The following is a 55035-nucleotide window of genomic DNA, read 5'->3' as shown; positions in this document are numbered from 1 at the left end:
GCCCGCATTGCCGATCTCATGAACAAGTCGCTGATGCTGGTCACCGCGCTGGCGCCGGAGATCGGCTATGACAACGCCGCCTCGATCGCCAAGCACGCGCACAAGAAAGGGCAGACGCTGAAGGAAGCCGGCCTGGAACTCGGCCTGGTCGACGAGGCGACCTTCGACCGCGTGGTCATCCCGGAGAAGATGCTGGGGCGCTGACCCAGGCCATGCTCACCGAGCTTGCCGTCGCCACCGGGATGGTGCTCCTCACCGTCATCGTGCATGGCGCCGGGCTCTACATCCTATCCCACCGGCTGCGGATCAGATCGGCCGAGGAGGCGGAGACTCATATCGACCCGATGTCGCCGCGCGGTATCGCGGTCACCCTCGCGCTGGTGCTTGGCCTGTTCTGGCTGCATGGAGTGGAAATCTGGCTCTACGCGCTGCTTTACTGGGCCACCGACGCGCTGCCCGATCTTCACACGTCGGTCTATTTCTCGGCCGTCACTTATGCCACGATCGGTGACGATAATGCCGGGCTGCCCGATGCGTGGCGTCTGGTCGCCGCGATCGAGGGCGTGAACGGGATCATCCTGCTCGGATGGACGACGGCGTTCTTCGTGCCGATCATCGCGCGGATGCGCCGGAGCTAGGCGCCCCCCTGCCAGACGCGCACCGCGTCGATCGGCGCGACCAGCATCAGCACGTTCAGCGTCAGGTTGTCGCGGATGACGATCAAGGTCAGCAGCTCGAACGCCAGGGCGATCGCGACCGTTCCCCAGACGGGGAGTCGCCGCGCGATGCCGAAGCCGAGGATCATCCAGAGCACGTCGGCGACCGAGTTGATCACGCTGTCGCCGGTATAGCCCATCGCGATCGTCGCCTCGCGGTAGCGGTCGATGATGAGCGGGCTGTTCTCCAGAATCTCCCACGCCGCCTCGATCACCACCGCGCCGATCAGCCGATCGCCCGGCGGATTGCGCCGGAGGAAGAACCAGCCCAGCGCATAGAACAGGAAGCCGTGGATGATGTGGCTCGGCGTGTACCAGTCGGCGAGATGCTGGCTGTTGTCCGGGCCGTGGACGGTACTGACCCAGAGCTTCACCGTGCCGCAGGTGCAGATCGGCTGGCGGCCCATCCAGAGCAGGATCGCCGCCATGACCGCAACAAGCGCGAACGCGATGATCCAGTATTTGCGGGGAATGAGCGGCGCACCGGTCATGTCTCCAACATCTCCTGCAGGGTGACGACCGTTCGATAGTTGCGGCTGGTGGCGGGCGAGCCGATCGCCCTGTCGATGATCGTGGGCGTGATCTTCGACGTGCCCGACCCGTTCGGGAAATGGATCCAGATGCCGTCGCCGGACTGGCGGACCTGTTCGCCGGCCGCGGCGCGTGCCTGGATCGCATCCACCGCGGCGGCGACTGGCGGGCGCTTGGAGACGAGCAGGAGCAGGTAGTTCGGCGTTGCGATCGCCTCTTCGGGGAAAGGGCATGCGGGCGCGTAGGCTGCCCATTGCCTTGCCGTCCGAACGACTGTCGGGGCCTCGTATCCGTAGAGGCTGGCAATGCGCCCCTCGAGTGTCGTCTCGGCCTCGGCCGGCGTGCAATCGGCGTCGAACACGACATTGCCGCTCTGGATATAGGTCGCGACGTCGGTCCAGCCGAGCGCGCCGCACAATGTTCGCAGCTCCGCCATCGGCAGCTTGCGCCCCCCGACATTCACCGCCCTGAGCAACGCAACCATCCGCCCCATCCGGCCACCTTAGCAGCAAATCCGCGAACGTCTCCCCTTGACGTGCGTGCGCGGCCCACGCCAGTAGCCCGCAATGGAAGTCACCAGCGCGTTCAAGCGGCGGGGCCTGCTCTTCGTCCTTTCCAGCCCCTCCGGTGCGGGCAAGTCCACGATCGCGCGCATGCTGATGGCGAGCGACGACGGCATCGCGATGTCGGTCAGCGCGACCACCCGGCCGATGCGGCCGGGCGAGCTCGCCGGGCGCGACTATCATTTCGTCAGCACCGAAAGGTTCGAGGAGATGGTCGCGGCCGGCGAGTTCCTCGAATGGGCGCATGTCTTCGGCCATCGCTACGGCACGCTGAAGCGCGAGGTCCGCCAGACCATCGAGGGCGGCCGTGACGTCCTGCTCGACATCGACTGGCAAGGCACCCAGCAATTGAAGCAGGTCGATCCCGACATCGTGCGGGTCTTCATCCTGCCGCCCTCGATGGAGGAGCTGGAGCGGCGCCTGCGCAATCGCGGAACGGATAGCGAGGACGTTATCGCACGACGCATGGAGCGCGCCGCCGCGGAGATCAGCCACTGGGCGGAGTATGACTATGTCCTCATCAACAACAATGCGGAGAAATGCCGCGAGCTCGTCCACAATATCCTGAAGGCCGAGCGGCTGAAGGCGACGCGCCGCGTGTTCCTCCACGATTTCGTCCGCGAGCTGATCGGCTGAAACCTTTCGCCTGACTCCCGCATTTCGGTTACCGTGCCGCAAACAACAGGGAGGACGACATGGGCAAGGTGCTGGGACGGGTGGTCGTCGGCGCGGCCGCGGCGGCCGTGGCGATGTTCATCATCGGCTTCATCTTCTTCGGCACGCCGCTCGCGAAACTGGGAACGGCGAGCCTCGGCGACACCGAGGCGGCGGCCGTGCAGCAGACGCTGGCCGCCAACCTGCCGCGCACCGGGACCTATTCGGTGCCGAGCGTCGACACCCAGGCGCAGACCAACATGTTCTCGCAGGGGCCGATCGCCACCGTCCATTACAATACGGGCGGGTTCGCGGCGGTCGACAGCACATCGCTGATCAGCGGGCTCGTTCTCAATTTCATCGTCGCGCTGCTGATCGGCGTCGCGCTCTCGATGATCGCCGATCGCGTCGGCGACATGGGATCACGGGTGAAGGTGGCGCTGATCATCGCGATTGCCGCGGCCGCCCTGCATCTGCTCGGCGAGCCGATCTACTACCATCACGACTGGGGCCATTTCATCTATACCTTCGTCGCCGACGTGCTGATGCTCGGGGCCGCGGCGGTGATCGTCGCCTGGTTCCTGCCGCGGGACCGCCGCGCGCCGGCGGACGCGCCCACGGACGTCTGATCAGGCCGGCAGCAGGGTGAGGAAGCGGTGGCCGGCCGCAAAGTCGGCGCGGCGGCTGGCGAGCGCCTGCACGGCCTCGGCATCCTCGCCCCATTTCCCGGCCTGCCACGCCTCGTCGACCGTCGCGGCCGCCCAGGCGGCGTCGAGATTGATCGCGCCTTCGGCCAGCGCCAGCGCGATCACCAGCGATCCCCCCACCGTGACCAGCGGCGACAGGCCGGCGAGCTGGAAGGCGTCGCGCGCCAGCACGGCCTGGGCGAGCTGATCGACCGTGTGCTGCGGCTGGGGGGTGTGGATCACACCGTCGGCGATCGCGAAATCGATATCGTAGCGCCGGCGTGCCCAGACGAGCAGCGGATCCCAGTGTTCCGCCTGCAGTGCGGCGAGCGGTGCCGGCCGGTCGGCCCGGTAGCAGAGCAGGTCGCTCTCGCCATACACGGCGAGGCTGCGCGCAAAGGCATCGGTGTCCGGAGCGATCCGGTCGATCGCGGCATTGGCGAGGCCGGTCATCGGCATCGACCGGGGGTCGACCGTTTCGCCCTGCGCATTCCACTCCGCGGCGATCGCGTTGGCCAATGCGGCGTGCGGCGGCGCGAGGTCCGCGCGTCCCGGCGTCTTCACCGGTCGGCCGTCGAGCAGGATGCGGTTGCCCTCGGCGACGCTGGCCGCCTTGTAGAACCGCTTCATGCGCCCGGCGGCGTCCGCCAGCGCGCCGCCAGCCATTTCGGCCCGAAGAAACTCACCACCAGGGCGGCGATCGCGAGGGGGAAGCCGATGATCGAGCCGCCCTCGACGAAGATGCTGGTCTGCCAGAGAATCAGGCTCAGGAGCACGACGACGGTCGCGCCGATCCTGAGCAGGTTCATCAGGATGAAGCGGTTGCGCCAGACGGCGTCGGGATCCTGCTGTGTCATGCCCATGCCTTCGTGAGATCGAGGATGTCGCGCGGATGGTCCGCGACATGATGCGCGCCGGCCCGGACCAGCTCGTCCGGCGGATGATAGCCCCAGGCGACACCGATCGCGCCGACGCCCGCCGCCCGCGCCATCGCCATGTCGTAGCTCGTGTCGCCGATCATCACGGTGAGTTCCGGCGCCGCTCCGGCATCCGTCATCGCCTGCGCGATCATCGACGGGTGCGGCTTCGAGGGGTGCCGGTCGGCGGTCTGCAGGCTGACGAACCGGTCGGCCAGCCCGTGATGGTCGAGGCAGAGCTTCAGGCCGCGATCCGACTTGCCGGTAGCGACCGCGAGCAGCCAGCCAGCTGCCTCCAGCGCCTCGACCAGTTCGGCAATCCCCTCGTAGAGCGGCTCTTCCTCGAGGCCCCGGGCGCGCATCGCCTGGAAGGCGCGCTTATAATCCTCGGCCATCGCCACGTGGAAATCCGGCTCGGCGTCCGGCAGCATGACCTGCATCGCTTCGGTGAGACTCAGGCCAACGACCTGCCGGGTGCGCTCCGGCAGCGGCACCTCCAGCCCGGCGGCGGAGAAGCATTCGGCCATCGCCGCGCAGATATTGTGCTGGCTGTCGACCAGGGTTCCGTCGCAGTCGAAGATGGCGAGACGGTTCACCGCCCGGCCTCGCGCATCAGGTCCGCGACCGCGCGATTGAATGGCGTCAGGCCGGCAACCGCTCCGGCGCGCTCCTCGTCGCGTTTGTTCTGGCCGAGCTTGCGGGTGCCACGCAGGTCTTCGATCGCCAGCTCGTAGCCGACGATCGCCTTCAGCAGCCCTTCGAACCGGGCCGGCGTCATCTTGCCGCGGGTCCAGGCGGGCTTGGGGGCAAGCCGCGTTTCATGGGCCGCGCTCAAATCGTCGAGCAGGCTTGTCAGCTCATCCTCGTCCATCCGCCGCAGCGACCCCTCCGCCTCGACGCCGACATAGTTCCAGGTCGGCACCTGGTCGGGCGTGCCGTACCAGTCCGGGCTGATATAGGCGTCGGGGCCGAGGCAGGAGACGACGGCGCGGGCGCGGTCCAGCGCCTTTGTCGCGCGGTTGCCACGGGCGACATGGAAGCGCAGGCGGCCCGGTGCATCCACCACGACCGGCGCATGGATGACGAACGGCCCGTCGACCGCGATCGTGCAGAAGGAGATGTCGGCGACGAAGGCCAGCATGGCGTCGCGGTCGTCCCAGGCGAAGCGGCGGTCGGGATGCATCAGCCGTGCCTCCGGCTGCGGCGTTCGCCCTTGCGCTCCTTGCGGCGGGCCTTGGCCACGGCTGAGGCGGCTTTGCGCTTGCCTTCCGGCGTTTCGGAGAACTTGATTTCGTCGAGCGGCAACGCATCGCCGAGTGCGGGATCGAAGCCCAGGCTGGCCAGGCTCGCCGCGAAATGTTCGGGCAGTTCGGCGGTGACGTCGATCCGCCCGCCGTCGGGATGATCGATCCTGAGGCGCCGGGCGTGGAGGTGGAGCTTGCGGCTGATCGTGCCGGTCAGGAAGGCGTCCTGCCCGCCATATTTGCCGTCGCCGACGATCGGATGGCCGATGGCGAGCATGTGGACGCGCAGCTGGTGGGTCCGGCCGGTCAGCGGCTGGAGCTCGACCCAGGCGGCGCGGTTGCCGGCCCGCTCGATCACCCGGTAGCGGGTGCGCGCCGGCTGTCCGTTCTCGCCCTCGTCGACATGCATCTTCTCGCCGCCGGTGCCCGGCTGCTTGGCGAGCGGCAGGTCGATCATCCCGTCCTCGACGGAGGGCACGCCGGCGACCAGCGCCCAGTAGACCTTGCGCGCCGTGCGCCCGGAAAAGCTCTTCGAGAAGGCCGCCGCCGCCCGCGGCGTGCGCGCGACGAGGAGCGCGCCCGACGTGTCCTTGTCGAGCCGGTGCACCAGCTTCGGCCGGGCCGCAGTCTCGCCCGCGAGGCCGTCGAGCAACCGGTCGAGATGGTCCTTCGTCTTGGTGCCGCCCTGAGTCGCGAGGCCGGGCGGCTTGTTGAGGACGAAGGCGGCCGGATCGGCATGGATGACCAGGCTGCGGACGAACTCGACCTCGTCCTCGCTCAACGCTTCGCGCTTGCGCTGCGGTCGGACGGCCGCCGGCGCCTCCTCGCCCTGCGGGGGCACGCGGATGATCTGGCCGGCCTCGATCCGGTCGCCCGGCGTCGCGCGCCTGCCGTCGACGCGGAGCTGCCCGGTCCGCGCCCAGCGCGACACCTGGCCGAAGCCCGCCTCCGGCAGGTTGCGCTTGAACCAGCGGTCCAACCGGATGCCGTCGTCGTCGGCCGCGACGGTGAACTGCCGGACCTCGCCGCTCATGCCGCTGCCCGCATCAGCCAGAGCCCGGCGAACAGCGCCAGCACCGAACCGACGACCGAGGCGGTCACATAAGCGGCGGCGACGCCGATCTCGCCGCGCTGGAGCATGCTGCCGACCTCGAGGCTGAACGCCGAGAAGGTGGTGAAGCCGCCGAGGATGCCGACGCCGAGGAACAGCCGCGTCCCCTCGCTGCCGCCCGCGCGGACCAGCCAGCCGACCAGCAGCCCCATCGCCAGGCCGCCGGCAAGGTTCACTGCCAGCGTTCCCCACGGAAAGCCCGGCCCGAGCAGCCGGAGCGACGCCGCGCCGACCAGATGGCGCAGCCCGGCGCCGATCGCGCCGCCCAGCATGACGAGGAGGAGATGGGGCATTGCCCGCCATGTAGCGATGCCAGGCGGGCGGCGCCAGCCGCGCTAGCGGTCGAAAGCGAAGCTGGTCGAGAAACTGCCCCACGCGCTGGCGCCGATGCCGTTGCGCGCGCTGGCGGCATAGCTGTCGCGGCCTTCGCTGACGCGCAGGCGCACCTCGCCGCCGGCCGCGGACACGGCGCCGGCATGCCGGGCGGCCCGGCAGACCGAGGAATCGGCGGTATAGAGGCCGCTTCCCCAGACCGAACCGGTGGAAGCTGCTTCGGCAGAACAGGCGCAGACGAGCGACGCCTGGCCGGCGAGCTTTTCCGGACAGGCCGGCGCGCCGCCGGCCTGCGCCGCGGCGGCCGTCGTCCCGATCCCCGGCAATGCGATGAAAGCGAGCCCGGCGCCCGCGACCGTGGACATCGCGACGATGGCTTCACGCAGCATGGCGATCCCCCCCAAAGGTCGAAGGCCAGACTATCATGACGAGCGCGCAACGAAAATGACCGGAAAAAAGGCCCCGAGCGAAGCCGGTCCGGACGCCCCGTCGAAGCGCCGTGCGTCTTTGTCGAAACCCATCAGGCGCCTCGGTGCGGGATGAAATAAGCGGACGTCTTTCGAAGGGGATGCTCCATGCTCAAGCACGGCCTGATCGCTCTTGCCCTCACCCTCGCGCCCGTCGCCGCCCAGGCGCAGCCGGCGGACGTCGCCGCCGCGGTTTCGGCGCCCGGCCGCCCGGAGGCGGCGGTCGCGCTCGATGCCGGGCGCAAGCCCGCCGAGGTGCTCGCCTTCGGGGGGCTCCAGCGCGGGGCCCGCGCGCTCGATCTGTTCACCGGCTCGGGCTATTACGGGGAGATCATGGCGCGTGCCGTCAGCCCGCAGGGCAGCGTCGTCGGCTGGAATCCCAGCCAGTTCGTCGGCGACGACGATCGCCAGACCCTGGCCGCGGTCCACCAGCGCAGCGCCAACTTCACCGCCATCGACAGCCGCCCCGAAGCGATCTCGCTGCCCGCCGACAGCTTCGATTTCGCGATGATCAACCTCAACTATCACGATGCCTATTTCACCTCGGCGCGTTCGGGCTTTCGCATGGAGCCGGCACCGTTCCTGCAGGCGGTGTTCCAGTCGCTGAAGCGTGGCGGCACGATCGTCGTGATCGATCATGTCGCCAATCCCGGCGGCGACACGCGGCAGGTGGTCGATGCGCTCCATCGGATCGATCCGGCGACGATCCGGGCCGATTTCGAGCGCGCGGGCTTCGTCTTCGACGGCGAATCCCCGATCCTGCGCAATCCCGGGGACGACCACAGCAAGGGCGTGTTCGATCCCGCCATTCAGGGTCGGACCGATCGGGTCGTCTATCGATTCCGCAAACCTGCCTAGCGCCGCGCTGCCCTTCGGGTGCATGATGCAGCCAAGGGGAGGTGGTTATGAGCATTTTCCTGGCCGCGATGCTGGCGCTGCAAGCGCCGGCGAGCGTGGGTGATCTGGACTGGCTGAGCGGCCGCTGGGAGACGATGGAGGCGGGGCGCTGGACCGAGGAAAGCTGGTCCGCGCCGCGCGGCGGGCTGCTGCTCGGTTACAGCCGCTCGGGCCGTGGCGAGACGGTGCGCGAGTTCGAGCATCTGCGCATCCAGGCCGGCGCCGACGGTGTCCCGGTCTATTGGGCCTCGCCGGGCGGCAGGGAGGCGGTCGCGTTCCGGCTCGTCTCGGCGACCGGCACGGAGGCCGTGTTCGAGAATCCCCGGCATGATTTCCCGCAGCGAATCCGCTATCGTCGCGACGGCGAGACACTGGTCGCGACGATCTCGGCGATCGATGGCGCCAACGCGACGAGCTGGACCTACCGACGACAATAGGGGGAGGGGGATGGCCGCCGAGCTCAAGACCAAGCCGACCGACGTCGGCGTCGAGGCGTTCCTCGACAATGTCGCTGACCCGCGGCGGCGCGAGGACGCCAGAGCGGTCCGCGCGATGATGGAGCGTATCACGGGGGAGCCGGCGACAATGTGGGGGCCCAGCATCGTCGGCTTCGGCACCTATCATTATAAGTATGACAGCGGTCACGAGGGGACCATGTGCCGCCTTGGCTTCTCCCCGAGGAAGGCCGAGTTGGTACTCTATGTCCTGACCGAGTCCGAGGGGCAGGATGCGTTGCTCGCCAGGCTTGGCAAGCATCGCACCGGCAAGTCCTGCCTTTATATCAAGCGCCTCGCCGACGTGGACCGGAGCGTGCTGGAGGAGCTGGTGTCGCAGGCCCTGGCCTATATGCGCGAGCGTTATCCCGAAGGTGCCTGACATGTTCATCCAGGCTTCATCTTCCGGGGCCGAAACGAGACTCAGGTGCGACGGAACGCGCTTGCATCCTGCGACATCTGTGGCATGCTACAAAGGTAGCAGGTGAGGCCCATGATCGATTCGCTTCCGCGCCGCGAGCGCGAAATCTTCGAAATCCTCTGCAGCGCCGGCGAGGCGACCGCAGCCGATGTCCGCAGCACCATGGCCGATCCGCCAAGCTATTCGGCGGTGCGCACGCTGCTCGCCCGGCTCGAGGCGCGCGGGCTGGTCAGACACCGCGTCGAGGACCTCGCTTATGTGTACAAGAGCGTCCCGCAGCCCGCCAAGGTGCGCGAGTCGGCGCTGAAGCAGATGGTGAAGACCTTCTTCGACGGGTCGGCGGCGAGCGCGGCGACGGCGCTGCTCGGCCTCACCAAGAGCCTGTCGCCGGACGAAGCGGCGGCCCTCAGACGGGCGATCGACGAAGCCAAGGAGCGCGAGTGATGGAACTCTCCTTCTTTGCCGAAATGGCGTGGAAATCGGCGCTGATCAGCGGCGCGGCCCTGGCCTTCGCGATGCTGCTGCGCTCGCGGGCGGCGGCGGACCGGGCGATGGTGCTCCGGATCGGCGTCGCCATGCTGCTCGCGCTGCCGCTCATCGTTCTGTTCCTCCCGGCGCTGGAGATCGTCGCGTTCGCCGCGCCCGCGGCGCCGGCGCTGCCGTCCGCGGCCTATGCCGGCCTCTCGCTCGCCGATCTCGGCACGCTGCCGCCGGCGGCGGAGCCGACGATCTGGGACGATCCGACGCCGCTGATCGTGCTCGCCTATCTCGGCGGCCTCGTGATGGTCGGCGGCCGCCTCGTCGCCGGCCTGTTCATGCTGCATCGCTGGACCCGCGCCGCGCGCGACGTGACCTGTCCGGAATGGCAGGCGGCGCTCGACCGCGTCCGCTGGAGCGCCGGCGATCCCGAATCGATCCGCCTCATGGTCTCGGACCTCGTCAAGTCGCCGCTGAGCTGGGGCTGGCTGCGTCCGGTGATCCTGATCGACCCCGACACGCTCGACGAGCCGGAGGATGCGGAGGCGATCCTCGCCCATGAGGTGGCGCACATCGCCCGCCGCGACTGGCTGTCGCTGATGCTCGCCCGCGTCGCCGCCACCCTCTTCTGGTTCAACCCGCTGGTCTGGCTGCTGGAGCGCGAGATCGTCCAGCAGGCGGAGGAAGCTGCCGACCTCGAGGCCGCCCAGCGCGTCGATCCGGCCCGTTATGCCGAGACCTTGCTGAGCTGGGCGCGGTTCAACGGCATGGTGCCGGCGAACAGCATCGCGCCGACCTCGAGCGCGCTTGGCCGTCGTGTCCGCGCTGTGCTCGACCGCAGCACCCGCGAACGCCCGACGGGCTCGGTCTGGACCCGGATCGCCATGCTGCTGTGCCTCGGCATCGCCGCGCCGGTCGCCGCCGCCAAGCTGGTCGCCGCCGCCCAGGATCCGGCCGCGGTACCCGAGGCCCCGGCCGCGCCGGCCGCACCCTCTGCACCGTCTGCGCCGGATCCCGTCGCGCCGCCTGCCCCACCGGCTCCACCGGCGCCCCTCGATATCGAGCTGCCCGCGATTCCCGAGGTGCCGGACATGACTCCGGCGATCGAAGGGGCGCTCGCCGTCCTGCCGCAGGTGCCGCGGATCGTCGCGTCCGCGACCGCCTCGGTCGAGCCCTCGCTCCGTCTCGCCCAGGTCGAGATGCGCCGGGCCGGCCGCAGCCACGCCGAGATCGACGAGGCGATGCGCGAGGCGCGCCGCGAGATCACTCGCGCTCAGGCCGAGGCTCGTCGCACGCGTGACCGGGAAGTTGCGGAAGCGATGCGCGAGGCGCGCCGCGAGATCGCCCAGGCGCATCGTGTCCGCCGGGTCGAGGTCGCCGCTGCGATGCGCGAGGCGCAGCGGGCGATCGCAGCCGTGCCGCGCACCGTCGCGGTTTCCATGGCGAGCGCCGCCACCGGAATGGAGCGGGGTGCCGCCGGAATGGAGCGCGGCGCGGATCAGATGGAGCGCACCGCCCACCGGCTCGAGAGCGATCCCGCCTATCGCGAGGAGCAGATACGCCGCGCCCGCGAGCAGGGCGAGACCGTCACCCACGAGCAGCTGATCGACGCCGCCGACGACATGCGCGACGGCGCCGAAGGCATGCGCGAGGGCGCCCGCGAGATGCGCGAAAGCGCCGCAAGGATGCGCCGCGGCGAAAGCTGAAATCCCGCAGGGGACTCCAGGGAGACGAATGGCGGGCATCCCCCTGGGCCCGCCATTCTTTTTTGTTTCTGCAGCTTGAGCCGCATCGCCGGCCGCCGCATGGTCGCGCCCATCTGCGACTGAACGGAGGGGCTCATGCGACGTTTCGGTGCCTGGCTTGCGGGTTTTGCCTTGCTGTTCACCGGGCCGTCCCAGGCCCAGCAGCCGGCGTCCGCCTACGACATCGTCATCCGCGGCGGAACCATCTACGACGGCCGGGGCGGCGCGCCTTATGCCGGCGATGTCGCCATCGCGGATGACCGGATCGCGGCGGTCGCGCCGCGGATCGAGGACCGCGGCACGCGCGAGATCGACGCCACCGGCCTCGCCGTCGCGCCCGGCTTCATCAACATGCTGAGCTGGGCGACCGAATCGCTGATCCAGGACGGCCGCAGCCAGAGCGACATCCGCCAGGGAGTCACGCTGGAGGTGATGGGCGAGGGCTGGTCAATGGGACCGCTCACCGAGGCGATGCGCCGCCGGGCCGTCGCCGACCAGAGCGACATCCGCTATCCCGTCACCTGGACCTCGCTCGGCGACTATCTCGAGCATCTGCAGCGGCGCGGCATCGCGCCCAATGTGGCGAGCTTCGTCGGTGCGACGACGGTTCGCATCCACGAGCTCGGCGAGGGCGATGTCGATCCAGATCCGACGCAGCTCGCACGGATGCGGGCGCTGGTCCGCCAGGCGATGAACGAAGGCGCGATGGGCGTCGGCAGCTCGCTCATCTACGCGCCCGCCAGCTTCGCGGAGACCGACGAGCTGGTCGCGCTGGTGACCGAGGCCGGTCGCTGCGGCGGCATGTATATCAGCCACATGCGCTCGGAAGGCGACCGCATCCTCGAGTCGGTCGACGAGTTGATCGAGATCGCCCGCCGCTCCGGCGCCCCGGCGGAAATCTACCATCTCAAGCTCGCCGGCCGGAACAACTGGAACCGGTTCGACGAAGTGGTCCGCAGGATCGAGGCGGCGCGCGCGGCCGGCGTCCGGATCAGCACCGACATGTACACCTACACCGCCGGCGAGACCGGGCTCGATGCGTCGATGCCGCTCTGGGTGCGCGAAGGTGGCAATGAGGCCTGGTTCGCGCGGCTGCGCGATCCGGCGACGCGGGCGCGCGTCGCCGCCGAGATGCGCGCGCCAGGCCAGGGCTGGGAGAATCTCTATCATGGCGCGGGCGCGGACGGCGTCGTCTTCTCCGAATTCCGCAATCCGGCGCTGCGCCGCTATGTCGGCAAGACGCTGGCCGAGGTCGCGCGCGAGCGCGGCAAGAGCCCGGAGGAGACGGCGATGGACCTCGTTGTCGAGGACGGCAGCCGGGTCGGCACGATCTATTTCCTGATGAGCGAGGACAATGTCCGCCGCGGCATCCGTCTGCCGTGGATGAGCTTCGGGTCGGACGGGGGGAGCGTCGCCGCCGAGCCGCCGTTCACCAACGGCAATCCGCATCCGCGTGCTTATGGCAATTTCGCGCGCCTGCTGGGTCGCTACGTTCGCGACGAGCGGCTGATTTCGCTCGAGGAAGCGGTGCGGCGGCTGACCTCACTGCCGGCGTCGAACCTGGGCATTCGGGATCGTGGCACGCTTGCTGCCGGCAATTTCGCCGATCTCGCCATCTTCGATCCCGCGACGATCGCCGACCGCGCGACCTTCGCGCAGCCACATCAATATGCGATCGGCATGCGCCATGTCTTCGTGAACGGCACGCAGGTCCTCGCCGACGGCGAGCCGACCGGCGCGACGCCGGGGCGGGTGGTGCGCGGGCCGGGCTGGAACCGCTGCCCGCCGGCGGCCGAATGACGGCGCATCCCATATTGCCACGGACCCGGTTCGCATCGTAGCCGTTGTGGGACAGGGGCGCATGTCCGGAAGGGAATCGCCGTGACCGAACGACGCGCCTTCATCAACGCCATTGCCGGTGCGACGCCCGAGCATGACGTGCACCGCCTGTTCATCGACTGGGCCGAGGCCCAGGTCGAGGACGAACGGATGCGCAGGCTGTTCATGCGCATGGCCGATCGCTCGGGCATCGACCATCGCTGGTCGGTGCTGCCGCCGGCGCCGGGCGGGCTGAGGCACGATGCCCCGGGCGGCTTCTACCATGGCGGGATGCCGCCTACGTCGACGCGCATGGCCTGCTATGCCGAGGAGGCACCGAAGCTCGCGCTCGCCGCCATCGAGAACTTGCGGGCCCGGACCGACCTCGACGGCATCACCCATCTCGTCGTGGCGAGCTGCACCGGCTTCATCGCGCCGGGCATCGACCAGATCATCGCGCGCGCGCTCGGCATCCCGAACGTCGAGCGCACCCTCGTCGGCTTCATGGGCTGCTACGCGGCGGTCTCGGCGCTGCGTACGGCCTATCACATCGCCCGCTCTGAGCCTCGTGCGCGGGTCCTCGCGGTGACCATCGAGCTGTGCACCTTGCACCTGCAGGAGACGCAGCAGCTCGAATCGCTGCTCGCCATGCTCCAGTTCAGCGACGGGGCCGCGGCGGCGCTGGTGACCTCCGAGCCGGGCGGTTTCGAGATGACCCATCTCTTCTCGCTCGCGCTCCAGGAGAGTGCCGAGCTCATCCAGTGGAAGATCGGCGACACCGGCTTCGAGATGACCCTCTCCGGCGAGGTGCCGAACCGCATCCAGCACGCGCTGGAAGACGAGGCTGTCCGCGCAACGCTCTACAACGGCTGGGGAGCGGGCGAGATCGACTCCTGGGCGGTCCATGCCGGCGGCCGGTCGATCCTCGACGCGGTCGAGCGCGGGCTGGCCCTGCCGCAGGGCGCGCTTTTCGCGTCGCGTGAAATCCTTGCCGAGCGCGGCAACATGTCGTCGGCGACCTTGATGTTCGTGCTTGCGCTGCTGATGGAGCGGCCGGGCACGGAGCGCGGCGCGGCGATCGCATTCGGGCCGGGCCTTGCCGCGGAAGGCTTCCATTTCGAGCGGGCGGACCGAGGGACGGCGTGATCGATCTGGCCGAGCGCATCCGTCGGGACGAACAGATGGACGATCCCGCGCTCGATCCCAAGGTCTACGATGCCGTGCTCCATGATCTCGCCCGGGTGAACGCCTGGACCTTGGCGGCACGGCCGACGCTCGGCTTTCTGAAACGCGCGGCGCGGGGCATGCCCGCGTTCCGCCTGCTCGACGTCGGCTTCGGCCAGGGCGACATGCTCCGCCGCATCGCACGCTGGGCGCGGCGCAGGGGACAGGCGGTCGATCTCGTCGGGGTCGATCTCAATCCCGGCAGCGCTGCGGTTGCGCGGGCGGCGACGCCCCCTGCCATGCCGATCGAATATCGCACCGGCGACTATGAGGCCCAGCCGACGCCGTTCGATTTCGTCGTCTCCAGCCTCGTCGCCCACCATATGACCGACGAGGAGCTGCTCGCGTTCATCGCCTATATGGAACGGATGGCGCTGCGCGGCTGGATCATCAACGATCTCCATCGTCACCGCTTCGCCTATTGCGGCTTTCCATTGCTCGCATGGGCACTCGGCGTCCATCCGATCGTGCGCGAGGACGGACAGGTCTCGATCGGCCGCGCGTTTCGCCCCGCCGAGTGGCGCGCGATCCTCGCCCGCGCCGGCCTGCCGGAAGGCGCGGCGCGGATCGTTCGGCGCTTCCCGTTCCGGCTGTGCGTCGAGCGGCTGCACTGATCGTCGGCGGCGGGCCGGCCGGATCGGCCGCTGCGATCGGCCTTGCCCGCGCCGGCGCCATGCCGGTGATCATCGAGCGTGCGCCGGGCCCGCGCGACGTCGTCTGCGGCGGCTTCCTCGGCTGGGACGCGCTGGCGCATCTGCGGCGGCTCGGGCTCGATCCGGCCCGGCTCGGCGCCCGTCCGATCCGCCGCCTGCGCCTCGTCGCCGGCACCCGGGTCGTCGAAGCGGATCTGCCCGGGGCGGCGGCCGGCTTGTCGCGGCGCGCCCTCGACGCGGCCCTTCTGCAGATCGCCGAGGCCGAAGGCGCGACCGTGCTGCGCGGACGTGCCGCGCGGGCGGTCGAGGGGCACCGGGTGCGGCTCGACGACGGACATGAGATCGAGGCCGATTCCCTGTTCGTCGCGACCGGCAAGCATGAGTTGCGCGGCACGGTGCGGGACCTGGGCGCGCATGGTGTCTCGGTCGGTCTGCGCGCAACGTTGGTCCCGACGCCGAAGCTGGAACATGCTTTGGCCGCCACGATCGAGCTTCATCTCTACGACCGCGGCTATGCGGGCCTGCTGGTTCAGGAGGATGGCGCCGTCAACCTGTGCCTGACCGTGGCGCAGGACCGGATGGCCGGAGGGCGCGCGGCCTTCCTTGCCGCGCTCATGAGCGAGGCACCGTTGCTGGCCGAGCGCATCGGCGCATTGCCGAAAGGATGGGAGGCGATCGCCGGCGTGCCCTATGGCTGGCGCGCGCGGACGACGAAGCCGGGAATCTACCGCGTGGGCGATCAGGTTGCCGTGATCGCGAGCTTCGCCGGCGACGGCATCGCCGTGGCTCTGGCGAGCGGTGCGGCCGCGGCCCAGGCCTGCCTCCATGGCGACGGCAGGGGCGCCCGCGCCTATCAGGCCGGTTTCGCCCGGCGCGCCGCCCGACCGGTCAAGGTGGCCGAGGCGCTCCGGCACATGGCCGAGCATCGCGCCGGGCGCACGGCAATGATGCAGCTGGCAAAGATCGGCGGGCTCGTCGGCCTCGCCGCGCGCCTCAGCCGGATCGGCTAGCGCGCGCCGGCGATCGCCGCCGGCGCGTCGGCCCGCCACTGGCCGGACTGGCGATATTCATCGCGCACGGTCGATTCGGGAAGGTTGCTCGCCGTCCAGCGCGGGTCCTGCGGAATATCGGACGGAACGCTCGGCGCGGCGGGCATTGGCAGCGCCGCTGCTGCAAGCTCGGGCACTGCCGGCATCGTCGGGGTGCGGAAGAAGATCTGCGTCGGCTGTGGAATCGGCTCGCGTCCCGTATAGGCGGCGGTGAAGGCTGTCGGCCGGCCCCCGGCGCCGGGCAGGCGATAGAAGATGTGTGCGCCGATCACGGTGGTGAGCGCCAGGCGCGGCGCCCAGGAGGGCGACACCGCATTGGTATGATAGTGGGTCGAGAGCCCGACCGGCGCATAGCTCTGACCGGCCAGCGCCTCGGCCGCGATCGCCCGTGCCCGTGCCCAGGCCACTCCCTGGGGCCGCATGCCAAGCGAGCCGTCGCAGGTGAAGGTGAACTGGCAGCCGCCGCCGGCGCGCAGGGGACCCTGGTAGACCACGCCGCAGATGCTCTTTGGCCAGGCCGGGTGGCGCACCCGGTTGATCACGACCTGCGCGACCGCCCGTTGCCCGTCCTCGTTCTCCGAGCGCGCTTCGTAATAGACCGCCTCCGCCAGGCAATCGAGCGCGCGCAGCCGGTCGAGCGGCGTGCGTGTCTGGAACGCATAGCCCGTGGCACCCGATACCGCGGAGACGGCCGCCGTCGGTGTCGGCATGGCGGTATGCGGCAAAGGGGCAGGCGCGGTGGGAGCCTCGATCGCGACGAAGGTCATCGGCGCTTCGGCGCTGATCCCCGGAACGCATGACGCGCTGGTCAACGCAAGGCCGAGCAGCGCGAGCGAACGCGCCGTCGCAACCCCGCTTCGCCCCGATTGCCTGCTCGCCGCCATACCCGTTCCCACCGGGGCACAGCGCCCGGAACAGGCAGATAGCGCCAACCTGCGCGTCAATGCGCCCCCCGATTTCGGCGCGTCCCATTCGGGGACAGACGGCGGCGGGAAGCTTACTCACCCGGTCGAATCCGCTTCTCTCCAGGCGACCCGGAATGGCGATTTGTCGAGCCGCCATCTCCGTTTGCAGAACAAATCGGCACGATCGTCGAAAGCCACGGGCGCCAGGCATCGATCGGGCGCAAGGAAGACGGGCGGCTCGGGTGGTGCGGAGTTTCCCCCTTTCCGGCGCCCCGGGGCCGCACGAGAGCCCGCGACGGGCATGAGATTTGGTCGTGAGGTGCGCTGCGAGCTGAGCCCACCGGCAGCGCCACTCCACAGGGAGGCGACGGTTCCCCGCCGTCGCCTCCCATTTTACTTTCACGAGAGGTCTGGATCTAAGCTGTATCGATATTCACCCCTTCCCCTCTCCCTTGAGGGAGAGGGCAGGGTGAGGGTGTCGGGCGTTCGAGGCTATATTCTGACCCAGAACCCCCTCACCCCAACCCTCTTCCCGCTGGGGAGAGGGAGCTTCGCGTTGGATGCCGATTCAACCTAGCGCCCCGCGAGCCGCTTCACCTCGTCGACATAGGACCGGCCGATTCGCTGTTCGCCGCCGTCGCGCAATCGCGCGGTCCAATGGCCGGTTTCGTCGCGATAGAGGCCGGTGATGGTGTCGCGCCGCAGGATCACCGATCGATGCACCCGGAGGAAATGCGCGGGATCGAGCTCGGCTTCCAGCTTGCCGATCGTGCGGTGGATCAGCCAGCTGCGCGGGCCGACATGCAGTCGCATATAGTCGCGTTCGGCCGTCACCCGATCGATATCGGACGCGGCGATTCGCACCAGGCCGGTATGGTCCGGTACCCAGAACTCCTCGACATGGCCCGCCGCCGCCCTGCCGCTCCCGCCGCCGCCGGCTGCAAGATGCGCGCGTGCCCGTTCGAGCGCGCGGCCGAGCCGCTCGGGCTGCACCGGCTTCATCAGATAGTCGATCGCTGCCACGTCGAACGCCGCGACGGCGAAGTTGTCGAAGGCGGTGATGAACACGATCGCCGGATCAACTGTCGACGTGGAGAGCGCCCGGGCGACGTCGATCCCGTCCATGCCGGGCATGGCGATGTCGAGCAGCACGAGGTCGGGCGTCACCGCCTCGGCGATGCGCAGCGCCGCTTCGCCCTCGTTCGCGGTGCCGACCACGGTGACATTGGGCAGGCGCGCGAGCAGCAGTTGCAGCCGCTCGACGGCGAGCGGCTCGTCGTCCACGACCATGACGCGCAACAGCGCCGGCTCAGTCATCGCGCACCACCGGCATGAACAGATGAACGGTGTAGCCGCCGTCGGGATCGGTGCCGTAGAGGCATCCCGCCCGGCTGCCGTAGCGTGCGTCCAGCCGCTCGCAGACATTGCGGAGGCCGACGCCGGTGCCGCCTTCCCCTTCGGGCGGGGGGGCGTCGCCGTCGTCCTTGACCTTGAGGTGGAGCCGGCCCGCTTCCTCGTAGGCCGAGATGCGGATGGTCACCGGCTTCTTCGATTTGGCGACACCATATTTGACTGCGTTCTCGACGATCGGCTGAAGGATCAGGATCGGCACCTGCGCGCCGAGCAGCGGCGGCGGAATGTTGACCTCGACCGTCAGGCGCTGCGGGAAGCGGATCTGCTCGATGTCAAGATAGAGCCGCTGGAGCTTGATCTCCTCTTCGAGCGGGACGTCGGCCGTCGGATCGGCCGAGAGCGTCGCGCGGAAGAAGGTCGACAGGTTCATCAGCATCTGCTCGGCCGTGTCGGTGCGCTGCGAGAGGATCAGCGAGGACAGCGAGTTCAGCGTATTGAACAGGAAGTGCGGGTTGATCTGGTAACGCAGCGCCCTCAACTGCGCTTCCTGCGCCTCGCGGGCGAGGACGCCGGCGCGGCGGTCGGCGGCGCGGAGCTGGCGGGCATAGCTCGACGCGACGAAGAAGGCGGCCCAGGCGGCAAAGATGAAATACCAGGACAGCGCGCTTTCGGCGATCGAGCGCAGCGCGATCTCGAGCGGCGTCCACTGCATCGCCTTCATGCTGCTCATCTCCTCAAGCGTCGAATCGAGCGGCGCGAAGATGTAGAAGATGTAGTAGTTGAAGGAGGAGAACAGCAGACATGCCGGCAGGCACAGGGCCGCGGCAACGGCGGCATAGGTGTTGAGGCTTGCCCCCCGTGCCGGCCGGAGCGCCAGGTAGACCAGGAAGGTGATCGTCGCGCCGACGATGGTGGCGGCGGCCCGCCGGGCGAGCATGTCCCAGAAATTCTCGTACTGAAGGACGACGGCGCGCAGCGTGATCAGCCCGATATAGAGCAGCCAGAAGGCGATGATCGACTTGATCGCGATGCCGAGATCCGGCAGCCGGCGCGCCTCAGCCTCGGCAGGTATTCTGTCCATGCCGTTCCTTAACGCGGGCTGACTCGAAAAGCCTTGCCGGCCGGGGTCGTTCGCAGAAGGGAGGGGCGCGTTGGTCGAAAAGCCGGGCAGCGGGCGGCGATAGCCATGCGCATCGGCTTCGCCCAGCGCCGGCTCGTCCTCGCCGCCCCGGTTCATCTTGTTGCCCACGCGCATCGCATAGCACGGATTCTGGAGGCCGCGAGCGCACCTTTGCCCCGCTTATCCACAGGTCGCGCCCGCAACGACGGCCGTTGCAGAACCGCAATGACCCCGGATTTCAGGGGTTTCCGGTCGGCCCCTGTTGCGCTTCGGCGACACCGTCCCGGCGAGCGACAGATGTCTTCCTTTTTGCGTTGCAGCAGGAATCGAACTCTGATTCAATTCTGAACGCGGAGCGGCGATTTGGTTAACGGCTTTGAAAGCCGTTTGGGGGTAAATCCCGCGCCAGGGGCAAGAGGAGTGTGGGATATGAGTACGAGGACTCAGCCCAGCGGAGCGGTTGCACTGGCTGAGATGAAAGAGTTCGCGAGCTTCGCGAAGGGCACGCAGCGTTACATCCGCCGGTCGCTTGATATCGGACTCGGCCGTCGTGACGCGGTGAAGCGCTGGTCGCGCGATCCCGGCGAGGCGGTCGGCATCCGTGCCCAGGAAAAGATCTACGGCCGGCTCGATCTCATTCGCGCCAGCGTGCCGGACGACAGCGGGATCGACGCGATGGAGCCGCTGATGGCGCCGCTGATCACGATGACGGCGTTCGATCTCGGCCAGGACCGGCTGCCCTGCTTCGCCTCCTATCGCTTCCTCTACGAGCGGCTGATCGGCGCCCATGTGCGGCCCTGGCTGCCCGGCGCCTTCTGCGCGGCGGCGGCGCTGCCGCATCTGCACCCCGATCGCCGGCGCGGGCTGCTCCAGTCGATCAGCGAAGCGGCAGCGACCGCGCCCGGCTGGTCGAACCGCGAGCCGGTCTTCTTCCCCGAATGGGTCGAGAAGGTCGACATGACGGTCGCCGGCTAAGGAATCTGGTCTCCCTGGACCAATGAAATGGCGGGCCTTCGGGTCCGCCTTTTTCATGTCGGCTAAAGTCGCGCGACGATATCTTCGGCGAACTGGGTCAGCGTGTCGTCACGCGCACCCATGACGACGATGCGGTCGCCGGGCCGGGCCAGCGCCGCGAGCCGCCGGGCGCACTCGCTGCGCTCCGGAATATGCTCGGCGAGGTGTCCGGCAGCTGCGACCCCGGCCACGATGTCGGCGGTCGCGACGCTGCGATCGGTGGTGCCGCCATAATAGACAGGATCGGGCATGATCAGGATGTCGTCCGGTGCCATTCCCCCGGCGAAGGTGGCGATCAGTTCCTCCTTCATCGTCCTGAGCGGGCCATAGCCGTGCGGCTGGAAGAACAGCAGCAGCCGGCCGGGGAAGGCGTGCAGCGTGCGCAGGGTGGCGGCGATCTTGTCGGGATTGTGCCCGAAATCGTCGATGACGGTGATGCCGTTCGCTTCGCCGACCTTCTCGAAGCGACGGCGGACGCCGGTGAAGCTGGACAGCGCCCCGGCGGCTTCGGCAAGCGGGACGCCCACTGCCGCGGCCGCGGCGAGTGCGGCGAGAGCATTCTCGGCATTGTGCCGGCCGGGCACCTGCAGCCGGACCGGAATGTCGCCGAGCCGGAACGAGACCGCATAGGGTTCTTCGACGATGTCCGTGCCGAACAGGTCGGCGGCCTCGTCCTCGAACGAATAGGTCTTGAGCCGTTCTGCGGGGAGTGCCGCGGCAAGCAGGCGGGTCTCGTCGTCATCGAGATTGAGCACGACCGTTTCCGCCTTGCCGGCGAAGTCGCGGAACAGGCGCCTGAGCTCGTCCAGCGACTTGTGGTCGAGGGTGATGTTGTTGAGGACGGCAATGCGCGGCCGGTAGAGCGCGATCGAGCCGTCGCTCTCGTCGACCTCGCTGACGAAGGCATCGCCGCTGCCGACCAGCGCGCTGGCGAAGGGCACGTCCGGGCTGACGAAATTCTTCATCACCGCCCCATTCATCACCGTCGGATCGCGCCCCGTCGCGTGGAGGATCCAGCCGATCATGCCGGTGACCGTCGATTTGCCGCTGGTGCCGCCGACCGCAATCCCCGCCCCGGCCGCATTGAACAGCTCGGCGAGCAGTTCGGGACGATTGAGCCGTTTCGCGCCCAGCTCCTTTGCCTTGACTACATCGGGCACCGTGTCTTCGATCGCGGCGGATGTGACGAAAATCTGGTCCCGGTCAACGAGGCCGCTGCCGTCCTGCGGGAAGAGGGCGATGTTGCGGCCCTTCAGGAATTCAAATTTAGCGGCCAGCCGGCCCTGGTCGAGTGTGCGGTCGGAGCCCGCGACGATTCCGCCGCGGCCCTGGACGATCAGCGCCAGCGGCAGCATGCCGCTGCCGCCGATGCCGGAGAAGAAATAGGATTTGGTGCCGGCCATCCGCCCGCCCTATTGGCAAGGGCCGGGATATTCAAACGGGATCGAGAAGATGCGCATCGCCATCGTCGCGCCAAGCTCCCGCTTCAGCGAGGAGGCGGCTGCGCGGGTGCGCGAGATCGCGGCCGCGCATTTCCCCGGCGTCGAGCTGTTCTTCCACCCGCAATGCTTCCTCACGCACAATCATTTCGCGGGCACGGACCAGGCACGGGCCGATGCGCTGGTTGAGGTCGCCGACGATCCCGCGTTCGACGCCATATGGTTCGCGCGGGGCGGTTATGGTGCCTGCCGGATCGCCGAGGATGTCATCGGCCGGCTCGGGCCGGCGGCGCGCGACAAGACGTATCTCGGCTACAGCGACGCCGGCTATCTGCTCGCCGGCCTCTACCGCGCAGGCTTCAAGGACCTCGCGCACGGACCGTTGCCTCAGGACGCGATGCGCGAGGGGGGAAAGGCCGCCGTCGTTCGCGCGCTCGGTTGGCTCGTCGAGGACAATCCGGCGTCGCTGGAGCCGGGTCTGAAGCCCGGGATGCGGCATGCCGCCTTCAATATCACCGTGTTCGGCCTGCTGCTCGGCACTCCGCTCGAGCCCGATCTTTCCGGGCACGTCCTCCTGCTCGAGGACGTCTCCGAACATGACTACCGGATCGACCGGGCCATGTTCCACATCACCGCGACGCCCTCGGTGCGCCGCCTCGCCGGCATCCGGCTCGGCCGGGTGAGCGACGTGCCGGCCAACGATCCCGACTTCGGCGAGGATGCGGAAGCGATCGTCCGGCACTGGTGCGCGCGCGCCGATATCCCGTTCCTGGGGCGCGCCGACATCGGCCATGATGCGGCAAATACCGTGGTCCCGTTCGGTTTGCCGCCTCTGTGAACCAGTCTATCCACAGAAAAGCCGCGCTTGGGCGCGCAAAAGGGGGCAAACGCCTCTGGTGCCCATTGCAAGGCCCTCCTTTGCGTCCTATCCGAATCGCCAGGATCCACAGGGAGGATAATATGGCAGGAGCTCAGAGCGGTTTGCAGCGGCCGGTAACCCCGTCCAAGGAACTGGCGGAGATCACCGGATCGGCGGCGCTGCCGCGCAGCCAGGTCGTCAGCAAGATCTGGGACCACATCAAGAAGAACAATCTGCAGAATCCGCAGAACAAGCGCGAGATCATCGCGGACGCGAAGCTGAGGGCGATCTTCGGCAAGGACAAGGTGTCGATGTTCGAGATGAACAAGCACCTGTCGCGCCACCTCAGCTAGAAGTCCTGCCGGCGAACGACCGGCTTCAGAGCACGCGAACCGCCCGACCGGCATGCGCCGGGAGGGCGGTTTTGCTTTCTGAATTCGGGAGTTCGCAATGACCAGCAAAGACTTATGTGACGACCTCAGCCGTCTGGGCGTTCGCCCGGGCGATCTCGTGATGGTTCATGCCTCGCTGCGCAGGCTCGGCCTCGCCCGCTCTGCCTGTGGAGAGGGGGGCGCCGATTTGCTCCTGGACGCGCTCGATGCGGCGGTGGGGCCGTCCGGCACGCTGATGATGGTGCTCGGCAGCCATTACCGAATGGACTGGGTGAACGACCGCCCGGTCGAGGAGCGCGCGGCGCTGCTCGCCGGCAGCGCGCCCTTCGTCCACGAAACGGCGCCGGCGATGACCGACGTCGGCTGGCTCGCCGAGGCGTTCCGGCAGCGGGCGGGCACGCTCCTCAGCGCCAATCCGAGCGGCCGCTTCGGCGCGCGCGGTGCCCGCGCGGCCGAGCTCGTCGCCGACCAGCCGTGGAACGACTATTACGGCCCCGACTCCCCGCTCGAGAAGCTCTGCGCCTGGGGCGGCCGTGTCCTGCGGCTCGGCGCCGATCCCGAGACGGTGACCGTGCTCCACTATGCCGAATATCTCGCCCGGCTGCCGGACAAGCGGCGGACGCGCTGGGACTATCTGATCGTCGGCGCCGACGGGCCCCGTCAGGTCTGGGTCGAGTGCCTCAACGACAATGCGGGGATCGCCCCCTATGACGGCGACGACTATTTCGCCGTCATCGTCCGCGCCTATCTGGCGCTCGCTCGGCACCGCGAGGGACAGGTCGGGCAGGCGGGGAGCGAGCTGATCGACGCCGCGGACCTGGTCGAATTCGGTGCCCGCTGGATGGAGGAGAATCTCGCTTAGCCGCGCCAGCGCAGGCCGAGCCACAGCGTGCGGGGCGTGCCGCGCTCGATGATGCCCGCGCCCGAAATGCCGGCGACGACGCGCGCGTCGGTCAGGTTCTCCGCGCGCGCCTCGACCGCCAGGGCGCGCGTCAGCGGCAGCACGCCGACCGCATCCACGGTTAGCGCGTCAGGAATGCGCTGGGCGTTGAGGTCGTCCTCATACTGGCTTCCGGCATAGCGCAGGCCGAGCGAGGCATAGGCGCCGCGCGGTCCCTCCCACGACAGGGAGGCGCTGGCACTGTGCCGGGGCGCCTGGGCGGGACGGAGACCGTCGAGCGGCGCGGCCGGGCCGTCGGCGCGGACCTCGGCATCGGCATAGGAATAGCCGGCGGCGAGGTGCCAGCGGCCGAGCCTGAGGCCGGCATCGATCTCCAGCCCGCGGCTGACGATCGCATCGATGTTCTGGCGTTGGCGATAGGCGCCGCCGGGCTGGACGAAGCCGACGCCGGGGAAGGTGCCGGGCCCGCGGCCCAGCGTCACGTTGGCGATCGCGTCCTCGAGCCGGTTGACGAAGAAGGTGACGCCGATCCGCGCATTGTCGGCCGGGACGAAATCGATCCCCGCTTCGACGCCCTCCACCGTCTCGGGTGCGAGCGCGGCATTGGCGGCGGTGGCGTCGATGCCGGCGCGGAACGGGCGATAGAGCTCGTTGAGCGTGGGCAGCCGCCAGCCGCGATAGGCGGCGGCGCGCAGCGTCAGCGGCGCGGCGATCCGCCAGGCGGCGCCGGCGCGCCCGGTCGGCTCCCAGCCGGCGCGGTCGGGGAAGGTGGTGTCGGTGAGCGGCGCCTGGGTGGCGAGAATGCGCTCGCGCAGGGTGCCGTCCAGGATCCGCCAGCGGTCGATCCGGCCGCCGGCGGTTAGCGTGACGGGACCGTGCTCCCAGCTTGCTTCAGCGAAGGCGCCGAGGGTGCGGGTGCGGCCGCCGGCGACGCGTCCGCGCGTGGGCGCGCCGGCGACGAACTGGAACAGCTCCTGGGTGCGTCCCTCGGTGTCGCGCCAGTCGGCGCCGAGGCGCAGCTCGACCTCGCCGAACCGGGGCCGCACCTCGGCACGCGCGCCGAGGCCGGTGGCCGGCACCGAATATTGATCGAGCGTCAGCGCGGCCGCCGTGCGGCCGGCGCTTACCGCCGCGAACTGATTGGCGAAGTCGCGGACCTGCACATAAGCGAGCAGCGAGAAGGGCAGGTCGCCGTGCCCGACCAGCCGCAGCGAGGCATCGGCGCCCGCGTTGCGGATGGCGCTGAACGCGGTGCCGCGCTCGCGCCGGTCGGTGAAGGCCGAGACATTGGCCTGCAGCTCGGTGCCCGCCGAAACCGCGGCGACGGCGCGCAGGCCGATGCTGGCCTGTTCATAAGGGGATGGGCGATCGGCCGGTCCGCGCTGTTCGGCGACGATCGGCACGAACCCGTCGCCGTGCGCGTAGGCTGCCGAGACGGTGAAGAAGCCGGTGCCAAGCCGCGCGCCATAGCCCGCATAGGCGTCGACGCCATCGCGGCTGCCATAGGCAAGGCCGGCGGCGAGGCCCGCCGCATCGTCCGGGCCGGCGCTGTCCATCTCGATCGACCCGGCAAGCGCGCCGGGGCCAGCGGTGCCGCTGCCGCCGCCGCGCACGACACGGATCCGGCCCAGCCGGCGCGGATCGTAGGCCGGCCAGGCGATCCAGCCGCCGAACGGATCGGTCTGCGGCACGCCGTCGAGGATCAGGAGCGCCCGGCTCGACGCATTACCACCGAGCGCACGCAGGGTCGCACCCTGGCTGGTCGGGTTGGCGGTGCGGGAATCGGAACGGCGGAACTGCTGGAAGCCGGGCACGTCGCGCAGCACGTCCTCCAGTCGGTTCGAGGCGCTGTGCGCCAGGCGTTCGCGCCCGATCGTCACCACGTCGTAGACCGCATCGGTCCGGGGCTCCTCAAGTCCGCGGCCGGTGACGACGATCTCGCTCTGGGCGACGGCGGGCGTCGCGGCGAAAAGCGGGATCAGGGCGAGGAAACGGGCGGTCACGGCCCGCGCCATACAACAAAAAGCCGCGCCGGCGAGAGGGCCGGCGCGGCGGATTGGGAGCTATTCGCTCAGTCCTTGAGTTCAGTGCTCGAGTTAGCCCGGGCTGCGCTGGCCCGCGGCCGCCTCAAGCTGGGCCTTGGTCATCGCGATGACGAGACCCTGGCCGTCCTTGCCGAAGCTCGAGATCGGCAGCTGGGCACGCACCGTGCCGGTGCTGACCACGGCGCCTTCCGCACTGACCGATTCGACCGTGCCGACCGGTGCCCCGGCCTGATCGCGCACCTGCGCGCCGGCCTGGATGTCGGCCGCGGTCGCCTGGGTCACGGCACCGGCGCTGGCCGGAGGCGTGGCCGACGGCTGGCTGGCCGACGGATCAGGCGTGGTCGACGCCGGGGGCGTCGCAGCCGGATCCGGAGTCTGGGTTACGGGATTCGCAGCCGGATCCGGAGTCTGGGTTGCAGGATCCGGGGTCTGCATCGACGGCTCTGCCGGCGGGGTCGGGGACTCGACCGGCTGCTGCATCGGCGTCTCCTGCCCGCTCGGCGGAGTGGTCTGCTCCTGGGCAGCGGCCGCGACCGGCAGCGCCAACACAGCGACAGCGGTCAACATCTTGATCTTAAACGTCATTGTTACCCTCCGTAGGTGAGATTTGGAGGGAGAACGCGGGCGTGCGCGATTCGGGTTCCAGCCAATCGGTGAATCGTTCGCTCTGGACGATGGCCGGCGAAACGAATGCAACAAAAGGTCGAAAAAACCGTAATAATACGGGGACTTCTGCGCGCTTTTCGAGCGCTATTCCATCGGCGGATAGCGTTCGAAGGCCGGGAGTTCGTGCGCTTTCTCCATCCAGCCGAGCCGTTCGGCGACCTGGACGTGCATTTCGGGCGTCACGTCCTCCGGATCATCGAGCGTCGCGATTTGGATATCGGCGATGCCGGGCAGGATCTCCGCATTATAGTAGAAGAGACCGGTCCCGCAGTCGGGGCAGAAATGCCGCCGGCCATGTTCGGACGAGGCATAGATTTTCGGCGCGCCCTGGAGGACCTTGAGGCCATCCTCCGGATAAGCCGTCCAGCCGACCAGCGGCGCGCCGGCATGGCGACGGCAGTCGCTGCAATGGCAAAGGCCGGTGTAGAACGGCGCACCCGTCACCTCGTAACGAATGGCGCCGCAATGGCATTGGCCGGTGGGCATCCCAAGTCCTCCCGTGATTCGCTGCCATCCGACGATGGCCGGAACATAGGAGGAACGCAATGACCTTGAAGGTAAGTATCTAGAGGACGTATTTGCTGAGATCGGCGTTGCGCGCGATGTCGGCGAGCTGGGCTTCGACATAGGCGGCGTCGACGCGGACGGTTTCGCCCCTGCGCTCCTCGGCGTCGTAGCTGACGTCCTCGAGCAATTTCTCCATCACCGTCTGCAGGCGGCGGGCGCCGATATTCTCGAGGCTCTCGTTCACCTCGGCGGCGATCTTCGCGAGCGCGCGGATGCCGTCCTCGGCGAACTCGACCGAAACGCCCTCGGTGCCGAGCAGGGCGCGATACTGCTCCGTCAGGCTCGCCTGCGTGTCCGAAAGGATGCGGACGAAATCCGCCTCGGTGAGCGCCTTCAGCTCGACGCGGATCGGCAGGCGGCCCTGCAGCTCGGGAAGCAGATCCGACGGCTTGGCGACGTGGAAGGCGCCCGAGGCGATGAAGAGGATGTGGTCGGTCTTCATCGGACCATATTTGGTGGCGACGGTCGTGCCCTCGATCAGCGGCAGCAGGTCGCGCTGCACGCCCTCGCGGCTGACCGAGCCGCCGCGCACGTCGCTGACCGCGATCTTGTCGATCTCGTCGAGGAAGACGATGCCATTGGCCTCGGCGTCCTTGAGCGCGGTGCGGTTGACGTCGTCGGGATCAAGCCGTTTGTCCGATTCCTCCTCGACCAGCTTGGCCAGCGCCTCGCGGACCGGCATCTTGCGCTTCTTGCGCGGCTGCTGGCCCATCGCCTTGCCCATCATCTCGCTGAGGTTGATCATGCCGACCTGGCCGCCCATGCCGGGGATTTCGAACGGCGTGTTGGGCTGGTCGAGAACGTCGATCTCGACCTCGCGATCATTGAGATGACCGTCGGCGAGCATCCGCTTGAAGCTCTCGCGGGTCGCGGCCGAGCTGTCCTTCCCGGTCAGTGCGTCGAGCAACCGCTCGATCGCCGCGGCTTCGGCGGCGCCCTTCACCGCCTCGCGGCGGCGCTCCTTCTCCAGCCGCACCGCCTCCTCGACGAGGTCGCGGGCGATCTGCTCGACGTCGCGGCCGACATAGCCGACCTCGGTGAACTTGGTCGCCTCGACCTTCACGAACGGCGCGTCGGCGAGCTTGGCGAGGCGCCGGCTGATCTCGGTCTTGCCGCAGCCGGTCGGCCCGATCATCAGGATATTCTTTGGCGTCACCTCGTCGCGCAGCCCTTCAGGAAGCTGCTGGCGGCGCCAGCGGTTGCGCAGCGCCACCGCGACGGCGCGCTTGGCCTCGTCCTGGCCGATGATGTGGGAATCGAGCGCGGCGACCACCGCCTTGGGGGTGAGGGCGTCGTTCATGCGTCCTGCTTTTCTGGGGGTGGCGTCGGCGTCCGGTTCGGGGGTCCCGCCAGTGTCCGGGAAAGTCGGTTCATAGTCCATATCGTGACGCTAGATTGGACTCGGGGCGAGGCAGTTCAAGCGGTGCAGCGGAAACCGCCGAACAGGCGCCGGTGCGACGCGAGGATGCGGGCGATGTCGTCCGGCTGCGGCGTCGCGTCCCAGACGCCGCGTTCGAACGTCCCGCCGAGGAGGATGCCGTCGGCGCGGGGAAACATGTAGCCGGCCTGGCCGGTGAAGGCGTAGCGGACCTCGGGCTGCGGCAGCAGCACGGCGAGCTGGCCGCGGATCGGCTCCAGCTCCGTGTCGTCGAACAGGGCGTGGGAGCCGAGGCCGGTGCAGTTGAACACCAGTCGCTCGGGCAGGGTGGCGATGTCGGCAGGCGTGGCGAAATCGCGGATGCGGATCGCGCCGCCGGCGATCTGCACGTCGCGGGCGAGCTCGCGCAGGAACCGGCCGGTTTCGACATATAGGGTGTCGAAGCGCGACAAGCCCTGGACCGGGAAGGGATGCTGTTCCGGTGAAAGCCGCTCTGCACCGGGATGGTGGCCGTCGGCGGGGGCATCTCCCTCGGTATAGGTCGGCAGCCAGCGGATGCCGTAATCGTCGCCGACCATGATCTGGAAGCGCCGCCAGCTGTAATCGAGTGCGGCGGCGAACTGGGCGCGCCATTGGGGCGAGACGGCGCTGTCGCGATAATGGCCGAACGGACTCCACTGGCCGCCGGCAATGTTCGAGGTCGTGTCGGGCGGCAGCGCTTTCGTGTAGATGGTGACGGGAAAGCCCGCCTCCTGGACCAGCCGGGCGGTGGTCAGGCCCATGATCCCCGCGCCGATCACCGCGACCGGACCGCCATGGCCTTGCAGGCCGAGCCCGGTCGCGAGCTTCGACGAGCCCCAGGACAGGGTGATCCCGGCGCCGCCATGGCCGTAATTGTGTACCAGCCTCTTGTCGCCGAGCGGCTCGGCGCGGACCACGAAGCCCGACGCGCGATAGGGGCGCAGGCCCGCGATCGTGCGGATGACGCGGTTCTCGGCGACATTCACCGGCGGCAGGCAGCCGCGCGGGATGAGGGGGCGGGTTGCGACGGTGGCGCAACCGGGGAGCGCAAGCGTGGCGGCGGCGGAGCCGATGAAGGCGCGGCGGTGCATCGCCCCACGCTAGCTTCCCGCGTCGCTTCGGCGAAGCCAGAATTTCTTGGGAGAGATCCGAGAAAAACCGGGGTCAGGCGGCGCCTTCGATCACCTCCACCGTCACGTTCTCGTTGGTGTAAACGCAGATGTCCGCGGCGATCTTCATCGCCTTGCGCGCGACCACTTCGGCGTCCTCCTCATAGTCGAACAGGGCAGTCGCGGCGGACAAGGCGAAATTGCCGCCCGAGCCGATCGCCGCGACGCCCGCCGCCGGCTCCAGCACGTCGCCATTGCCGGTGAGGATCAGCGTCACGTCCCTGTCGGCGACGATCATCATCGCCTCGAGATTGCGCAGATATTTGTCGGTCCGCCAGTCCTTGGCGAGCTCGACCGCGGCGCGCATCAGCTGGCCGTTATGCTGTTCGAGCTTGCGCTCCAGCCGGTCGAACAGGGTGAAGGCGTCGGCGGTCGCGCCGGCGAACCCGGCGATCACGTTGCCCCCCTTTTCGTCCTTAGCGCCCAGCCGACGGACCTTCCTTGCATTGGGCTTGATCACCGTCGACTGCAACGAGACCTGCCCGTCGCCGGCGATCACCGCCTTGCCGTTCTTGCGCACGCCGACGATCGTCGTGCCATGCCAGCTTTCCATCTGTGAGGAACTCCCGCTCATTGATGGGCGGGAATGTGGGATGTCGAAGCAAGTGCTGCAACGGTGGCGAGAGAAGCCGTCATTGCGAGGAGTGGAACGACGAAGCAATCCAGCGGGCTTCGGAGACCACACTGGATTGCTTCGCTTCGCTCGCAATGACGATCGAGGGGTTAGGCTGGCGTGCGCACCTCATATTCCTTTTCGAGGCGCTCGACCTTGTCCCAGAAGCGGCTGCGGGGGCCACCCTCGAGCACCTCCTGCAGCACGTCGAGATGGGTGTGCCAGCCGCCCGACACGCCGACCACCTCGCCGCGATTGGGCAGGCGGCGGTTGGTGAGGACGAGCCGGACCTTGTCGCCCTCTTCGCTGAGCTCGAAGCTCACCTCGGCGCTGCTGCTCTCCTCGTCCCAGGTGTGGACGAGGAGACGGGGCGGCTCGACCCGGACGATATGCCCCTTCATCCGGTGCTCGCCGCTCCATTTCTCCGGCGCGACCTCGTCGGGCTGGGCCAGCTCCCAGTTGCGCCAGACATATTCCATCTCGCCGCCGGGCTTCAGGTCCATGTCGCCATGGGCGAGCCATTTGGCGCGCTTGTCGGATTCAGTGAGATAGGCCCAGACCCGCTCGATCGGGCCGGGGAGAAGCCGTTCGAAGCGGACGGTGCCGGCTTCGGCGATGGTGCCGTAGTCGGCGGTCGCGGTGGTCATTGCTCGTCTCCTTCCTTGTCGTCTTCCTCCAACGCGCGTTCGAGCGCGTCGAGCCGGCCGCCCCAGAAGCGGCGCACCTTGGCGAACCAGTCCTCCATCTCCTCGAACCCGTCCGGATCGAGGCTGTAGATCCGCCGCTGGCCGTCGATCCGGACGCGGACGAGGCCCGCCTCGCGCAGCGTCTTCAGATGCTGGGAAACGGCCGGCGCGCTGATCGGGAAGCATTCGCCGATCGCACCGGCGGTGCGGTCGCCCGCGGCGAGCAGCTCGACGATGCCGAGCCGGGTCGAATCGGAAAGGGCGGCGAATCGGTTCATGTTCTCTTATTTCACGGTTTGCTTAATTAAGTCAACACGAAATTATCTACCCGTGCTGCGAACCCCGGCATCAGCCGCCTTGCGGCCGGCCGGGGAGGAACCGAATTCGTAGCCGATCACGGTCGATCCCCAGCCGAGCACCAGCCCGAGGGCGAGCAGCAGCGGCTCCAGATTCCCCTCCGGGATGGGAATGAAATAGAGCCCGGCGAGACCGAGCAGGCCACCGGTCAGCGCGACGATGCTGAGCAGCGCACGATAGCCCGCGAGGGTCCGCGGTGGCGGCACGGGAACGGAAAGCGACTCATCCATGACAACCTCCTTGCGAAGATTGTTTGAGTAACCTATTTGGTTATCTGTAGGAAAGTCTATTTACCAGATATTTAACCCGCCTCGGCGACGATCCTCAGCCAGGCCGCCTCGTCGATCACCTCGATCCCGAGCTCGGCCGCCTTCTTGAGCTTGGAGCCGGCACCGGGGCCGGCGACGACGAGATCGGTCTTCTTCGACACGTCGCCGGCGGCCTTGGCGCCGAGCGCCTCGGCCTGCGCCTTGGCCTCATCGCGGGAGAGGGCCTCGAGGCTGCCGGTGAAGACCACCGTCTTGCCGGTGACGGGGGATTGGCGGACCTCGTGAACGACATCGGCCGGCGCGACGCCGGCGGCGAAGATCGCCGCGACCACCTCGCGATTATGGCCCTCCTCGAAAAAGTCGAGCAGGGCATTGGCAACTTCCGGCCCGATATTCTGCGTGCCGACAGCCTCGACCACGGCCTTGTTGCGGCGCTGGAGGAACTTGCGCTCCTCCTCGCCGATCACCGGTTGCGTTTCATGGCGAAGCGCGAGCACGCCGTCGATCATCGTCTGGAACGCGTCCCAACTCCGGTAGCGGCGGGCGAGGTCGCGGGCCGTCACCTCGCCGACATGGCGGATGCCGAGCGCGAGCAGGAAGCGGTCGAGTGGCGGCATGCGGCGCGCATCGATCGCGTCGATCAGGTTCTGTGCCGAAACCTCCGCCCAGCGCTCGCGCGCGAGCAGATCATCCTTCTTCAGCGTGAAGATGTCGGCGGGCGATTGCATCAGGCCGTCGCGGAAGAAGGCCTCGATATGGGTGATGCCGAGCCCCTCGATGTCGAGCGCGTGGCGGCCGACGAAATGGCGCAGCCGCTCGACCCGCTGGGCCGGGCAGATCAGCCCGCCGGTGCAGCGGATGTCGACCTCGCCTTCCTCGCGCACCGCGTCCGAATCGCACTCGGGGCATTTGTCCGGGAAGACGTAGGCGGGCCGTTTCTCGTCCGGCGTCAGGTTCTCCAGCACCTGCGGGATCACGTCGCCGGCGCGCTGGATGCGCACCCGGTCGCCGACGCGCACGCCGAGCCGGGCGATCTCGTCGGCATTGTGCAGCGTTGCATTGGTGACGGTGACGCCGCCGACGCTGACCGGCTTCAGCCGCGCGACCGGGGTGAGCTTGCCGGTGCGGCCGACCTGGATGTCGATCGCCTCCAGGATCGTCTCGGCCTTCTCTGCGGGGAATTTGTGGGCCAGCGCCCAGCGCGGCGCGCGCGCGACCTGGCCGAGCCGGCGCTGCCAGTCGAGCCGGTCGACCTTGTAGACGACGCCGTCGATGTCGAACGGCAGGTCGGCCCGCTTCGCCTCGATCTTGCGATACTGGGCGATGAGGCCGGTGACGTCGGTGAATAGGCCGATGTCGTGCGAGATCGGCACGCCCCAGCTCTTGATCGCACGCATCACGCCCGATTGGGTGTCGGCGGGCAGCGCCGAGACCTCGCCCCAGCCATGGGCGTAGAAGCGCAGCGGTCGCGACCGCGTCACGGCGGCATCCTTCTGGCGCAGCGAACCGGCGGCGGCGTTGCGCGGATTGGCGAATTGGCGCGCCTTGTCCGGGTCCTCCGCTTCCGCGAGCAGCCGGGCGTTGAGCGCCGCGAAATCGGCCTTGGACATGTAGACCTCGCCGCGGATCTCGAAGATGTCGGGCACGTCGCCGGACAGGCGTTGCGGGATGTCTCCAATGGTGCGGGCATTGGGCGTCACGTCCTCGCCGGTGGTGCCGTCGCCACGGGTCGCAGCGAGGACGAGCACGCCCTTCTCGTAGCGCAGCGAGCAGGAGAGGCCGTCGATCTTGGGCTCGGCGGTGACGGCCACCTCGGCGTCGTCGGTGAGATTCAGGTAGCGCCGGACGCGGGCGAGGAATTCCGCTACCTCCTCCTCGGAAAAGGCGTTGTCGAGGCTGAGCATCTGGAGCGCATGCGCGACCTTGGCGAGATGCCCGGCCGGCGCGGCGCCGACCTGCTTCGACGGACTGTCGGCCCGGACGAGATGGGGGAACTGCCGCTCCAGCTCGGCATTGCGCCGGGTCAGCGCGTCATAGTCGGCGTCCGAAATCTCCGGCGCGTCGTCGGTGTGGTAGAGCCGGTTGTGCCGCGCGATCTCCGCGGCCAGCCGCTCGAGCTCGGCAGCGGCTTCGGCCTCGGTCACGCCAGCACCTCGGCGAGGAACGCCTCCAGCGACGCCCAGGATCGCCGCGCCGCGGTCTCGTTGTAGACGACGCCGCGCTCCGGCAGGTTGGCCTCCGGATTGGTGAAGCCATGGGCGGTGTGGCCATAGCCATGGATCTGCCAGTCGGCGCCGGCCGCGGTCAGCTCGGCGGCCAGAGCGACGACCTTCTCGGGCGGCACCATCGGGTCGCCCCAGCCGTGGAAGGCAACCACTCGCGCGGCGATCGGCACGCCATCCAGATTGCCGGGCGGATCGAACAGGCCGTGAAAGCTTGCGACGCCGCGCACGTCGGTTCCGGTCCGCGCCAGATCGAGCGCGCAGAGGCCGCCGAAGCAATAGCCGATCGCCGCGACCCTGTCGGCGTCGACCGCTTCCTGCGCCCGCATCGTCGCCAGCACATGGAGCAGCCGGTCCTGCAGCTTCGCGCGATCGGCGAGCAAGGCCAGCATCATCTCCCGGCATTCCTCGCGCGGCAGGCCGATATTGGCCTTGCCGTAGAGATCGGCGACGAATGCGGTGTAGCCGCGTTCGGCCAGCTGCCGGGCGAAGCCGAGCTCAAGATCGGAGCGTCCGACCACGGTCGGGAAGATCAGGACCGCCGGCGATGGTCCGCGCGCTGTATTGTAGACGAGCAGCCCCTCCAGCTCAGTATCCTCGAACTGGCTCGAAACGGGCGTCACTTCAATCGTCATGCTGCCTCCAGAAGTCGTGCCGCCTGTGCCCGTGCCTCGTCGGTCACCTCGGCGCCGGAGAGCATGCGGGCGATCTCCTCGCGGCGGCGGGCCGGGTCGAGCGCCTGGACGCTGGTGCGGGTGACGAGGCCGTCATGGCTCTTCTCGATGAGCAGGTGCCGCGCGCCGCGCGCCGCCACCTGCGGCGAATGGGTGACGACGATCACCTGGCCGGCGTCGGCGAGCCGGTGCAGCCGCTCGCCGACCGCGCTGGCGACGGCGCCGCCGACGCCGCGGTCGATCTCGTCGAAGATCATCGTCGTCGCGCCGCCTTCCTCGGCCAGCGCGACCTTGAGCGCGAGGATGAACCGGCTGAGCTCGCCGCCGGACGCGATCCTGGTCAGCGGGCCGAACGGCGCGCCGGGATTGGTCGAGACCTCGAACGCGACCCTGTCGATGCCGGCGGCGGAGGGCTCGGCCGGTTCGATCACGGTGCGGAAGCGGGCGGCATCGAGCTTGAGCGGCGCCAACTCCGCCGCGACGGCGGCGTCGAGGCGCTGGGCGGCGGCGCGGCGGGCATGGCTCAGCGCCTCGGCCGCATGGTCATAGTCGCCCCGGCCGCCGCGGACCGCCTCTTCGAGCATGGCCAGGCGTTCCTCGCCGGCCTCGATCGCTCCAAGCTTGCGAGCCAGCTCCTCGCGCAGTGCGGGCAGGGCATCGGGCTCGACCCGATGCTTGCGGGCGAGCGCGCGGATGTCGAACAGGCGCGTCTCGGCGGCCTCCAGCCGGGCGGGATCGAAGGCAAGCGCCTCGCCGGCGCGCTCCAGCGCCGTCTCGCCCTCCGACGCCTCGATGACCGCGCGGTCGAGCGCCGCCAGTGCCTCGGCGAGCAGCGGATGCTCGGGCGCGATCCGGTCGAGCCGCCGCGCCGCCTGGCGGAGCTGGGCGAGGCCGCCCTCGGAACCCTGAACCAGCGCGTTCACGGCTTCGAGCTCGTCGCCCAGCTTCGCCCCGGCCTGCATGCCGGCACGAAGGCTGGCGAGGCTTTCCTCCTCGCCCGGCTGCGGATCGAGCTGCTCCAGTTCGCCGACCGAATGGGTCAGCCATTCGCGGTCCCGTTCCGCTTCCTCGTAGGTGCGGCGGGCCTCGGCTAAAGCGTCCTCCGCCTCGCGCAGCCGCTGCCACGCCGCGGTTGTGGGCGCCGTGTCGAGGGCGCCGTAGGTGTCGAGCAGCGCACGGTGGCCGCGCGGATTGAGCAGGCCGCGCTCGTCATGCTGGCCGTGGATCTCGACCAGCAGGGCGCCCAGCTCGCGCAGCAGCCCGGCCGAGACCGACTGGTCGTTGACGAAGGCGCGGCTGCCGCCGTCGGCGCGCACGACGCGGCGGATCGTCAGCGGCTCGCCCGGCTCGCCGTCCAGGCCATTCTCCTTGAGCAGCGCGATGGCGTCGTGGGCCCTGGGCAAGTCGAAGCTGACGCTCACCGTCGCCTGCGTCTGGCCGGCGCGGACGAGGCCGGTATCGGCCCGCGATCCGAGCGCCAGCCCGAGTGCGTCGAGGAGGATCGACTTGCCGGCGCCGGTCTCCCCGGTCAGCACGCCGAGCCCGCCCGAAAATTCGAGGTCGAGCGTGTCGATCAGGACGACGTCGCGGATCGAGAGGCCGGTCAGCACGACGGCCTCCTCAGGAGGTCGTCGCCCCGGCGAAGGCCGGGATTGGGGAGGTCGCCATGCCCCCGGCATGGCTGCGGACTGTGGGGCAGTCCGCACCGACCCAATCAGCTCGCCTGCCGTGCCTTTCCGTCCTGGGATCCCGGCCTGCGCCGGGATGACGGCCAGGCATCCTAGTCTGCCGGGGTTTCGGCCGGAGCCGGCGTCGGCTGGGCCGGTTCCGCAGGAGCCGGCACGGGCGTCGGCGGCGCGGGCGGTGTCGCCGCGGCCTGGCCCCGCCGATCGTTGCGCTGCATCAGCTGATAGGCGCGCTGATACCAGCGGCTCTCCGGATAGTTGGCGCCGAGCACCGCTGCCGAGCGCTGCGCCTGATCGGGAATGCCGAGCGCGAGGTAGGATTCGGTGAGGCGCATCAGCGCTTCCGGCGTGTGGCTGGTCGTCTGATACTGGTCGATCACGGTGCGGAAGCGGATCACCGAGGCGAGCCACTGGTTGCGGCGCTGGTAGAAGCGGCCGATCTCCATCTCCTTGCCGGCAAGATGGTCGTTGACCAGATCGATCTTCAGCCGCGAATCGTCGGCATAGGAGGTGCCGGGATAGCGGCGGACGACTTCGCCCAGGGCATCGAGCGCCTGCCGGGTGATCGCCTGGTCGCGGGTCACGTCGCTGATCTGCTCGTAATAGTTGAGCGCGATCAGATAGAGTGCGTAGGGGGCGTCGCGATTGCCCGGATGGATCGACAGGAAGCGCCGGGCGGATTCGATCGACTTGGTGTGGTCGCCGGCCGCATAGTAGGAGAAGGCGCTCATCAGCTGCGCCCGGCGTGCCCAGACCGAATAGGGATGCTGGCGCTCGACCTCGTCGAACAGCGCCGCGGCCTGCGCATAGTTGCGCCGCTGCAGACGGTCGTAGGCGGCGTTGTAGAGCGTGTTCACGTCACGGGCGACATAGCGCTGGTCGATCCGGTTGTTGTTCCGGCCACCCAGCGCGCCGCAGCCCGCAAGCGGGACAAGCGCGGCAGCGATGGCGAGGAGCGCGACGGGGCGGGGAAAGCTGTGCATGGCGGGCTTCTTAGCGGAGGCTCGGGACAAGGCCAAGCGGGCTCGCGCATCTGCGCCGGACGGGGCTGAACAGCGGTTGAACGCAGGGGCCTTAACCCCGCGATAGGCGACCTGTGCTACGGCGCGCGCGATGCTGCGTGTCCTTACCCTGTCGACCCTGTTCCCGAACGCGCTGAAGCCGACGCTCGGCGTGTTCGTCGAGCGGCAGACGCTTGGCCTCGCCGCGCGCAAGGACGTGGCCGTGGAGGTCGTCGCGCCGGTGGGACTGCCGATCTGGCCGTTGTCGCGCCATCCGCATTATGCGCCACTCGCCGCGCTGCCGCGGCAGGAGAGCTGGAAGGGCCTGACCGTGCATCGCCCGCGCTACCGGGTCTGGCCACGTCTCGGCGTCGCGCTGACCGCGAGGAGCATCGCAAAGGCGCTGCTGCCCTTGCTCCGGGATATCCGTGCCCGCTTTCCGTTCGATGTCATCGACGCAGAGTTCTTCTGGCCGGACGGGCCGGCGGCGGTCCGGCTCGGACGGGCGCTGGGCGTCCCGGTGTCGATCAAGGCGCGCGGCAGCGACATTCACTATTGGACCGATCGTCCCGGCGTCCGATCGCGGATCATTGCGGCCGGGCGCGCCGCGGACGGGATGCTCGCCGTCAGCGAGGCGCTCAAGCGCGACATGGTCGCACTCGGCATGCCGTCCGACAGGATATCCGTGCATCGTACCGGCGTGGATATGGCTCGCTTCCAGCCTGTCGATCGCGGCGCGGCAAAGGCGGAACTCGGCCTCTCGGGGGCGTTGCTGGTGTGCGCCGGGGCGTTGATCGAACGCAAGGGGCAACGGATCGTGATCGAGACGCTGGCCCGATTGCCCGGCGCCAGCCTGATCCTGGTCGGCGAGGGACCGGACCGGCCGGTGCTCGAACGGATGATCCGGGACCGCGGCCTCAACGACCGGGTCAGGCTCGTCGGCAATCGCCCGCACGAGGAGCTGCCCCGATACCTCGCTGCCGCGGACCTGGCGCTGCAGCCGAGCCTGTCCGAAGGCCTCGCCAATGTGTGGGTGGAGGCGATGGCGTGCGGCACGCCCGTCGTCACATGCGACGTCGGCGGCGCGCGCGAGGCGATCGACCGGCCGGCCGCCGGCCGCCTGGTGGCGCGCGACGCCGAGGCCTTCGCGTCGGCGGCGGCGCAGATACTGGCAGACCCGCCGGGGCAAGACGAGGTTCGGGTTGCCGCAGAACGGTTTAGCTGGGAGAAGAACAGCGACCAGCTGTTCGCGCACCTGTCGGCGCTGGGGCGTTAGAGCGGCATCAGCGCGGCCGCGATCCAGCGGCCTTCGCCGCGGAGCAGGCCGAAGGTCCGGGCCGCCGCGCGGCTGCCCATCGCCTCGACGCCGATGCCCTTGTCCTCCAGCACCGCGACGAAGGCGCGCGGCGGAGGGGCGGTCGTCCTCCCGGTGCCGAGGACGACGAATTCCGGTGCCGGATCGAGGGCAAGCAGCGGCGCCACATCGGCGGCGGTCAGGTCGGCCAGGTCGGGGGCTTCCCACATGACCGCCCGTTCGGGCGTGAGCAGGACGGCCTCATAGGTCCGGCCGTCGATCTTGAACCGGTTTCCCGAAAAGCCCCGGACCAGCGGGCCGCCGGCCGCCGGCGTGCGCTCAAACCCGGGCGCCGTCATGGCTTTCGTTGCGCGGACCCCCACGCTCGGCGCGGCCCACCGGGTCTCTGGGCAGGAAGCTGTCGGAGGAGACCCCGAGCAGCGTCAGCACCGGCGACGAGACGTAGATCGACGAATAGGTGCCGACGAAGATGCCGATGAAGATCGCGATGGTGAGGCCGAAGATCACGTCCGGCCCGAACAGCAGCAGCGCGCCGAGCGCGAGCAGGATCGAGAGCGACGTCACCATCGTGCGCGACAGCGTCTCGTTCAGGGAAAGGTTGAGCAGCGGCACGATCTCCATCTTGCGGTATTTGCGCAGATTCTCGCGGATGCGGTCGTAGATGACGACCGTGTCGTTCAGCGAATAGCCGACGATGGTGAGGACCGCGGCGATCACGTTGAGGTTGAACTCGAGCTGGGTGAGGGCGAAGAATCCCATCGTCATCGCGACGTCGTGGAAGAGCGTGATCAGCGCGCCGACGCCGAACTGCCATTCGAACCGGACCCAGATGTAGATGGCGATGCCGAGCATCGCGAGCGCGATGGCGAGCGCGCCGGAGCGGAACAGCTCCTCGGAAACCTTGCCGGACACGGTCTCGACCGCGTCGAAGCGCGCGTCGGGATAGCGTTCGGAGATGGTCTGGCGGACCTGGCTCGCGACCTGCGCGGCCGCCGCTTCGCCACCCTCCGGCAGCGGCATGCGGATGGCGATGACGTTGGGTGCGCCGAACTCCTGCAGGGTGGATTCGCCATGGCCGAGGCCGTCGACCCGGTTGCGCAGGTCGTCGAGATCGGGCGCCTGCGCGAAGGTCACCTGCACGCTCTGGCCGCCGATGAAGTCGACGCCGAGGTTGAGGCCGCGGACCGCGACCAGCGCAATCGCCGCCGCGGTGATGAGGATCGACAGCATCAGCGCGACATGGCGCCACTTCATGAAATCGATGTTGGTGTTGTCGGGGACGAGCTTCAGCAGGCGCATGGGACTACATCCTTCCCGTCACCCCGGCGAAGGCCGGGGTCTCGTTGGGCCAGGCCGTGACTTCTTGTCCTGAGATCCCGGCCTTCGCCGGGATGACGAGAGTGATCGTCATATATGCAGTTCCTTCGGTCGCGCGCGGCGGATCCAGAGCGCCACCATCATCCGGGTGAGATTGACCGCGGTGAACACCGAGGTGACGATGCCGATCATCAGCACCACCGCGAAGCCGCGGATCGGGCCGGAGCCGAAGTAGAACATCAGGATCGCGGCGATCGTGTTGGTGATGTTGGCGTCGAAGATCGCGGTTTGCGCCTCGCGATAGCCCGATTCGAGCGCGTCGAGCAGTCTTTTGCCCTTGCGCTGCTCCTCGCGGATACGCTCGTTGATCAGCACGTTGGCGTCGACCGCGGCGCCGATGGTGAGCACGAAGCCGGCAATGCCGGGCAGGGTGAGCGTCGCATTGAAGAAGGCCATGATGCCGATGATCATGAAGCCGTTCACGATCAGGCCGATCGTCGTGTAGACGCCGAACCGGCCATAGGTCGCCAGCATGAAGACGATGACGGCGAGCGTCGCGATGATCGAGGCGATGACGCCGAGGCGGATCGAGTCGGCGCCGAGATCCGGACCGACGGTCCGCTCTTCGATAACGCTCAGTTCGACCGGCAGGCGGCCGGAGCGGAGCGAGATGGCGAGCGCGTTGGCTGTCTCGACGGTGAAGCTGCCGGAAATCTGCGCCGAGCCGCCGAGGATCGGCTCGTTGATGTTCGGCGCGGACAGAACGACGTTGTCGAGAATGATGGCGAACGGCTTGTTCACGTTCTCCTGCGTCACCCGGGCGAAGCGGCGGCTGCCGGCGCCGTCGAAGCGGATCGTGACGACCGGCTCGCCCTGCTGACCGAAGGCCTGCTGCGCGTCGGTGATCTGGTCGCCGGTGATCATCGCGCGGCGCTGGACGGCGATGCGGCCGCCGCCTTCGGCCATCGGCAGGATCTGGCTGCCGACCGGCGCACGGCCGGCCTGGAGCTGCTCGGGCGTCGCGGTCAGATCGACCAGCTTGAATTCGAGCCGGGCGGTGCGGCCGATCAGGTTCTTGAGCGCCTCGGGATCCTGCAGGCCCGGCACCTGGACCATGATCCGGTTCTCGCCCTGGCGGATGATCGTCGGCTCCAGCGTGCCGAGCGCATTGATGCGCCGGTCGATGACGTCGCGGGCGACGTCCATCGCCTGGTCGATCGCCTGGTTCTGGCCGGCCGAGGTCGGCCGCATGGTGATCCGGCTGCCCTCGACGTCGACCGACCATTCGGCGGTCGAGCCGAAGCCGGCGGGCTGGGCCAGCTGGCGGCCGAGGTCGCGGGCCTGGTTCACCTGTGCCGGATTGCGCACGATGAAGCTCAGCTGGCCGCCGCGCGCGGAGACCTCGCCGATCTGGATGCTGGCGCCGCGCAGTTCGCGGCGGAGATTGTCCTCCAGCGCCTCGGCGCGGGTCTGCGCCAGGCCGCTCGTGTCGGCCTCGAGCAGCAGGTGGCTGCCGCCGGCGAGGTCGAGGCCGAGGTTGATGTGGATGGCGCGGACGAAGCCGGGCAGCTGGTTGTAGGCACTGGCGGGGAGGAAGCTCGGCACCGCCAGCAGCACGCAGAGGGCGCTGAGGAGCGTGATGCCCCAGATCTTCCAGCTTGGGAAGTTCAGCATCTCAGTCGTTCGCCGCCTTGGTGCCGTGCGGGCGGATGTCGCTCAGCATCGATTTCACCACCCGGACGCGGGTGTTCGGGGCGATCTCGAGCTCGATCTCGTTCTCGTCGACCTTGGTGACCTTGCCGATCAGGCCGCCATTGGTAACCGCAACGTCGCGCGGCTTCACGTCCATGATCATCTGCTGGTGCTGCTTCATCCGCCGCTGCTGTGGGCGGATCAGCAGGAAGTAGAAGATGACGAAGATGAGGACGAGCGGGAAGATCTGGACCAGGAACCCGGCGGTCCCCCCCGATGCGGTCCCGCCGGTCGCGGCGAAGGCTGGCGATGCGAACATGTGGTCCTACCTGGGAATGGCCCGCCTCGAAGCGGACCCGTAAAGCGCGAGGCGACTATCATGGGTGTGGCCACTTGCCAAGGCAAGGCGAGCCGCCCCGAAGGCGCGACAAGTGTTGCGTTTCGGCACCGCCGCTCCGCCCGGTCGGCTGGTACCGGGCCTTCTTCTGTGGCCGCCCATTTTCGGGCTTGCGAAATAGGATTTCGTTTGTTCTTCTTTTGTTCCAGATGGGCGAAAGGAGAGTCGCATGGCCGCGGCGGTTGCGGAGGCGGAGCGGGTTCAGCCGGCGGAGTCGCACGGCGTGGTGGCGGCGGTGCGCGCGATCCTGTCCGTGCCGGACGCGGAGCTGGACTATGGCAAGGCCAAGCTGGCGCTCGACCATCTCGTCGATCCCGGCTTCGATCCGGCCGCGGTCATGGCCGAGCTCGATGCGATGGCGGCGCGGGCGCTGGAGATGGCGGGCTCCGTTGCGGACGACGAGGCCAGGCTCGCGGCGCTGCGGCGGCTGATCTACCGGAGCGGCCCGTGGAACGGTCACCGGCCGTTCGCCTATGACCATGACAACCACAAGGGCGCGAACGTCCGGGTCAAGCTGATCTCCCACTATCTGGCGACGCGGCGCGGCGACTGCGTCTCCATGCCGATCCTGTTCCTGATCCTGGCGGAGAAGCTGGGCATCGACATGCGGCTCGCCAGCGCGCCGTGCCATGTCTTCCTGCGCTATCGCAACGCCGAGGGGCGCATGGTGAACCTGGAGGCGACCGGCGGCGCCGATCCGGCGCGCGACATCTGGCTCATCCGGACCCTCGGCATCAGCGCGCGATCGATCGCCAGCGGGCTCTACATGCAGACCCTGTCGCGCCGCGAGGGCATCGCGCTGATGGCAATGGCGAACATCCAGCATCTGCGCGACAGCAGGCGCTACGAGGAGGGGATCGCCGTCTGCGAGGCGATCCTCGAACACTATCCGCGCAACGCGCTTGCCCTCGTCAACATGGGCGGCATGTACGAGCGCATCCTGCGGCGCGACTTCCTCGACCGCTACGGGATGCAGGCGCTCGTCCCGATCCACCTGCAGCCGCGCTACCAGTTCCTGTGGTGCCGCAACCGCGCAATCTTCACCACGGCCTTCGCGCTGGGCTGGGAGCCCGAGACCGGCTGACTGAGGACGGCAGAACGCCGTCGATCCTGCCCTGAACCTGTCGAATGAGGAGACGAGACATGTTGACGATGACCACAAGAGCGTCGGGCCACGAATGGGAGGCCAACCTGTGCGCCTATGTCGGGAACGATCCCATCAATTTCACCGATCCGAGCGGCCTCGTGGAAGACCCGCGCCGGGAAGATGGCGACGGCGACCGTTCGCAGGACCCGATCGTGGTCACGGCGAGCGTGTGCGCCGTGTTTCCGGATATGTGCGGACCTCGCGTGGTTCCGGCCATACGCATCGATCCTGTATGGGGAACCGGACCTCGGCCGAGAGAGCAGGTCGAAGAGGAAATCGTGGTGACGGGAGTTCGTGTTAGACAGCCGGCTCCCAGGCTGAGGGCATCCCATGGCCTATTCTCCACTGCGTCTGTATCCTGGGATGAAAGAGATGCCGCAGCCGAGGAGGACTATGCTGTTTGTCGGTCACTACGAGATCGTGAGGTTCGTGCCCGGTGTTGGGCCAGCGCGGCTGAACGCGATGCGGCAAGAGCGGCAAATCGCCCCATTCCGCCTCTGGTGACATGGAGAGAAGCTGGCGCAGCGGTAGCCATGGGAGCTTTTCTATATTGGATCATTAGCATTGGAAGCAGAATTCTTTTTCCGCCCAGGAATTTAGTTCCAGTTCCTTAATACAGGAGAATATCATGGAAGATTTAGGGATCGGAAATATAGTTGCCAGCAGATCGCTTAGATCTAAAGATGGAGTTCGGATAAACGTATATATATCAGAACCATATCTGCACGATGAAAGTAACGAGGAGTATTGGTGCAAATATGTCATCGACTGGGGATCGGAGAGGAAAGTTAGATACGCAATAGGAATTGACTCTGTTCAGTCGTTATGCTTAGCAATGAAAAAAATTGGAACCGATCTATACACTTCCGAACTATATCGATCAGGAAGCCTTGTTTGGGACGGAGGAATGCAAGAAAGAGATCTAGGGTTTCCTGTCCCGGACGTAATCAGAGATCTCGCATCTGGCTGAACCCACGATCACCGTAAATCTCGCCGTCTGCGAGGCGATCCTCGAACACTATCCGCGCAACGCGCTTGCCCTCGTCAACATGGGCGGCATGTACGAGCGCATCCTGCGGCGCGACTTCCTCGACCGCTACGGGATGCAGGCGCTCGTCCCGATCCACCTGCAGCCGCGCTACCAGTTCCTGTGGTGCCGCAACCGCGCAATCTTCACCACGGCCTTCGCGCTGGGCTGGGAGCCCGAGACCGGCTGACTGAGGACGGCAGAACGCCGTCGATCCTGCCCTGAACCTGTCGAATGAGGAGACGAGACATGTTGACGATGACCACAAGAGCGTCGGGCCACGAATGGGAGGCCAACCTGTGCGCCTATGTCGGGAACGATCCCATCAATTTCACCGATCCGAGCGGCCTCGTGGAAGACCCGCGCCGGGAAGATGGCGACGGCGACCGTTCGCAGGACCCGATCGTGGTCACGGCGAGCGTGTGCGCCGTGTTTCCGGATATGTGCGGACCACGTGTGATCCCCGCTTTCCCCTTCACTCCGTATTCGGGAACAAATCCTGGAGATGAAGGAGAGATAGTCATTACGGCCGTCAGACCGTGCGGCCTGTTCTGTCGAATCGGCCGGCTATTCTCAAGCACGCGGGCTCAAGCAGTAGCCACGGTCTGCTCACTCCCGACATTGGCATTTGGCGGTGGAGCCGACTTGTACCGTGGCGTCGGCGGTTCTGTAGGAGGTGCTTACAATGTCGATTTAGCTAACGGCAGGTTTGCGCTGTCCGGTTCGCTTGGTGTCGGCCTTGGCCTTGGGATGGGCGCTGGCCCAAACTATGGCGTACAGCCAAGCGGAGGAGGTGTGGCTTCAGCCAATTTGGCAGTGACGGCAGGAGGTGCATTGCCGGTAGCCCCCGGCTTGAACCAAGGCGCGCAAACATCATACAACATTATCGGCACGGACCCGGGTTGGTCAGGGGGCGCTATGGGAAGAGCCGGAACGCCTCTCGCCTACGTTAATGTCGGAGCGAACGTAGCCGTCTCGACGCCGCCGTTATATGATCTTCAATGTAATTAAGCAGGAGTCTTCTATGTCACGCCCAAGCTACTTGGTCAGTTGGATCATTTTTATTATAGTCTGCGCAGCTATTGCATATCATTTTTCTGAAAATACGCTGGTGTTCTTTATTTTGCTAGCTTTTCTGATTGTCCCTGTTTCTCTTTGGGCTAGGCGCCGGTCGAGATAAAGAGCTTAGCTGGCAAGGCGTGATAACATTCTCAGAGCCTTATCATGTGACTATGGTCCCGGGCTTCGCTGAGGTGCAAAACGCTAACGCCCCGGAAAGATGATCAGGGTCGAGGTGCCGTGGGCGAGGAGCTTGCCGTCGGCCGCGCGCAGGAAGGCTTCGGCGGTCGCGATCTGGCGGCCGCGGCTCAGCACCCGGCCTTCGCAGCGGATCGGGCCGCCGTCAGGGTCGATCGGGCGGGTGAAGTTCACCTTGGTCTCGACCGTGGTGTAGCCGACGCCCGGCCCGATCTCGCTATGGACCGCACAGCCGCAGGCGCTGTCGATCAGGGTCAGGGCGTAGCCGCCATGGACCGACCCGAGCGGGTTCAGAAGATGCGGTCCGGGAACGCCCTCGAAGACGGCGCGGCCCTTCTCGACCTCGACGAGCAGGAAACCCAGTGTTTCAGCAATTGGCGGCGCGGGGAGGTTGCCCGCCAGCATCGCCCGCAACGTCTCGAGACCGGACAGGTCCTTGATCTGCTGGGCCGTGGCGACACCATATTCCACCGGTTGCTCCAATAAGTTTCGAAAAGAAACTAACAACGTTGCCACCGAAGTCAATCACCGGCGTCGACTCGCTTGCCATCGTCGCGCCCCCCGCCTAAATGCGCCAGCCTTGGTCGGGGCGTAGCGCAGCCTGGTAGCGCATCACACTGGGGGTGTGGGGGTCGCTGGTTCGAATCCAGTCGCCCCGACCATCATATGAGAAGGGCCGCGTGGGACGCGGCCCTTCTCATATGATCCGCCGGAGGCAGCCGGTGGAGTGCGCCTCTGGCTATACCCCGCCCCGCTCCGCCCGCAACACCGGCCCGTAGAGCCGTCCGATCCCGATCAGCACGATGCCGAGGCCGAGGAACGAGAGGATGCGCAGCACGCCCTCCAGCTCCGAGGCGTCGATGAGGAACACCTTGAGCATCGTCGCGGTCAGTAGCACCAGGCCGGCGAGGCGGAGCGCCTTGTCGGGCAGGCGGATGCCGGCGACGAGCAGGCCGATCGAAAGGACGAGGCCGGCCAGCGAATAGCCGTAGAATTCGGCGATCGGCAGGCTCGCGCCATCGAGGAAGGCGCCCTGGAACGCCTGGCGCACCATCAGCAGCGCGCCCGCGATCAATGCGGCGAGGAACAGGACGAGCCAGATGCCCGATCCGCCGGCGACGTGCGCCCGCCGCCGTGCGGCGTACAGCCAGACCGCGCTCAGCAGGAAGGCGGGGAGGATGAGGTTGAGGACCGGCAGCGGCCCGACCCATTGCACCCACCAGGCGGGATTGTGGACCAGCATGTCGAACCAGACCAGCCGCGCGGCGGCGAGGCCGGTCAGCGCGGCGCCGGCCTTGCGCATCAGGTCCGGATCGGCCCAGCGCTCGGGAATGTGCGCGGAGCCGCAGAGCCAGCCCAGGGCGAACAGCGCTTGCGTGAGCAGGGTCCGCTCCAGGAAACCACGCGCGGCGAAGTCCGGGTCCGGAGCGAGGCCGAAGGCCTGCTTGAACCAGGCATAGGCCGCCCCGGCCGCCAGCACGCCCGCCGCCGGCACCAGGGCGCGACGGGCGCCGAGCGGCAGCGGCGGCAGCGCCCAGCGCATCGCCCCGAGCAGGCCGGCCGGCAGGGCGAGCGCGAACAGGGCCGCGCGGGCGCCCGGCAGGTCCACTGCCAGCGCGGGAAAGCCGAGCAGGGAGGCGAGCGCCGTCGTCGAGAGCTCGGGCACGGTGGCGACGGCGCGTCCGATGCCGATCGCAGCCGCAAGCGCCGCCACCGTCCCCAGCGCCAGATCGCCGAACCGTCGCGCGGCGAGCGCGACCGCGAGGGCGACGACGAGCCACCCCGCGGCGATCAGGTCGGATGGCGCAAGATCCCAGATCGCGGCGCCGAGCAAAATGACCGTGCCAGTGCCGGCGGCGAGCAAGGCGAGCTCGGCCGGCGCCTCCGCCGAGGCCCGTGCGCGGTTGCGCCAGATCAGGGCGGCTGGGCCGATCGCCAGCACGGCGGCGAGCCCGCCCCACTGGATCGGCTCGAGCAGGCCCGGCCAGGCGGCGCGCACGACGAACAGCGGTCCGGCAAAGCCGCCGCAGGCGATAGCGGTCCACAGCCGGCCGCCCTTCCAGAGCGCCAGGGCGAGGCCGCCGCCACCGAACAGGAGGATGAGGCCGCCCATCGCCCGGAGGAGGAACGGGTCCTGCCCGAGGCCGGCCTTGCCGAGCAGCACGAGGAGGCCGAGCACCAGCGCCGCCGCGGGCGCCAGGCGATACTCGCTGCGCAGCACCGCCAACGCCATGCTCGCGGCGGCGAGGATGCCGAACAAAACCCAGCCGAGGAAGCCGAGGTCGGTCCGCGCCGCGAGGATGGCGAGCTGGACGATGCCGATCAGCAGCGGCTGGATCAAGCCGAGCGCCCGCCCGCCGCCCGGCCGCACCAGCGAGGCGGCGACGGCGAGCAGGATGATGAACACGCCCGAGGCCAGCGCATCCTCGGCCGACTGGCTGAGCAGGAAGGCGCTCCAGACGAAGCTCAGCGCCACGGCCGCGGCGGCGAGCCAGGTCCAGCCGCGCCGCCAGGCGATCAGGAAGATCGCGAGGTCGAGCAGGCCGAGATAGGCGAGCAGCGGAACGGGCCCCGCATCCGGATCGCCGACCAGCGCCGGGGTCAGGAAGCCGCCGGCGAGGCCCATCACCGCGGTCGGCGCGCCGTGGCGCAGCGACAGGCCGAGCGCCGCGCCGGTGATCGCCAGCATCGCGGCCGAAGCGATTCCCGCATCGATCAGGCCGTAGAGGATGTGGGTGCCGTAGGCGGTCGCGTAGAGCACCGCGATGCCGGCGCCGACCAGCGCCTGGGCGATGCGCGGATCGTCCGCCATCTTCCAGCGCGCCGCCTCGCCCGCGGCGAGGAGGGCGAGGCCGAACAGCGCGGCGCCGGCCATGCGCAGCTGCGGTGTCACCAGCCCCAGCTCGATCGAATAGCGGATGAGATAGACCGCCGCGACGACGAGGGCGATGCCGCCCAGCCAGATCAGCAGCTTGCCGGCGACCAGGCGCTCGAACAAGGCACCGAGCGTTTCGCGTTCCTCGGGAGCCGCCGCCGGTTCGAACGGAATCGCCTGCGGCTCCGGCGGCGCGGGTGGCGCGGCCTGTACCCGCTCTTCCACCCTGGGTGGAGGCGTGTAGCCGACCGTGAACGCGGCTTTCGGTTCATCGGCAGGGGCAGGCGGCGGCGTCAGCGAGCCGTCGTCGAGCCGCTGCTCGAGCCAGTCGAGGCGGGTCTTCAGGTTCCGGTTCGAAACCCACAGGGCGAAGACGCCCAGTGCCAGAAGGAGAACCAGAAGCTCCATCGCGCTTTTGCCTAGCGGGGGTGGCGGGCCATGTCAGCGCGAAAAGCGCCCGGCTCAGAGACGTGCGAGCGGGAGATCGGCGAGGTTGCCGGCCCAGATCGACCGGGCGCGGGCAAGGCTGGCCTCGGCAGCGCCGGCATTTCCCAGCGCCCGTTCGGCCTGCGACAGGGCATAGAGCGCGAGCGGATCGTTCGGCCAGTGGCGGAGCGAGGCTTCGAGCTGGCGCCGCGCGCCGCGGGCATCGCCGCGGGCGAGCAAAGCGGCGGCGAGGCTGCGCCGCGCCGAATACCAGAAGAGCGGCGGATCGAAGCCGAAATCGGCGCGGAGCTGCGCCTGCATCGCGCGGCGATAGGCGGTCTCCGCCGCCGCATACCGGTTCTCCAGCATCGCCGCGCGGCCTTCGAGGACGTGCTGCAGCACCTCGGCAAGCTTCGCGCCGCTGTCCCCCAGCTCCGGCGCCGCCGCGCCGTTCCGCAGCGCGGCGATGCCGGCCGCTTCCGCTGCCACGGCCGTACCGTCGCCGCGACGCGTCAGCGCTTCGCCGCGCGCATAATGGCGGAGCACCCGGTCGATCGCGGCCGTCTGCTCGGGAACGGCGAGCACGCCGTTGATCTCGTCATGCAGGCCTTGCGTATACCAGGTCGCCGAGCCGAGCACCCGAGACCCCTGCTCGGCATTCTCGCCGAGATAGACCTCCCGATACTGGCGCGACATCTCGGTCGCGGTCTGCGCGTCGCCCCGGGCCAGCGCGCTTTCGATCGCGAAGTGCATGTTGTGGCGGTTGAGGTAGAAGCGGTAGTCGGACCGTGGCGGGCGGACGCGTTCCACATAGGCGCGGTCCGCGGCGACGGCTGCGACGTTGGTCGCGGCCGCGTCGCGATAGCGCCCGACGCCGTAGAAGGTGTGCGACGGCATGTGGACGAGATGGCTCGCCGCCGGCGCGATCCGCGCGAGCCGGTCGGCATAGGGTTCGGCGAGATGCTGCTCGTCGGTCCAGTCGGTCAGGTGGATATAGAAGTGGATCGCGCCGCCATGGTCGGGATTGCGCGCCAGCACCCGCTCCAGCAGCCGCTGGCTGAGCGAGCCCGGCCGCATGCTGCGCGAGATCACCATCCGGGCATCGGCGGCCAGGATCGCCAGCATATCGTCTTCCGGCATCCGCTGCGCCGCGCCCTCCATGAAGCGGGCATAGGCCTCGTTGCTGAAGCCGTCGCCGTCGCGGGTGCGCAACGCCATGCCCTCGACGAGCAGGCGGTCGCGCGGCGAGAGCCGTTGGGACAGGGCAAGCGCGCGGCGGGCGGCGGCGCGAGCGGCCTCCAGTTCCTCGGTGCGCGGCTGGAGATTGATCGTCGGGCCGCGCGCCCAGGCCTCGCCGAAGACGCACAGGGCGCAACCGGGGTCGCGCCGCTGCGCCTCCTGGAACGCCCGGATCGCCTCGGCTTCGTCGAACGCCCAGACCAGCCGGACGCCTTGCGCGAACCAGGCGCGTGCCTCGGGGTTGGCGCTGTCGGGCTCCAGACCGGCATAGCCGAGCCCGTCGACCAGGACGGGCGGCGGCCGGGTGGCCTCGGGCCCCGCGCCGGGCGCCGCCGGATCAAGGCAGGATTGGCCGGGGACGAGCGGGCTGCGCAGCGTCGCGTCGGCAGAGGCCTCGGCAGACAGGGCGGTCGCGCCGACCGCCAACAGAAGTTGGATCGCCTTCGTGAACCGCATCCTTCGCCTCCCGGTGAAGGACCCTAACGGCGGAAACCCCGCCCGGCTAGCCGAAGCGGGGCCGGCGGCGCAGCACCAGGGTCGGCCATTCGCCGCGGTCGATCCGCCCCGCCGGCGCGAAGCCGCGGCGGCGATAGGCGGCGAGGACGCGCGGCGCCTGATGGTCGAGCAGGCCGGCGAGGATCAGGCGGCCGCCCGGCGCAAGCGCGGCGGCGATGTCTGGCGCGAGATCGATCAGCGGCCCGGCGAGGATGTTGGCGATGACGAGGTCATAGGGCACGCGCGCCGTTAGGCGGCGATGGTCGAGACCGGGGGCGACGGCCAGCGCCATCTGTCCGGGGCCCTGACCGAGCGGCACCCGGTTGATCGCGGCATTCTCGGCGGTGACCTCGATCGCGATCGGATCGATGTCGGACGCGATCGCACGCGCCACCGGCCACAGCTTCAGCGCGGCAAAGGCGAGGAGGCCGGTGCCGGTGCCGATGTCGGCGATGTTGGCGAAGACGGCGCCGCCCGCCTTCAGCCGGTCGAGCGCGATCAGGCAGCCGGTGGTCGTCTCGTGATGGCCGGTGCCGAAGGCCAGGCCGGCATCGATCTCGAAGGCGACGGCGTCGGTTGGGATCTTGCCACGATGCGTCGGCGTGTGGACGAAGAAACGACCGGCGCGGATCGGTTCGAGGCCGGCCTGCGACAACGTCACCCAGTCGGCATCGCCGATCCTTTCGACGGCCGTCGCGGTTCCGGCGGCGCTCGACACGAGGGTGCGGAGCAGTGCCAGATCCGCCTTGCTCGGCTCGGCCTCGAAATAGGCATCGAGTCGCCATGCCCCGCCATCGACCTCGCTGGTCATCAGCACCGGTGGCATGTCCAGGGCGGCGAAGGCGGCAATGTCCCCCTTCAGCCTTTCGGCCTCGGCCCTGGTGCAGGGCAGGGTGACCTTCCAGCTATCGGACACAGGACCCACCTTCGTCATTGCGAGCGCAGCGAAGCAATCCAGCACTGGATTGCCGCGTCGCTGCGCTCCTCGCAATGACGATCAGCGGACAAAGCTCGCGCCGTTCACGTCGATGACCGCGCCGGTCGCGGAGGGCGGCGCGCTCGTCGCCAGCCAGCGTACCGTCTCGGCGACCTCGCTCGCGGTCGCGGGCCGGCCGATCGGAAGGTCGCCCAGCGCCGCGATGCCGCCGCGGCTCGCGACATAGTCCTCGACCATGCCGGTGACGGTGAAGCCGGGGCACACAGTGTAGGCGTAGATGCCTTCCGCGGCATAGGCGCGCGCGATCGTCTTGGTCATCGCGACCATGCCGCCTTTGGAAGCGGCATAGGCCCAGTGATCCGGGCTGTCGCCGCGATAGCCGGCGCGGCTGGAGATGTTGACGATCCGTCCGCCGCCGCCGCGTTCGCGAAAGTGGTTGACGGCGAGGCGGCAGAGCCCGCCGGCGGCCGTGAGGTTCACCCGCATCGTCCGGTCCCAGCTCTTCGCCCAATCGGCGTCGGACAAGGCGATCGGTGCGGCCTCGAAGATGCCGGCATTGTTGACCAGCACGTCGACCCGGCCGTCGAGCGCCGCCACCGCCTCGCGCCAGAGCGCGGCGGGCGCGGCGGGATCGGCGAGGTCGGCGGCGATCAGAGGGTCGGAACGTCCCCCGGACGTTCCTTGACCATGCGGGGCATGGTCAACCCGCTGATGTCCGTCACCGCCCTTGCTGGAATGGCCGACGACGCGGTGGCCGTCCAGCGCGGCGACGATCTCGGCGCCGATGCCCCGGCTCGCGCCGGTGACGAGGATGTGAAGTGGCTCGCTCATGGCGCGACGGATAATGCGCCCCCCGCCGTCATGCCAGCGAAAGCTGGCATCTCCCTTTTCTTCTCTGCGTCCTCCGCGATTCTGCGCGGATATGGAAGGCGAAGAGATTCCAGCTTTCGCTGGAATGACGAGGTCAAGCTGCGAAGACCTGGACGAACTTGCCGGCGGTCGCCTTGAAGCGGGCCATCTGCTCGTTGACGTCGGAGAAGCTCTTCTCGACCTCGTCGATCTCGCTCGCGACGCTCTCCGTGTCGGCGCGGATCGCCGCGATGGTCGAGGACATCGAGTCGGCGGCGAGCGCGGTCTCGTCGACGGCGGCGGTGATCATCGTCACCGTCTGCGCCTGCATCTCCATCGCCTTGCGGATGCGGTCGGCGCTCACCTGCACCTCCTCGACCGTGCTCTGGATGGAGTCGTTTGCCTCGACCGTCTGCTTGGTCGCCGACTGGATGGCGGCGATCTTGGCGGTGATGTCGTCGGTGGCGCGCGCCGTCTGGCTGGCGAGGCTCTTCACCTCCTGCGCGACCACCGCGAAGCCGCGGCCGGCGTCGCCGGCGCGGGCGGCCTCGATCGTCGCGTTGAGCGCGAGCAGATTGGTCTGGCCGGCGATGTCGCGGATCAGGCCGAGGATCGATTCGATCGCCTCGACATGGCCGGAAAGCGCCTGGCTGACGACGACGGCCTGATGGGCCTGGTCGCCGGCACGGGTCGCGACGCCGGCGGCGACCTCGACCTCGTTGCGGGCTTCCTCGATCGCCATGATCAGGCCGGCCGCGGTCTGCGCGGCCTCGCGCATCGCGACGGCGGACTGCTCGGCGGCCGCGGCGACCTCGCTGGTCTTGCCGAGCATGCCGCGCGCCGCGCTGCTCGCTTCGGCGGCCTGATCACGCAGCTTGCGGCTGCCGGTCGCGGTCACGTCGACGACGCTGACGATCTCCTTGTTGAACTCGGCGCCCTGGGCGCTGCGACGCTCGCGCTCGGCCTGGTCGCGCAGCTTGTCGTAATAGGCTGAGAAGATGTCGACCTCGAGCGTGGTGAGCCACAGCAAAGCCTTGCTCAGCCGATGGTGACGCTCGACGTCGTCGGTGACGCTGGCGTCGATGATCGCCTGGATCTTGTGCGCGCAGGCGGCGACCCCGGAATAGAGCGTGGAGGCCGAGACCTTCGCCCGCGCCGCGGCCTGGACATAGTCGCGCACCCGATGCGCCCAGACGGGATTGGCAAGGTTCGCATATTTGCCTTCGAGATGCGGCAGGATGCGGTCGGTGAGCTCGTCCATCTTGTCCGGCCCGATCGGCCGGCTGATCTCGGACGAGCGGGCATATTGCTCCCAATAGGCGCGGCCGATCTCGCGCTTGTGGGGCTCGATCAGGGTCCAGATCTCGCGGCAGGTCGCCGCGAGGTTGCCGTCCACGTCGAACAGCGCGATCCGATCGTGAAGCGCGATCTCGTCCAGCTGCCCCGTTTCGCCCGCCATATCCTGCATTCCCTTTTGCGCACCCGTGTTGGGCAGGCGGGATAGGGCGCCACTGGTTAAGATGGCGTTATCCAATGGGACGGTGGCGTGATGGCTTGCGGCCTGTGGCGGCGCCGCCAAGCGGGATTCGGCAGGCCGACCGCCGGCCAGGTGGGATCATCTGGTTGAATAGCGGTGTCCGATCCGGGGCTCGCGTAAACAGACGGTTGCCGCCGTGCGGTTCTAGCCTGCCGGAGCCGGCTGTTCGGGCGCGGGATCGGCCTCCTCGTCGCCGTGGATGCGGTCGAGATAGGCGGTGGCGAGGTCGTAATGGGCCTGGACGACGCGGGGGTCGGTGGCATGCTGGGCCAGCTCGATCTCGGTTTCCGCGCGCTGCTCGAGATATTCGCTGTCGTCGGACGACATCGTTTCGGTTTCTCCATATGCGGTGCCGGAGACCAGAGGCCCCCTCCGGTAACGGCATAAGAAACCACGAAAAGCGGATCGGTTCCCCGTAGAAACCACAGGTCGTCGCATTTGGACGCGGTTCGACGCACCAGGGCGAGTTCAACCTTTGGGGGAGCCTTGTGGCGCGAGACGGAAGCGAAGGAGGTTGGTATGTCGAGCTGTGCCGGCCTGGGCGCAGCGCGTGCCAGGGATGAGGGCCATGAACCAGGCGCCGGCACTGCCTGCGGCCGGTTCGCCGCACCTTCGTGACTCTTGGATTTTGAGCTGGCGTCCGTCCTGCCCCGATGCCGAAGATCTTCCGGCCCCTCTTCGGCATTCAGATCACGAGAAAGTCACCCGCACCGAGCGCAAGGCCGGCGGACAGACTTGCGAACTGTATCGCGGCACCCGTACCGCTGCCATCGGCGTCGTAGAAGAGCGCGCCGCTGCTCGAATCGTAGATGATCCGGTCATCGGCCTCGATCGCGGCCGCGCCGGTCCGGAAGGCACCGGCCGCGAGCGCGCCGTCGCCAAGCGTCGAGAAGATGGTGTTGTCCAGGTAGATCTTGTCCGTCCCGACCGTCATGTCGACGATCTGGTCGATATTGTCGGGCCCGAGCGCGCTGGTGAAGGTGAACGCATCGGCGCCGCCGAGACCGACCAGCGCATCCTGCCCTCCTTTGCCGTCGAGGACGTTGCCGCCGGCATTGCCGATCACGGCCTGGCCGAACTCGTTTCCGGTCAGATTGATGTCCGCGGTGCCGCCATGGTTCGTCGTCGACAGAATCTCGACCGCGGCACCGGCGGTCAGGACGAGGCTCTCCAGCGCGAACACATTGTC

The 55035-nt window shown here is 68.5% G+C and carries 59 protein-coding genes, 1 tRNA gene and 1 pseudogene (1 of these 61 only partly in view); 23 read left to right on the top strand and 38 right to left on the bottom strand.

Annotation, left to right across the window (positions count from 1 at the left end; translation table 11 throughout):
- Positions 1–204, top strand: the 3' portion of a protein-coding gene (gene fumC, locus RCO27_RS07155; protein ID WP_309002125.1) for a class II fumarate hydratase. It extends 1188 nt beyond the left edge of the window; 204 of the gene's 1392 nt are visible here — the last part of the coding sequence; the start codon falls outside the window, past its left edge; the stop codon is at positions 202–204.
- Between the two features lie 8 nt (positions 205–212).
- Positions 213–638: an ion channel gene (locus tag RCO27_RS07150; RefSeq protein ID WP_309001985.1), complete on the top strand. Its 426-nt coding sequence runs from the start codon at positions 213–215 to the stop codon at positions 636–638.
- Here the strand turns inward: RCO27_RS07150 and RCO27_RS07145 are convergent.
- Complete coding sequence (locus RCO27_RS07145) at positions 635–1207, bottom strand: DUF2585 domain-containing protein (RefSeq protein WP_309001984.1); 573 nt, start codon at positions 1205–1207, stop codon at positions 635–637. The two genes, RCO27_RS07150 and RCO27_RS07145, sit on opposite strands and share 4 nt — an antisense overlap.
- Positions 1204–1740 (bottom strand): DUF1697 domain-containing protein, encoded by a 537-nt coding sequence (locus RCO27_RS07140; protein WP_309001983.1) that lies wholly within the window; start codon positions 1738–1740, stop codon positions 1204–1206. Before RCO27_RS07140 ends, RCO27_RS07145 begins: the two co-directional genes overlap by 4 nt.
- Before the next feature lie 73 nt (positions 1741–1813).
- Here RCO27_RS07140 and gmk point away from each other — a divergent pair, with 73 nt between their 5' ends.
- Both gmk and RCO27_RS07130 read left to right on the top strand, forming a co-directional pair.
- A complete protein-coding gene (gene gmk / locus RCO27_RS07135; RefSeq protein ID WP_309001982.1) occupies positions 1814–2446 on the top strand; it encodes a guanylate kinase in 633 nt (210 codons plus the stop codon).
- Between the two features lie 59 nt (positions 2447–2505).
- Positions 2506–3093 carry a hypothetical protein gene (locus tag RCO27_RS07130; RefSeq protein WP_309001981.1) on the top strand — a complete coding sequence of 196 codons (588 nt, stop codon included), beginning with the start codon at positions 2506–2508 and terminating at the stop codon, positions 3091–3093.
- Here the strand turns inward: RCO27_RS07130 and RCO27_RS07125 are convergent, their stop codons facing one another.
- From RCO27_RS07125 to RCO27_RS07095, 7 genes are read right to left on the bottom strand one after another with little or no spacing between them, the layout of a single operon-like run.
- A complete protein-coding gene (locus tag RCO27_RS07125) occupies positions 3094–3780 on the bottom strand; it encodes an ATP12 family protein (RefSeq protein WP_309001980.1) in 687 nt (228 codons plus the stop codon).
- Positions 3777–4007: a hypothetical protein gene (locus RCO27_RS07120; protein WP_309001979.1), complete on the bottom strand. Its 231-nt coding sequence runs from the start codon at positions 4005–4007 to the stop codon at positions 3777–3779. Before RCO27_RS07120 ends, RCO27_RS07125 begins: the two co-directional genes overlap by 4 nt.
- The gene (locus RCO27_RS07115; RefSeq protein WP_309001978.1) at positions 4004–4663 is read right to left on the bottom strand and encodes an HAD-IA family hydrolase; all 660 of its coding nucleotides are present in this window, start codon (positions 4661–4663) and stop codon (positions 4004–4006) included. Before RCO27_RS07115 ends, RCO27_RS07120 begins: the two co-directional genes overlap by 4 nt.
- Positions 4660–5250 (bottom strand): FMN-binding negative transcriptional regulator, encoded by a 591-nt coding sequence (locus tag RCO27_RS07110; RefSeq protein WP_309001977.1) that lies wholly within the window; start codon positions 5248–5250, stop codon positions 4660–4662. Before RCO27_RS07110 ends, RCO27_RS07115 begins: the two co-directional genes overlap by 4 nt.
- A complete protein-coding gene (locus tag RCO27_RS07105) occupies positions 5250–6344 on the bottom strand; it encodes an RluA family pseudouridine synthase (protein ID WP_309001976.1) in 1095 nt (364 codons plus the stop codon). The genes RCO27_RS07110 and RCO27_RS07105 overlap by 1 nt, the downstream gene beginning before the upstream one ends.
- A complete protein-coding gene (crcB, locus tag RCO27_RS07100; RefSeq protein WP_309001975.1) occupies positions 6341–6715 on the bottom strand; it encodes a fluoride efflux transporter CrcB in 375 nt (124 codons plus the stop codon). Before crcB ends, RCO27_RS07105 begins: the two co-directional genes overlap by 4 nt.
- 42 nt (positions 6716–6757) lie before the next feature.
- A complete protein-coding gene (locus RCO27_RS07095) occupies positions 6758–7144 on the bottom strand; it encodes an LCCL domain-containing protein (protein WP_309001974.1) in 387 nt (128 codons plus the stop codon).
- 186 nt (positions 7145–7330) lie between these two features.
- Here RCO27_RS07095 and RCO27_RS07090 point away from each other — a divergent pair, with 186 nt between their 5' ends.
- The 9 genes from RCO27_RS07090 to RCO27_RS07050 all read left to right on the top strand — a co-directional run bounded on the left by RCO27_RS07090 (position 7331) and on the right by RCO27_RS07050 (position 15961).
- Entirely contained in the window at positions 7331–8080 is a 750-nt protein-coding gene (locus RCO27_RS07090) for a methyltransferase (protein ID WP_309001973.1), read from the top strand.
- A gap of 47 nt (positions 8081–8127) precedes the next feature.
- On the top strand, positions 8128–8556 hold the full coding sequence (locus RCO27_RS07085) for a DUF6265 family protein (RefSeq protein WP_309001972.1): 429 nt from the start codon (positions 8128–8130) through the stop codon (positions 8554–8556).
- A gap of 10 nt (positions 8557–8566) precedes the next feature.
- On the top strand, positions 8567–8995 hold the full coding sequence (locus RCO27_RS07080; RefSeq protein ID WP_309001971.1) for a DUF1801 domain-containing protein: 429 nt from the start codon (positions 8567–8569) through the stop codon (positions 8993–8995).
- Positions 8996–9106: 111 nt separating this feature from the next.
- Entirely contained in the window at positions 9107–9478 is a 372-nt protein-coding gene (locus tag RCO27_RS07075) for a BlaI/MecI/CopY family transcriptional regulator (RefSeq protein ID WP_309001970.1), read from the top strand.
- Positions 9478–11217, top strand: coding sequence for a M56 family metallopeptidase (locus tag RCO27_RS07070; RefSeq protein ID WP_309001969.1), 1740 nt, complete (start codon positions 9478–9480; stop codon positions 11215–11217). Before RCO27_RS07075 ends, RCO27_RS07070 begins: the two co-directional genes overlap by 1 nt.
- Positions 11218–11352: 135 nt before the next feature.
- On the top strand, positions 11353–13056 hold the full coding sequence (locus RCO27_RS07065) for a D-aminoacylase (protein ID WP_309001968.1): 1704 nt from the start codon (positions 11353–11355) through the stop codon (positions 13054–13056).
- An 81-nt stretch (positions 13057–13137) separates the two neighbouring features.
- A complete protein-coding gene (locus tag RCO27_RS07060) occupies positions 13138–14220 on the top strand; it encodes a type III polyketide synthase (RefSeq protein ID WP_309001967.1) in 1083 nt (360 codons plus the stop codon).
- The gene (locus RCO27_RS07055) at positions 14220–14912 is read left to right on the top strand and encodes a methyltransferase domain-containing protein (RefSeq protein ID WP_374990371.1); all 693 of its coding nucleotides are present in this window, start codon (positions 14220–14222) and stop codon (positions 14910–14912) included. Before RCO27_RS07060 ends, RCO27_RS07055 begins: the two co-directional genes overlap by 1 nt.
- Positions 14891–15961 carry an FAD-dependent monooxygenase gene (locus RCO27_RS07050; protein ID WP_309001965.1) on the top strand — a complete coding sequence of 357 codons (1071 nt, stop codon included), beginning with the start codon at positions 14891–14893 and terminating at the stop codon, positions 15959–15961. The genes RCO27_RS07055 and RCO27_RS07050 overlap by 22 nt, the downstream gene beginning before the upstream one ends.
- On the opposite strand, the gene RCO27_RS07045 is transcribed toward RCO27_RS07050, so the two are convergent.
- The 3 genes from RCO27_RS07045 to RCO27_RS07035 form a co-directional block, all read right to left on the bottom strand.
- The gene (locus RCO27_RS07045; RefSeq protein ID WP_309001964.1) at positions 15958–16884 is read right to left on the bottom strand and encodes a cell wall hydrolase; all 927 of its coding nucleotides are present in this window, start codon (positions 16882–16884) and stop codon (positions 15958–15960) included. The two genes, RCO27_RS07050 and RCO27_RS07045, sit on opposite strands and share 4 nt — an antisense overlap.
- A gap of 594 nt (positions 16885–17478) precedes the next feature.
- Complete coding sequence (locus tag RCO27_RS07040) at positions 17479–18222, bottom strand: LytTR family DNA-binding domain-containing protein (RefSeq protein ID WP_309001963.1); 744 nt, start codon at positions 18220–18222, stop codon at positions 17479–17481.
- The gene (locus RCO27_RS07035; RefSeq protein WP_309001962.1) at positions 18215–19507 is read right to left on the bottom strand and encodes a histidine kinase; all 1293 of its coding nucleotides are present in this window, start codon (positions 19505–19507) and stop codon (positions 18215–18217) included. The genes RCO27_RS07040 and RCO27_RS07035 overlap by 8 nt, the downstream gene beginning before the upstream one ends.
- A 300-nt stretch (positions 19508–19807) precedes the next feature.
- Between RCO27_RS07035 and RCO27_RS07030 the strand changes: the two genes are divergently transcribed.
- Positions 19808–20353, top strand: a complete 546-nt coding sequence (locus RCO27_RS07030) for a hypothetical protein (protein ID WP_309001961.1) — start codon at positions 19808–19810, stop codon at positions 20351–20353.
- Positions 20354–20415: 62 nt separating this feature from the next.
- On the opposite strand, the gene RCO27_RS07025 is transcribed toward RCO27_RS07030, so the two are convergent.
- Entirely contained in the window at positions 20416–21795 is a 1380-nt protein-coding gene (locus RCO27_RS07025; protein WP_309001960.1) for a glutamate ligase domain-containing protein, read from the bottom strand.
- Positions 21796–21844: 49 nt separating this feature from the next.
- Between RCO27_RS07025 and RCO27_RS07020 the strand changes: the two genes are divergently transcribed.
- The 3 genes from RCO27_RS07020 to RCO27_RS07010 all read left to right on the top strand — a co-directional run bounded on the left by RCO27_RS07020 (position 21845) and on the right by RCO27_RS07010 (position 23944).
- The gene (locus tag RCO27_RS07020) at positions 21845–22669 is read left to right on the top strand and encodes an LD-carboxypeptidase (RefSeq protein ID WP_309001959.1); all 825 of its coding nucleotides are present in this window, start codon (positions 21845–21847) and stop codon (positions 22667–22669) included.
- Positions 22670–22791: 122 nt separating this feature from the next.
- On the top strand, positions 22792–23043 hold the full coding sequence (locus RCO27_RS07015; protein WP_309001958.1) for an SWIB/MDM2 domain-containing protein: 252 nt from the start codon (positions 22792–22794) through the stop codon (positions 23041–23043).
- A gap of 97 nt (positions 23044–23140) precedes the next feature.
- Positions 23141–23944: an AAC(3) family N-acetyltransferase gene (locus RCO27_RS07010; RefSeq protein ID WP_309001957.1), complete on the top strand. Its 804-nt coding sequence runs from the start codon at positions 23141–23143 to the stop codon at positions 23942–23944.
- On the opposite strand, the gene RCO27_RS07005 is transcribed toward RCO27_RS07010, so the two are convergent.
- The 13 genes from RCO27_RS07005 to RCO27_RS06945 form a co-directional block, all read right to left on the bottom strand.
- On the bottom strand, positions 23941–25986 hold the full coding sequence (locus RCO27_RS07005; RefSeq protein WP_309001956.1) for a TonB-dependent receptor domain-containing protein: 2046 nt from the start codon (positions 25984–25986) through the stop codon (positions 23941–23943). The two genes, RCO27_RS07010 and RCO27_RS07005, sit on opposite strands and share 4 nt — an antisense overlap.
- Positions 25987–26079: 93 nt before the next feature.
- Entirely contained in the window at positions 26080–26613 is a 534-nt protein-coding gene (locus tag RCO27_RS07000; RefSeq protein ID WP_309001955.1) for a hypothetical protein, read from the bottom strand.
- 165 nt (positions 26614–26778) lie between these two features.
- Positions 26779–27180, bottom strand: coding sequence for a GFA family protein (locus RCO27_RS06995; protein WP_309001954.1), 402 nt, complete (start codon positions 27178–27180; stop codon positions 26779–26781).
- Between the two features lie 79 nt (positions 27181–27259).
- Entirely contained in the window at positions 27260–28561 is a 1302-nt protein-coding gene (hslU, locus tag RCO27_RS06990; protein WP_309001953.1) for an ATP-dependent protease ATPase subunit HslU, read from the bottom strand.
- A gap of 116 nt (positions 28562–28677) precedes the next feature.
- Positions 28678–29751 (bottom strand): FAD-dependent oxidoreductase, encoded by a 1074-nt coding sequence (locus RCO27_RS06985; protein ID WP_309001952.1) that lies wholly within the window; start codon positions 29749–29751, stop codon positions 28678–28680.
- 73 nt (positions 29752–29824) lie between these two features.
- A complete protein-coding gene (hslV, locus tag RCO27_RS06980) occupies positions 29825–30403 on the bottom strand; it encodes an ATP-dependent protease subunit HslV (RefSeq protein WP_374990369.1) in 579 nt (192 codons plus the stop codon).
- A gap of 149 nt (positions 30404–30552) precedes the next feature.
- On the bottom strand, positions 30553–31089 hold the full coding sequence (locus RCO27_RS06975; RefSeq protein WP_309001950.1) for an SRPBCC family protein: 537 nt from the start codon (positions 31087–31089) through the stop codon (positions 30553–30555).
- Positions 31086–31406, bottom strand: a complete 321-nt coding sequence (locus RCO27_RS06970; protein WP_309001949.1) for a metalloregulator ArsR/SmtB family transcription factor — start codon at positions 31404–31406, stop codon at positions 31086–31088. Before RCO27_RS06970 ends, RCO27_RS06975 begins: the two co-directional genes overlap by 4 nt.
- A 42-nt stretch (positions 31407–31448) precedes the next feature.
- Positions 31449–31715: a hypothetical protein gene (locus tag RCO27_RS06965; protein ID WP_309001948.1), complete on the bottom strand. Its 267-nt coding sequence runs from the start codon at positions 31713–31715 to the stop codon at positions 31449–31451.
- Between the two features lie 71 nt (positions 31716–31786).
- Positions 31787–33898, bottom strand: coding sequence for an NAD-dependent DNA ligase LigA (gene ligA / locus RCO27_RS06960; RefSeq protein ID WP_309001947.1), 2112 nt, complete (start codon positions 33896–33898; stop codon positions 31787–31789).
- A complete protein-coding gene (locus tag RCO27_RS06955; protein WP_309001946.1) occupies positions 33895–34611 on the bottom strand; it encodes a dienelactone hydrolase family protein in 717 nt (238 codons plus the stop codon). Before RCO27_RS06955 ends, ligA begins: the two co-directional genes overlap by 4 nt.
- Complete coding sequence (recN, locus tag RCO27_RS06950; protein ID WP_309001945.1) at positions 34608–36260, bottom strand: DNA repair protein RecN; 1653 nt, start codon at positions 36258–36260, stop codon at positions 34608–34610. Before recN ends, RCO27_RS06955 begins: the two co-directional genes overlap by 4 nt.
- A gap of 170 nt (positions 36261–36430) precedes the next feature.
- On the bottom strand, positions 36431–37318 hold the full coding sequence (locus tag RCO27_RS06945; RefSeq protein WP_309001944.1) for an outer membrane protein assembly factor BamD: 888 nt from the start codon (positions 37316–37318) through the stop codon (positions 36431–36433).
- A 130-nt stretch (positions 37319–37448) separates the two neighbouring features.
- Between RCO27_RS06945 and RCO27_RS06940 the strand changes: the two genes are divergently transcribed.
- Positions 37449–38612 (top strand): glycosyltransferase, encoded by a 1164-nt coding sequence (locus RCO27_RS06940; RefSeq protein WP_309001943.1) that lies wholly within the window; start codon positions 37449–37451, stop codon positions 38610–38612.
- On the opposite strand, the gene RCO27_RS06935 is transcribed toward RCO27_RS06940, so the two are convergent.
- From RCO27_RS06935 to yajC, 4 genes are all read right to left on the bottom strand, one after another.
- On the bottom strand, positions 38609–38989 hold the full coding sequence (locus tag RCO27_RS06935) for an Mth938-like domain-containing protein (RefSeq protein ID WP_309001942.1): 381 nt from the start codon (positions 38987–38989) through the stop codon (positions 38609–38611). The two genes, RCO27_RS06940 and RCO27_RS06935, sit on opposite strands and share 4 nt — an antisense overlap.
- Entirely contained in the window at positions 38970–39950 is a 981-nt protein-coding gene (gene secF, locus RCO27_RS06930; RefSeq protein ID WP_309001941.1) for a protein translocase subunit SecF, read from the bottom strand. The genes RCO27_RS06935 and secF overlap by 20 nt, the downstream gene beginning before the upstream one ends.
- Before the next feature lie 108 nt (positions 39951–40058).
- Entirely contained in the window at positions 40059–41642 is a 1584-nt protein-coding gene (gene secD, locus RCO27_RS06925; RefSeq protein WP_309001940.1) for a protein translocase subunit SecD, read from the bottom strand.
- A 1-nt stretch (position 41643) separates the two neighbouring features.
- Positions 41644–41979, bottom strand: a complete 336-nt coding sequence (yajC, locus tag RCO27_RS06920; RefSeq protein WP_309001939.1) for a preprotein translocase subunit YajC — start codon at positions 41977–41979, stop codon at positions 41644–41646.
- 247 nt (positions 41980–42226) lie between these two features.
- Here yajC and RCO27_RS06915 point away from each other — a divergent pair, with 247 nt between their 5' ends.
- From RCO27_RS06915 to RCO27_RS06905, 4 genes are all read left to right on the top strand, one after another.
- Positions 42227–43141: a transglutaminase family protein gene (locus RCO27_RS06915; RefSeq protein WP_309001938.1), complete on the top strand. Its 915-nt coding sequence runs from the start codon at positions 42227–42229 to the stop codon at positions 43139–43141.
- A gap of 691 nt (positions 43142–43832) precedes the next feature.
- The gene (locus RCO27_RS19260; RefSeq protein ID WP_374990368.1) at positions 43833–44174 is read left to right on the top strand and encodes a DUF6968 family protein; all 342 of its coding nucleotides are present in this window, start codon (positions 43833–43835) and stop codon (positions 44172–44174) included.
- Between the two features lie 88 nt (positions 44175–44262).
- Complete coding sequence (locus RCO27_RS06910) at positions 44263–44421, top strand: hypothetical protein (RefSeq protein ID WP_309001937.1); 159 nt, start codon at positions 44263–44265, stop codon at positions 44419–44421.
- A gap of 59 nt (positions 44422–44480) precedes the next feature.
- Positions 44481–45242 (top strand): hypothetical protein, encoded by a 762-nt coding sequence (locus tag RCO27_RS06905; RefSeq protein WP_309001936.1) that lies wholly within the window; start codon positions 44481–44483, stop codon positions 45240–45242.
- 252 nt (positions 45243–45494) lie between these two features.
- On the opposite strand, the gene RCO27_RS06900 is transcribed toward RCO27_RS06905, so the two are convergent.
- Entirely contained in the window at positions 45495–45959 is a 465-nt protein-coding gene (locus tag RCO27_RS06900) for a PaaI family thioesterase (protein ID WP_309001935.1), read from the bottom strand.
- Positions 45960–46073: 114 nt separating this feature from the next.
- Between RCO27_RS06900 and RCO27_RS06895 the strand changes: the two genes are divergently transcribed.
- Positions 46074–46150: transfer RNA gene (locus tag RCO27_RS06895), tRNA-Pro, on the top strand.
- 77 nt (positions 46151–46227) lie between these two features.
- On the opposite strand, the gene RCO27_RS06890 is transcribed toward RCO27_RS06895, so the two are convergent.
- From RCO27_RS06890 to RCO27_RS06860, 7 genes and pseudogenes are all read right to left on the bottom strand, one after another.
- Positions 46228–48771 (bottom strand): DUF2339 domain-containing protein, encoded by a 2544-nt coding sequence (locus RCO27_RS06890; RefSeq protein WP_309001934.1) that lies wholly within the window; start codon positions 48769–48771, stop codon positions 46228–46230.
- A 54-nt stretch (positions 48772–48825) separates the two neighbouring features.
- A complete protein-coding gene (locus RCO27_RS06885) occupies positions 48826–50484 on the bottom strand; it encodes a tetratricopeptide repeat protein (protein WP_309001933.1) in 1659 nt (552 codons plus the stop codon).
- 46 nt (positions 50485–50530) lie between these two features.
- Positions 50531–51457 (bottom strand): 50S ribosomal protein L11 methyltransferase, encoded by a 927-nt coding sequence (locus RCO27_RS06880; protein ID WP_374990367.1) that lies wholly within the window; start codon positions 51455–51457, stop codon positions 50531–50533.
- A 63-nt stretch (positions 51458–51520) separates the two neighbouring features.
- Entirely contained in the window at positions 51521–52291 is a 771-nt protein-coding gene (locus RCO27_RS06875) for an SDR family oxidoreductase (RefSeq protein WP_309001931.1), read from the bottom strand.
- Between the two features lie 133 nt (positions 52292–52424).
- Entirely contained in the window at positions 52425–53768 is a 1344-nt protein-coding gene (locus RCO27_RS06870; RefSeq protein ID WP_309001930.1) for a methyl-accepting chemotaxis protein, read from the bottom strand.
- Between the two features lie 222 nt (positions 53769–53990).
- Positions 53991–54173: a hypothetical protein gene (locus tag RCO27_RS06865; protein ID WP_309001929.1), complete on the bottom strand. Its 183-nt coding sequence runs from the start codon at positions 54171–54173 to the stop codon at positions 53991–53993.
- Positions 54174–54531: 358 nt separating this feature from the next.
- Positions 54532–55035 (bottom strand): annotated as a pseudogene (locus RCO27_RS06860) (hypothetical protein); the annotation flags it as partial.

Origin of the sequence: Sphingosinicella sp. LHD-64, from assembly GCF_031157375.1 — a bacterium.
Taxonomy (GTDB): Bacteria; Pseudomonadota; Alphaproteobacteria; order Sphingomonadales; family Sphingomonadaceae; genus Allosphingosinicella.
Note: the sequence above shows the minus strand (reverse complement) of the source record. Positions and strands in the feature narration are given on the sequence as shown.

Coding starts and splice junctions, on each gene's coding strand:
- RCO27_RS07085 (WP_309001972.1), top strand. CDS start 8,128: ATGAGCATTTTCCTGGCCGCGATGCTGGCGCTGCAAGCGCCGGCGAGC.
- RCO27_RS07065 (WP_309001968.1), top strand. CDS start 11,353: ATGCGACGTTTCGGTGCCTGGCTTGCGGGTTTTGCCTTGCTGTTCACC.
- RCO27_RS06915 (WP_309001938.1), top strand. CDS start 42,227: ATGGCCGCGGCGGTTGCGGAGGCGGAGCGGGTTCAGCCGGCGGAGTCG.
- RCO27_RS06955 (WP_309001946.1), bottom strand. CDS start 34,611: ATGACGATTGAAGTGACGCCCGTTTCGAGCCAGTTCGAGGATACTGAG.
- RCO27_RS07080 (WP_309001971.1), top strand. CDS start 8,567: ATGGCCGCCGAGCTCAAGACCAAGCCGACCGACGTCGGCGTCGAGGCG.
- yajC (WP_309001939.1), bottom strand. CDS start 41,979: ATGTTCGCATCGCCAGCCTTCGCCGCGACCGGCGGGACCGCATCGGGG.
- RCO27_RS07070 (WP_309001969.1), top strand. CDS start 9,478: ATGGAACTCTCCTTCTTTGCCGAAATGGCGTGGAAATCGGCGCTGATC.
- RCO27_RS19260 (WP_374990368.1), top strand. CDS start 43,833: ATGGAAGATTTAGGGATCGGAAATATAGTTGCCAGCAGATCGCTTAGA.
- RCO27_RS06910 (WP_309001937.1), top strand. CDS start 44,263: ATGTACGAGCGCATCCTGCGGCGCGACTTCCTCGACCGCTACGGGATG.
- RCO27_RS06935 (WP_309001942.1), bottom strand. CDS start 38,989: ATGACGGCGCCCGGGTTTGAGCGCACGCCGGCGGCCGGCGGCCCGCTG.
- RCO27_RS06985 (WP_309001952.1), bottom strand. CDS start 29,751: ATGCACCGCCGCGCCTTCATCGGCTCCGCCGCCGCCACGCTTGCGCTC.
- RCO27_RS06880 (WP_374990367.1), bottom strand. CDS start 51,457: ATGACGAAGGTGGGTCCTGTGTCCGATAGCTGGAAGGTCACCCTGCCC.
- RCO27_RS07010 (WP_309001957.1), top strand. CDS start 23,141: ATGACCAGCAAAGACTTATGTGACGACCTCAGCCGTCTGGGCGTTCGC.
- RCO27_RS07045 (WP_309001964.1), bottom strand. CDS start 16,884: ATGGCGGCGAGCAGGCAATCGGGGCGAAGCGGGGTTGCGACGGCGCGT.
- RCO27_RS06890 (WP_309001934.1), bottom strand. CDS start 48,771: ATGGAGCTTCTGGTTCTCCTTCTGGCACTGGGCGTCTTCGCCCTGTGG.
- RCO27_RS06905 (WP_309001936.1), top strand. CDS start 44,481: ATGTTGACGATGACCACAAGAGCGTCGGGCCACGAATGGGAGGCCAAC.
- RCO27_RS07000 (WP_309001955.1), bottom strand. CDS start 26,613: ATGACGTTTAAGATCAAGATGTTGACCGCTGTCGCTGTGTTGGCGCTG.
- RCO27_RS06885 (WP_309001933.1), bottom strand. CDS start 50,484: ATGCGGTTCACGAAGGCGATCCAACTTCTGTTGGCGGTCGGCGCGACC.
- RCO27_RS07025 (WP_309001960.1), bottom strand. CDS start 21,795: ATGGCCGGCACCAAATCCTATTTCTTCTCCGGCATCGGCGGCAGCGGC.
- RCO27_RS07140 (WP_309001983.1), bottom strand. CDS start 1,740: ATGGGGCGGATGGTTGCGTTGCTCAGGGCGGTGAATGTCGGGGGGCGC.
- RCO27_RS07110 (WP_309001977.1), bottom strand. CDS start 5,250: ATGCATCCCGACCGCCGCTTCGCCTGGGACGACCGCGACGCCATGCTG.
- RCO27_RS06875 (WP_309001931.1), bottom strand. CDS start 52,291: ATGAGCGAGCCACTTCACATCCTCGTCACCGGCGCGAGCCGGGGCATC.
- RCO27_RS06940 (WP_309001943.1), top strand. CDS start 37,449: ATGCTGCGTGTCCTTACCCTGTCGACCCTGTTCCCGAACGCGCTGAAG.
- RCO27_RS06865 (WP_309001929.1), bottom strand. CDS start 54,173: ATGTCGTCCGACGACAGCGAATATCTCGAGCAGCGCGCGGAAACCGAG.
- RCO27_RS07075 (WP_309001970.1), top strand. CDS start 9,107: ATGATCGATTCGCTTCCGCGCCGCGAGCGCGAAATCTTCGAAATCCTC.
- RCO27_RS07095 (WP_309001974.1), bottom strand. CDS start 7,144: ATGCTGCGTGAAGCCATCGTCGCGATGTCCACGGTCGCGGGCGCCGGG.
- RCO27_RS07030 (WP_309001961.1), top strand. CDS start 19,808: ATGAGTACGAGGACTCAGCCCAGCGGAGCGGTTGCACTGGCTGAGATG.
- RCO27_RS07120 (WP_309001979.1), bottom strand. CDS start 4,007: ATGACACAGCAGGATCCCGACGCCGTCTGGCGCAACCGCTTCATCCTG.
- RCO27_RS07105 (WP_309001976.1), bottom strand. CDS start 6,344: ATGAGCGGCGAGGTCCGGCAGTTCACCGTCGCGGCCGACGACGACGGC.
- crcB (WP_309001975.1), bottom strand. CDS start 6,715: ATGCCCCATCTCCTCCTCGTCATGCTGGGCGGCGCGATCGGCGCCGGG.
- RCO27_RS07145 (WP_309001984.1), bottom strand. CDS start 1,207: ATGACCGGTGCGCCGCTCATTCCCCGCAAATACTGGATCATCGCGTTC.
- RCO27_RS06945 (WP_309001944.1), bottom strand. CDS start 37,318: ATGCACAGCTTTCCCCGCCCCGTCGCGCTCCTCGCCATCGCTGCCGCG.
- RCO27_RS07130 (WP_309001981.1), top strand. CDS start 2,506: ATGGGCAAGGTGCTGGGACGGGTGGTCGTCGGCGCGGCCGCGGCGGCC.
- RCO27_RS07020 (WP_309001959.1), top strand. CDS start 21,845: ATGCGCATCGCCATCGTCGCGCCAAGCTCCCGCTTCAGCGAGGAGGCG.
- RCO27_RS06970 (WP_309001949.1), bottom strand. CDS start 31,406: ATGAACCGATTCGCCGCCCTTTCCGATTCGACCCGGCTCGGCATCGTC.
- secD (WP_309001940.1), bottom strand. CDS start 41,642: ATGCTGAACTTCCCAAGCTGGAAGATCTGGGGCATCACGCTCCTCAGC.
- RCO27_RS06870 (WP_309001930.1), bottom strand. CDS start 53,768: ATGGCGGGCGAAACGGGGCAGCTGGACGAGATCGCGCTTCACGATCGG.
- RCO27_RS07040 (WP_309001963.1), bottom strand. CDS start 18,222: ATGACTGAGCCGGCGCTGTTGCGCGTCATGGTCGTGGACGACGAGCCG.
- RCO27_RS06975 (WP_309001950.1), bottom strand. CDS start 31,089: ATGACCACCGCGACCGCCGACTACGGCACCATCGCCGAAGCCGGCACC.
- hslV (WP_374990369.1), bottom strand. CDS start 30,403: ATGAGCGGGAGTTCCTCACAGATGGAAAGCTGGCATGGCACGACGATC.
- gmk (WP_309001982.1), top strand. CDS start 1,814: ATGGAAGTCACCAGCGCGTTCAAGCGGCGGGGCCTGCTCTTCGTCCTT.
- hslU (WP_309001953.1), bottom strand. CDS start 28,561: ATGAACGACGCCCTCACCCCCAAGGCGGTGGTCGCCGCGCTCGATTCC.
- RCO27_RS07090 (WP_309001973.1), top strand. CDS start 7,331: ATGCTCAAGCACGGCCTGATCGCTCTTGCCCTCACCCTCGCGCCCGTC.
- RCO27_RS07125 (WP_309001980.1), bottom strand. CDS start 3,780: ATGAAGCGGTTCTACAAGGCGGCCAGCGTCGCCGAGGGCAACCGCATC.
- RCO27_RS07150 (WP_309001985.1), top strand. CDS start 213: ATGCTCACCGAGCTTGCCGTCGCCACCGGGATGGTGCTCCTCACCGTC.
- secF (WP_309001941.1), bottom strand. CDS start 39,950: ATGCGCCTGCTGAAGCTCGTCCCCGACAACACCAACATCGATTTCATG.
- RCO27_RS07015 (WP_309001958.1), top strand. CDS start 22,792: ATGGCAGGAGCTCAGAGCGGTTTGCAGCGGCCGGTAACCCCGTCCAAG.
- RCO27_RS06995 (WP_309001954.1), bottom strand. CDS start 27,180: ATGCCCACCGGCCAATGCCATTGCGGCGCCATTCGTTACGAGGTGACG.
- RCO27_RS06965 (WP_309001948.1), bottom strand. CDS start 31,715: ATGGATGAGTCGCTTTCCGTTCCCGTGCCGCCACCGCGGACCCTCGCG.